We start from the raw sequence: 51,793 nt of genomic DNA on the forward strand, positions 1-51,793 counted from the left end.
GGGCCCGCCCCCATTCCGGGCCCTGGGCCCCCCCCATCTTAGTGGGTGCCCGGGCTTTCGCCCTATTGTGGGGTTTTTTTTGGGGGGGGCGGGTTGTGTGTCAAAACAACCGCGGGGCGCCTCGAACTACCTCGCGGCGCTGGGCACTACCTCGGCGTGCGGGCCTGGGGCAGGATCGGGTGCATGACCACCCTCGGCTGCATCCTCGCGCCCTACGGCAACCCGCCCTCGCGGTTCGTCCCGTTCGCCCGCACCGCCGAGGCCGCCGGCCTCGACGAGGTCTGGCTGTGGGAGGACTGCTTCCTCGAGTCCGGCCCGTCCGCGGCCGCGGCGATGCTGAGCGCCACCGAACGCCTGCGCGTGGGGATCGGCGTCATGCCGCTGCCGCTGCGCAACGTGGCGCTCACCGCGATGGAGACGGCGACGATCGACGGCATGTTCCCCGGTCGGTTCCTGCCGGGCGTGGGGCACGGCGTGCAGGACTGGATGGGCCAGGTCGGCGCCCGGGTGGCGTCGCCGCTGACGCTCATGCGCGAGCAGGTCACCGCGCTCCGCGCGCTGCTCGCCGGGGAGCGGGTCACGACGTCCGGCCGCTACGTGACCCTCGACGGCGTCGCCCTCGACTGGCCGCCGGCCGTCGCGCCGCCCGTGGTCGCGGCGGCGAAGGGCCCGAGGACGATGCGGCTGGTCGGCGAGATCGCCGACGGCGTCGTCATCGACGGGGACGCCGGCGTCCAGGGGGCCCGCGAGGCGATCGCGCTGCTCGACGAGGGGCGTGCGGCCGCCGGGCTGCCGCCCGTCGCGGAGTCCGGGCCGGGCAGCGCGCACCCGTTCCGGGCGGTGGCGTTCGCGCAGGTCGCCACCGGCGCCGGGGCGGCCGACCGGCTGCGTGCCTCGCTCGCGAAGTGGGACGTCGACGCGACCTCCGACGAGGTCCTCGCCGACCACGCCACGTGGGGCTCAGCGGAGGAGGTCGCCGACGGGCTGCGCCGCTTCGCCGCGCTCGGCGTCACGACCGTCGTCGCGCAGCCGACGCAGGACGAGCCGGACCTCGACGGGTTCGCGGCGTTCCTCGGGCAGGAGGTCGCGCCGCTGCTGCGGTAGCCGTCAGCCCGCGGTCCGCGGGATCGACCGCGTCCACCGCCGCTCGAAGACGACCTCGTCGCCGTCGCGCGCCACCACCTCGTTCTCGGTGTGGAAGGCGTGGTCGTCGCAGGAGATCTCCGACCGGGTGACGACGCTCGCGTCCCAGCCGCCGGCCATCCCCGCGGGCAGCGGGTCGCCCGCGTCGCGGCGCAGCCGCACCGTCCAGTCCGAGCGGGTGCGCGCGCTGGTGGCGTCCCGTCCGATCCAGTACCGCTCGAGCGCGTCCTCGGTGAACTCCAGGCCGTCGGGGTAGGTGCGGGTGCCGCCGTAGCGCGGGTCCACCTCCAGCAGCCACCGGCCCTCGGCGACGTCGCGCACGACCCGCCGCTCCGGCCGCGCCTCGCCCGCCTCGCCGAAGACGACGCCCAGCGGCGGCGTCTGCTCGGGCTCCTCGAAGACGACGGGCGGGTGCGACGACGCCCGGTCGTGCACGGGCAGCTCCAGCGCACCGTCGCCGACCGCGACGGCGAGCACGGCGTCGCCGGGCTGCGGCCAGACCCACGGCCAGTACGCGGAGGACACCGCGAGGCGCAGCCGGTGCCCGGGCGCCAGCGCGTAGCCGGTGCCGGTGAGCTCGAACGACACCTCCTCCGTCGCGCCCGGCGTCCACGGCACGACGCGGTCGCGACCGTGCCGGGCCGACAGGTTGAGCACGCCGCGCGTGACGAGCGTCGACGAGCCGTCCGGGCCGACGTCGCACAGGCGCGCCACGACCTGCCCCTTCTCCCCCGAGCACGTGAGCCGCAGCCGCACGCGGGCGCGCCCCAGGATCTCCAGCGGCGCGGTGAGCGGGGCGGAGTCGAAGCAGAGCGACCGCCCGTCCTCCTCCCGCTGGTCGGGCGGCAGGTCCGCGTCGTTGCCGAACGGGAAGAACCGGCCGGCGTCCACGCCGGTGTGCGACGGCGAGTCCACCAGCCACGACGTCGGCACGGGGTGGCCGCCCGCGAGCGCCCCGACCGTCGGCGCCGTCGTCCGCAGGCCGCCCTCTGGCGGGTCGTCGGCGTCGACGGCGACGAGCGGCAGCTCGCGGGGGAAGACGTGCGGCGACGGCCACGACGGCTCGCCCACCCACCGGCCGGGCAGCTCGTCGTAGACGGTGGCGGGCGGCACGGACTCGCTGATCCACGCGCGCAGCGGCGGGTCGTCGAGGACGCCGCGGTCGGCGCCCTTGAGCCAGTGGTCCCACCAGCGCAGCGTCTCCTGCAGGAAGCCGATGGCCGGGCCCGGCGGCAGACCGCGGTCGGGGTACTGGTGCGACCACGGGCCGAGGATGCCGCGCATGGGGGCGCGCAGGGCGCCGTCGTCGCCCGCCGCGGCGAGCCGCAGCACGGTGTCGCGGTACGGGTCGTTCCAGCCGCCGACGGCGAGCACCGCCGCCGAGATCGTCGAGTAGTCCTCGATGACGCTGCCGTGCCGCCAGTAGTCGTCGCGGCTCTGGTGGTCCAGCCAGGTGTGCACGAACGGCTCGGTGCGCTCCAGCCGGTCGAGCCACTGCTCGCGCCAGCCCTCCCCCACGTACACCGGGTCCGGCGGGCGCGAGCAGAACGCGAGCATCGTGGCCGCCCACGCGTGCATGTCGACGGCCAGCACGGAGCCGCCCGTGTAGTGCACGTCGTTGTCGTAGCGGTCGTCGGTGGAGCAGACCGTGACGATCGCCTTCAACGGCTCGGGCGCGAGCGCCGCGATCTGGAGCGAGTTGAAGCCGCCCCACGAGATGCCGAACATGCCGACCGACCCGTCGCACCAGCCCTGCGCCGCCAGCCACTCCACGACGGCCACCCCGTCCGCGAGCTCGGTGGGCGAGTACTCGTCGTCCTGGAACCCGTCGGAGTTGCCGCTGCCCCGGATGTCCACCCGCACCGACGCGTACCCGTGCCCCGCGTAGTAGGGGTGGCGCTGGGCGTCGCGCGGGGCCGTCCAGTCGGACAGCCGGTAGGGCAGGTACTCGAGGATCGCCGGGACAGGCGTCGGGTCGACGGGCCTCCAGACGCGGGCCGCGAGGCGCGTGCCGTCGGCCAGGGGGATCCACAGGTCCTCGACGAGGGTCTCGTAGGGCAGGTCGGTCACGTGGCGCATGGGTCCTCCGGCGCTCGGACGATCAGTGGACGGGTGCCTCAGTGGACGGGGTGCATGGTGCGCTTCATCCACGGCGACAGGGCGAGCACGACGACGGCGACGATCACGGGCACGGCGCCGTTGACGGCGAAGTAGACGCCGTCTGGCACCTCGCCGTAGAAGCGGACGGTCTGCGCCTGGATGCCGTTGGCCAGCGCGATCGACAGGAACCACACCGCCATCGACTGGCTGGAGAACGCGAGCGGGGCGAGCTTCGTGGTGGCCGACAGGCCGGTGGTCTGCAGCAGGACGTCACCCAGGCCGAGCAGCGTCAGGGAGACCAGCAGCCACCAGACGGCGATCCGCCAGTCGCCGGACTGCCCGCTCACGGCCGGCACGAGGACGAGGTAGGACAGGCCGCCGAGCAGGGCACCGAAGGCGACCTTCTTGGACGCGTGCGGCTGGCGCGGCCCCAGCCACGTCCACAGGGCCGCGACGAGCGGGGCGACGAGCACCTCGGCGGCGCCCAGGTAGGAGCTGAACCAGGCCGACGGCACGTCCCAGCCGAAGAGGGTCCGCTGCACGTGGTCCTCGGCCAGCAGGATCAGCACCGAGTACGCCTGGAACAGCACGAAGTTGAACGCCACCGACGCGATCCACAGCACGAGGAACGGGCGCAGGCGGCCGCGCTCCTCGGTCGTCACGCGCGGGCTGCGGAACATCACCGTGAAGTAGACGATCGGCGCCACCATCGCGATCACGGTGAGGGCGTCCACGACCCCGGCGATGCTGAGCCGCCCGACCAGGGCGAGCACCACGAGGACGACGACCACGGCCGCCGCCGCGCCGAGCAGGAGCAGGCGGGTCCGGCGCGCGGCGTCGGGCGGCAGGGGCGCCTCGGCCGGCCGGCCGTAGCCCGGGATCCGCCGGCGCCCCACGACGTACTGGATCAGCCCCGCCGTCATGCCGATCGCGGCGGCGGAGAAGCCCCAGTGCCAGCCGACCTCGGCGCCCAGCCAGCCGGTGACCAGCGGACCGACGAACGCACCCACGTTGATGCCCATGTAGTACAGGGCGAACCCGGCGTCGCGGCGGTCGTCGTCGGTGGAGTAGAGCTTGCCCACGAGCGTCGACACGTTGGGCTTGAGCAGCCCGGTGCCGAGGCTGATGAGCACGAGCCCGATCCACGTGGAGATCTCTGCCGGTACCGCCATCGTGTAGTGGCCGGCGGCGATGAGGATGCCGCCCCACAGCACCGCGCGGTAGGAGCCGAGGACGCGGTCGGCGATCCAGCCGCCGCCCACGGACACGAGGTAGACCATCGTGCCGTAGCCGGCGGCGATGGACGCCGCGTTGCCGGGCTCCATCGCGAGGCCGTCGTCGGCGACCGAGGCGGTGAAGTAGAGGACGAGGATCGCCTGCATCCCCAGGAACGAGAACCGCTCCCAGACCTCCAGGCTGAAGAGCGTCGCGAGGCCGCGGGGGTGGCCGAAGAACGCCCGGTCGTCGTGGGCGTCGGAGCCGGGGGCCGGGTCGACGGCGGGAGCGTCCTCGGTGGTCACCCGTCCAGACTCCCACCGCCCGCGCCCGCCGACCTGCCGAGCGGCGGGGTGGTCAGCGAGCGGCGAGCCGGGCCTCGAGGCCGGCGCGGACGCCCGGCCACTCGTCGTCGACGATCGAGAAGTACGCGGTGTCGCCCACCGTGCCGTCGGCGGCGACGCGGTGCTTGCGCAGCACGCCCTCGGGCTTCGCACCGAGCCGCTGGATGGCGGCGCACGACCGGGTGTTGCGGGAGTCGGCGCGCAGCGCGACGCGGCGCAGGCCCCACTCCTCGAACGCGTGCCGCAGCAGCAGCAGCTTGCACGCGGGGTTCGTGGTGCCGCCCCACCACTCGCGGCCGTAGAAGGTGGTGCCGATCTCGACACGCCCGGGCCCGGGCGCCAGCTCGTAGAAGCGGGTCGACCCGCGCACGGTTCCACGGCCACCGGCGCCGTCGTCGCCCACGACGGCGAACGCCATCGTGCCCGGCGTCGCGACGCCCGCCTCTATCCACGCCTCGAGGTCGGCGACCGCGGCCGGGACGGGCGACGTCATGCCGAACCACAGGTCGGCGTCGAGCAGCGGGAACAGCGCGGCGGCGTGCTGCGGGCCCAGGGGCTCCAGGCGCACGCCGTGGCCGGCGAGGACGAGGTCGTGATGCACGGGCCCATCCTCGCCGAACAGGCGGTTGATGCCGGAATGCGTCCAACTTCCTCGCGATACCGGTGTCAACCGCCTGTTCGGCGACCCGGGCAGCGGGATGGGTAGCGTGCGGATCATGGACGACGCCCTGCACGAGATGACCGCCACCCGGTTGCGCGACCTGCTGCGCGCGGGAGAGCTCACGCCGACCGAGGTGGCCGACCACTTCCTCGCCCGGATCGAGCGCGCCAACCCCGACCTGGGGGCGTTCGCCACCGTCGCCCCCGAGGCGGCGCGCGCGCGGACGGCGGCCCTCGAGCGCGACGGCGCGCACGGCCGGGCGACCCTGTGGGGGCTGCCCGGCGGGGACAAGGACCTGTGGATGCGGGCCGGCGTGCCCGCCCGGTTCGGCTCCCGCGCCTTCGCCGGCGACGACGCCGTCGTGCCGCCCGTGAGCGACGAGATCGTCGACGTCCTCGACGCCGCCGGCATGGTGAGCCTCGGCCGCACGACCGCCCCCGAGCTCGGCTTCCCCGCGTACACCGAGCCGCTGGCGGGGCCGGTGGCACGCAACCCGTGGGACCCGGGCCTCGGGGCGGGCGGGTCGAGCGGCGGCGCCGCCGTCGCCGTCGCGGCGGGCCTGCTCCCGTGCGCGCCGGGGTCGGACGGCGGCGGGTCGGTCCGCATCCCCGCCGCCGCGTGCGGCGTGGTCGGGCTCAAGCCGAGCCGCGGCCTCGTGCCGGCGGGGTCGGGCCAGGAGTCGCTGGGCGGGCTGGTCGTCAACGGGCCGCTCGCCCGCACCGCCGAGGACACCGCGCTGCTGCTGGAGGGCATGCTCACCTGGACCCCGGACGGCCGCGTGGCGCACCCGCTCACGCTGCGCGCGCCGTCGGCCCGCGCCGGGGAGTACCTGGCCGCGGCGCGCCGCGGAGAGGTGGCGGGTGACGGGGGCGAGGACGTGCGGGGCCGGTTCCGGATCGGTGTCACGACCGACTCCGCCTGGGACGACTTCTACGCGATCACGACGTCGGACGAGGCACGCGCCGCGCTCGACACCGGCGTGGCGACGCTCGCCGGCCTGGGGCACGAGGTCGACGACCTGTCCCTCGAGCCCGACCCGACGTACGGCCCCGCCTTCCGCACCCTGTGGATGGCGGGCGCCTCCGCGGTCCCGCTGGACGACCCCGCACGGCTCGACCGGCTCGAGCCGCTCACCCGGTGGCTCATCGGCCGCGGCCGCCAGGTGCCCGCCCGCGAGCTCGCCGAGGCGCTGCGTGCGCTCACGGCGTTCGAGCGCAGGCTGGTCGCGCAGATGTCACGGTTCGACGCCGTCGTCACCCCCGCGCTCGCGACGACGCCCCGCCCGCTCGGCTGGTTCGACCCCGAGGACCCCGAGCGCAACTTCGAGCAGCAGTGCCAGTACACGCCCTGGACGTCGATGCTCAACGTGGCGGGGCTGCCGGCGATCACGCTGCCGACCCGCTGGACCGACGACGGGCTGCCGATGGGCGTCCAGCTGATCGGGCGGCCGGGCGGCGAGACGACGCTCCTCGCGCTCGCCGCCCAGCTCGAGGACCGGCTGCGCTGGGCGGACCGGCACCCTCCGGCCTGGTGATCAGGCGGGAACCCTCTCCGCCGTCGCGCCGTCGAGCGGCGGGTAGGTCTCGCCACCCACCCGCTCCGCCGCCGCGATGTACCCGGCCAGGGCCGAGCGCGAGCGGGCGAGCCTCGCCATCTGGTCCTCCAGACGCCGCAGGCGGGAGCGCATCGCGGTCAGGAGCTCGGCACAGCCGGGCAGCTGCGGCTCCTCGCCGACCGCGCACGGCAGGACGTAGGCGATGTCCTCGGACGACAGGCCCGCGTCGAGCAGGTGCCGGATCTGCCGCACCCGCAGCACGGCCCCCTCGTCGAACTCGCGGTAGCCGTTCGAGCGTCGGGCGACGTCCAGCAGGCCCTGGGCCTCGTAGTAGCGCAGTTGGTGCGTCCGCACGCCCGTGCGGCGGCTCAGCTCACCGATCCGCATCCCGCTCCCCCTTGACCTTCACACCGGTATGAACGTCGACGATGCTGCCATGGTCACCAGAACCCACAAGCCGTCGTCCCCCGCCCCCGTCTCCGTCGTCGGTCTCGGCCTCATGGGTCGCGCGCTCGCCGGCGCGTTCCTGCGGGCCGGGCACCCCACCACCGTGTGGAACCGCACCCCCGCCAGGGCCGACGCGTTGGTGGCGGACGGCGCCCACCTGGCGCCCACGGCGGCCGCGGCGGTCCGTCCCGGCGGCCTGACGATCGTCTGCCTCACCGACGACGCCGCCGTGCGCGAGCTGCTCGGCCACGACGACGTCGACCTCGCCGGCGCCACGCTGGTCAACCTCACGTCCAGCAGCTCCTCGCAGGCCAGGGAGACCGCCCGGTGGGCCGCCCGGCGCGGCGCGCGATACCTCGACGGCGCGATCATGGCCGTGCCGCCCGCGATCGGGACGGCGGACGCGGTCGTCCTGCACAGCGGGCCCCGGACGGACTTCGACGCGCACGCCGCCACCCTCGCCGCGCTCGGCACCGTCACCCACCTCGGCGAGGACCCCGGGCTGGCGTCCCTCTACGACGCGGCCGGCCTCACGATGATGTGGAGCGTCCTCGACGCGTGGCTGCACGGCACCGCCATGCTCCGCACGGCCGGGGTAGACGCCGCCGCCTTCGCCCCGTTCGCCCGGCAGATCGCGGAGGGCGTGGCCGCCTGGCTGCCCGGCTACGCGGAGCAGGTCGACAGCGGCAGGTTCCCGGCGGAGGCCTCGGCCCTCGAGACGGACGCGCGCGCGATGGCGCACCTCGTCGAGGAGAGCGCGGCGCTGGGCGTGAGCACCGAGCTGCCGAGACTGCTCAAGGCCGTGGCCGACCGTGGCGTCGCCGCGGGCCACGGTCACGAGCAGTACCCGGTGCTGATCGAGGAGTTCGGCCGCCCGACGCCCTGACCTGCCGGTCGCCACCCGGAGGACCACGACCTGAGACGTCGGCGTGCGAGCCGGCGGGCACGCGCCTACGGTCGGTGCTCGAGGTCGTTCGTCCGACGGAAGGAGCCCCGATGGGACTGGGAGACAAGGCCAAGCACCTGGCGGAAGAGGCCGAAGGCAAGGCCAAGGAAGCCACGGGCAAGCTCACCGACGACGAGAGCAAAGAGGCCGAGGGCAAGGCCCAGCAGGCCAGCGCGAACCTCAAGCAGGCGGGCGACGACGTCAAGGACGCGTTCAAGGGCTGACCCGCTGACACGACGGGGCGCCACCGCACGGTGGCGCCCCGTCGTCATGTCCGCCCGGGGCGGGGCCGACGGCTCAGAGGTCGTCGGGCAGGCAGCCGAACGCCTCGTCGGCGCCCAGCGCGGCGGTGGCGAGCAGCCCCTCGAGGCCGGAGCCCTCGGGCACGGGGCGCGGGTCGTCGACGACGACCCACAGCCCGTCCACGACGTCGTACTGCGCCTGCGGCCCCTCGGTCACGAGCGAGCGGACGGCGGCGACGAGCCGCTCGACCTCCTCGCCCGCGGTGCCGAGGCCCACCGACGCGCGGACGGCGCCGGCGTCGAAGCCGAGGCGGCCGAGCAGCGGGTGGGCGCAGAACCGGCCGTCGCGCACGCCGATGCCGTGCTCGGCGGACAGGTACGCGGCGACGAGGCCGGGGTCGTACCCGGTGACCGTGAACGTCACGACGCCCACCGGGTCGACGGCGTCGTCCCAGACGTGGACGACCTCGACGCGCTCGATCTCGCCGAGCCCGTCCACGAGCCGGCGTCGCAGGGCGTCCTCGTGCCCGGCCGCGACCCACGGGTCGAGGGCGGCGAGCTCGTCGCACGCGGCAGCGAGCGCCACCGCGCCCACGACGTTGGGCGAGCCGGCCTCGTGCCGGGCGGGGCCCTCGTGCCAGTCGGTCGTGGTGGTGCGCACCCGGCGCACGGCGCCGCCGCCGGCCAGGTACGGGGTGCCGGCGTCGAGCCAGTCGCGCCGGCCGACCAGGGCACCGGCCCCGAACGGCGCGTACGTCTTGTGTCCCGAGAACGCGACGTAGTCGACGCCCGTCTCCGCGAGCGAGAAGCGGCGGTGCGGCACCAGCTGGGCGCCGTCGAGCACGACGCGCGCGCCGGCGCCGTGCGCGGCGGCGACGACGTCGGCCACGGGCAGCGCCTCGCCGGTCACGTTGGACGCGCCGGTGAGCGCCAGGAGGGCGTAGGGGCGGCCCGCGGCAGCGGCCGACCCCAGCTCTTCCTCGATCTCCGCGAGGGTGGCGGCCACGGACGGGCCGCCCGCGACGACGGTCGCGTCGGTGACGCGCTGCCAGGGCAGCAGGTTGGCGTGGTGCTCGATGTCGAGCACGAGGACGCGGCCGGGATCGCCCGTGGCCGGGTCTGCGGGCACGCAGCCCGCGAGCAGGTTGAGCGAGTCCGTCGTGTTGCGGGTGACGATCGTGAGGTCGTCCTCCCGGGCTCCGACGAACGCGCCGATCGTGCGGCGGGCCGTCTCGTACAGGGCCGTCGAGACCTGCGACAGGTAGCCGGCGCCGCGATGGACGCTGGCGTACAGCGGCAGCACGCGCGCGACCCGGTCGGCCACGGCCTGCAGGGCGGGCGCCGACGCCGCGACGTCGAGGTTGGCGTACGGCAGCTGACGGCCGTCGACGAGCGGCACGAGCGTGTCGCCGCCGACGACGGGCAGCACGGGTGCGACGTCCTGCACGGCGCCGACGCGCACGGCGGGCACCGCAGGCGCGGGGGTGAGCGTGGTCATGCGTGGTCCTCCTCGGTCGTGCCGGGGAGGTGGCTCCCCGCGCTTGCCCGCGCGCCGGACGGCGCAGGGCCAGGTCGTCACCCGGGGCACCCCGCCGCGAGAGGAGGGTTGCCGGCCAGCGAGCCGGGGCTTCGCGCTGGCGCTCTTGACCTGCCGCCCATCGTGCGTGCGCAGCACCACACGGTCAAGCGGAGCCCGCCCCCTTCTCACGATGCGGTCGCGTGAGACGCTGGATGCATGCCCGATCGCACCGTTCCGGCCTCCGGCGCGCCTCCGGGAGGCCCCGTCGGAAGCCCCGTCGGAACCCCGGCCGAGCTGGTCGCCCGCGCCCTCGCCGGCGGCGACCTCCACGCCGCAGGGCTCGCCGCCCGCGCGGCGACCGGGGACGACGCCGCCGACGTCCTCGACCTCGTCGGCGGGCGGGCCGCCGCGGGCTCCGCGCCCGCGACCGAGCTGCTGGTGGAGCTGCTGGACGCGTCCGGCGTCGTCCGGCGCTTCGTGCGCGGCGCCCTGCTCGACGAGGCCGCCGTGGACGACGTCTCCCAGGACGTGCTGGTCTCCGTGGCGACGTCGGTCCGGTCGTTCGCGGGCGGGTCGCGGGTCACCACGTGGGTGCACGGGATCGTGCGCCACCGGGTGGTCGACCACCTGCGACGGCAGCGCGCCACCGCTCCCCTGCCCGACGACGACGTCGGGCCGTCGGAACGGATGAGCTCCCTCATCGCCACGCGCGCCACCGTGCGCGACGCGCTCGCCGCCCTGCCCGAGCTCTACCGCGAGCCCGTGACGCTGCGCGACATCGAGGGCCTGCCCTACGCGGAGGTGGCCGACCGTCTGGGTCGCAGCGTCGGCACCGTGAAGTCACAGGTCTCGCGCGGCCGCGCGCTCGTGGCCGCGGCCCTCGGGAGCCTGTCCTGATGGCCGCGCCCGCCGCGCCCGAGCCGCTGCTCGGGCGGTACCGGGTGGGCGACGTGATCGGCGTCGGGTCGTTCGCCACCGTGCACCGCGCCGTGGACGAGCGGCTGGACGACGTCGTCGTGGTGAAGGTGCTGGCCGAGAACCACAGCCTCAACCCGGAGGTCCGCGAGCGGTTCATCGCGGAGGGCCGGGCGCTGCGGCGGGTGGCGAGCCCGCACGTCGTCGCCGTGCACGACATCGGCGAGAGCGACCGCCAGCAGCCCTACCTCGTCCTCGAGCTCGCCGACCGCGGCACCCTCGCGGCCCGCGTCGCGGCCCTGCGGGCGGACGGGTGGACGGCGACGCCCGCCGACGTGCTCGCCGTCGCCCGGGGGCTCGCCGCCGCGGTCGAGGCCGTGCACGCCGCGCGCCTCGTGCACCGGGACCTCAGCCCCGGCAACGTGCTGCTGCGCACCGGCCCGGAGGGCGCGGTCGAGGGCGTTCCCGCCGCCGTCGTCCGGCCGGACGAGCGCCTCGTCCTGGCCGACCTCGGCATGAGCAAAGACCTGGCCCGCAGCTCCGGGCTGACCGTCGCGGGCGGCACCGAAGGGTTCCGGCCGCCGGAGCAGGCCGGCCCCGGCACGGTCGACACCCGCGCCGACCTGTGGGCGATGTCCGCGCTGCTGTCCTGGCTCGTCGAGGGCGCCGACCTGCCGCACTCCCTCGACGCCGCGCTACGCCGCAGCCTCGCCGACGCCCCCGCCCGGCGGCACCCCGACGCCGCAGCCTGGCTGGCCGACGTCGAGGGGGCGCTCGCCCCGGGCACGACCGGCGGCCCGGACCGCGCGCGACGCCGCCCGGCCGCCGTCGTCGTCGCCGCGGTCACCGCCGCCGTCCTCGGCCTGGGCGCGGGCGCCGGCGTCACGGCCTGGCTCGACCGGCCTCGCTCGGCCGCGGGCGGCGCGACCGTCGCGATCTCCGGGCCCGGGGCGGCGACCGTCGGCGAGCCGGTCACCCTCACGGCCGACGTCGCGGGCGCGGAGCACTGGGTGTGGACGCTGCCCACGGGCACCTACGTGGCCGACGACGAGCGCGTGCGGCTCACCGCCAGCAGCGCCGGCGCCGCCGAGGTGGTGCTCGAGGCCCGCGCCCCGGACGGGACCGCCCTCACGGCCGTGCACCGGCTGCGGGTCGGCGCCGGGTCCTGACCCGGACGAAGAAATCTCGGTCCGCGTGCAACCTTTCCGCCGCCGCGGACGACTCACGGGGGTCAGCACCGCACAGGGCTGGCCCCATCGACCAGGAGAGACCATGCGACACCTTCCCCGCCGACTGACGCCGATCGCCCTCGCGAGCCTCCTCGCCCTGAGCGCGTGCGCGTCCCCGACCCCCGACGCCGAGTTCGACGACCCGGGCACCTCGGCGTCGGACACGACGGCGACGCAGCCCGCCGACGACGCCGCAGGCGCCGACGAGCAGGCCGACGGGACCGAGGAGACCGCCGACGCGCCGGCGGCGAAGGATCCCTCGGCGTACACCGTCCGCTACGCCGACAGCGACAAGACCGTCATCACCCTCGACCGGGCCCAGGTGGAGCAGCTCACCGGCACCGACCTGGCCGCCGGCACCGCCGACGCCCAGGCCGTGCTCGCGGAACCCGGCACCTGGTCGGGTGCGGACACGAAGGAGCACGCCGACGTCATCGTCGACGCCGCGACCCGCGAGTCCGACCGGATCGACCGCGTGCTCAGGCAGCAGGCGGACGGCCGCGACGTCGAGCTGCGACTGTTCGTCAAGCACCACCAGCACGCCCACGTGGCGCACTTCGGCGAGGACGACGACGACTGATCCCTGGGTGTCCGCGGGTCAGACGCCAGGGCCGTCCCGCCAGCCGAGCACGTTGTCCGCGCCCTGGGGGTAGGGGGCCTCGTGCGGGCGCCCGCCCTCGGGACGCGGCGGCGGCAGGTCGCGCGGACGCTCCAACGGCTCCTTGCGCTCGCGCCGGAACCACCCCTTGATCGTGGCGAGGATTGCCATCGTCCGTCTCCTTCGAGGTGCGGCCGAGCCCGGGTCCTGCCGGAGACTTTACCTTCGGCCGCGCCTGGGCACACCGGGGACGCACGGCGTTCGCGTCCCGAGACGGGGTGACCAGCACGCGGACGCCTGTCGTACGATCGCCAGGACCATCCCGAGCGGCCGAGTGACGTGGCACGTCGACGCCGCAGCAACCCGCGGGCCGGTCGCCGGCGACGGCGGCCCGTCCGGACGAGGGTGCTACCGCCACGACCGATGGGAGGACTGCGATGAGCACCCAGATCGATCCCCACCCCGCCGAGGGCTACGCCGGCGACCTCACCCCGCAGCAGGCGTGGGACCTGCTCGCCGGCGATCCGGACGCCGTCCTCGTCGACGTGCGCACCGAGGGCGAGTGGCGCGCCATCGGCGTGCCGGACACCGCGACCGCCGGGAAGACCCCGGTCTTCGTCGAGTGGGTGCAGGCGGGCGGGCGCCCGAACGCCGGCTTCCTCGCCGAGCTCGCCGCCGCGGGCGTGACCGCGGACCGCCCCGTCGTCTTCCTGTGCCGCTCCGGCCAGCGCTCGATCGGCGCGGCGCGCCTCGCGACGTCGTCGGGCCTCGGCCCGGCGTACAACGTGCTCGAGGGCTTCGAGGGCGGCCCCGGCTTCGACGGCGTCCGCGACCGCGAGGGCTGGAAGGTGCGCGGCCTGCCGTGGGGCGCGTACGACGCCGCCCGGCAGCAGGACCCGGAGCAGGCCCGATGAGCGGCGTGCAGGTCCCGACCGGCCCTGGCGCCGACCCCACGACCATCGGCGGCTCGCGCCCGCTGCCCGCCACGGCCCGGCCCGCGACCCTGGCCGTGCGCGGCGGGCACCGTCGGTCGGACTTCCAGGAGATGTCCGAGGGCCTGTTCCTCACCCAGGGGTACACCTACGCCTCGGCGGCGGACGCCGAGGCGGCGTTCGCCGGCGAGCGCTCGCAGTTCCTGTACTCGCGGTACGGCAACCCGACGGTGCACACGTTCGAGGAGCGGCTGCGCCTCATCGAGGGTGCCGAGGCCTGCTACGCCACGGCGTCGGGCATGTCGGCGGTGTTCAACGCCCTCGCCGCGCTGGTCTCCAGCGGTTCGCGCATCGTCTCGGCGCGGGCCCTGTTCGGGTCCACCAACGTCATCTACGACGAGATCTTCGCCAAGTGGGGGGTGCGCGTCGACCTGGTCGACGGGCACGTGACCTCGCAGTGGGAGGAGGCCCTCGCCACGCCGGCAGACGTCGTGTTCTTCGAGTCGCCGTCCAACCCCATGCAGGACCTCGTGGACGTGCGGCGGGTGGCCGAGCTCGCGCACGCCGCCGGCGCCGTCGTCGTGGTGGACAACGTGTTCGCGACGCCGGTGCTGCAGAAGCCGCTCGAGCTCGGTGCCGACGTCGTCGTGTACTCGGCCACCAAGCACATCGACGGGCAGGGGCGCGTGCTCGGCGGCGCGATCCTCGGCACGGAGGAGTTCCTCACCGGGCCGGTGCAGACGTTCGTGCGCAACACCGGCCCGTCGCTGAGCCCGTTCAACGCGTGGGTGCTGCTCAAGGGCCTGGAGACGCTCGACGTGCGCGTGCGAGCCCAGAACGCGGCGGCGCTGCAGGTCGCGACCGCGCTCGAGGAGCTCGACGGAGTGACCGGGGTGCGCTACCCGTTCCTCCCGTCGCACCCGCAGCACGAGCTCGCCAAGGCGCAGCAGTCGGGCGGCGGCACGGTCGTGACGCTCGACCTGGCCGTGCCCGAGGGCACGGAGGCGGCCGAGGCGAAGAAGCGCACGTTCGCGTTCCTCGACGCCCTCCAGGTCGTCGACATCTCCAACAACCTCGGCGACGCGAAGTCGATCATCACGCACCCCGCCACGACGACGCACCGCAAGCTCGGCCCCGAGGGCCGCGCCAAGGTCGGCATCGCCGAGACCACCGTGCGGCTGTCGATCGGCCTCGAGGACCCGCGGGACATCGTCGAGGACGTCGAGCAGGCGCTGCACGCCTGACCTCCTGCGACGTGTCGGAGGCCCCTGCCATGCTCGGGGCCCGGCAGGGGCGACGAGGAGGACCCGTGGGGACGCAGCACGACTTCGACTTCCTGTTCGGCGCGTGGCACGTCCGTCATCGCCGTTGGACCGAGCCCCTGGCCCCGGGGTCGACGACGGGCACCTGGGCCGAGTTCGACACCGAGGCCGTCGCCGGGCCGATCCTCGACGGCCTCGGCAACGCCGACGACACGTCCGGCACGCTGCCCGACGGGTCCCGGTTCAGCGGTCACAGCCTCCGCCTGTACGACCCGCCACGTGACGTGTGGCGGATCTGGTGGGCATCCACGAGCCAGCCCGGTCGGCTGGACCCCCCGGTCGAGGGGACGTTCACGGACGGCGTCGGCACCTTCGTCGGCCCCTTCGAGCACGAGGGCAGGACGATCCTCGCCCGGTTCCGGTGGCTCGACACGGACTCCCCGCGTCCCCGGTGGGAGCAGGACTTCTCCTTCGACGAAGGCCGTACCTGGGAGCCGGTGAACTGGGTCATGACCCACACCCGGATCCGCTGAGACGTCCCGGACCCCGCGGAATTTCCCTGTGACCGCGCGGCAGGGCCCGGCCTACGGTCGATGCGTGCCCGACGCCGTCTTCGCCGACCCCACGCTCGCCCGGCTGGCCGACCCGCTCGACCCGGACCGCCGCGACCTCGTCCCGTACCTGACGCTCGCCCACGAGCTGGGCGCGCGCCGCGTGCTCGACGTCGGCTGCGGGACGGGCACGTTCGCGTGCCTGCTCGCGGCGGAGGGGTTCGAGGTCGTCGGGGTGGACCCGGCGGGCGCCTCGCTCGAGGTAGCGCGCGGCAAGCCCGGCGCCGAGCGCGTGCGGTGGCTGCACGGCGACGCCACCACGCTGCCGCCGCTGCAGACGGATCTCGCGACGATGACCGGCAACGTCGCGCAGGTCTTCGGCACCGACGACGCGTGGTCGGCGACACTGCGGGGCGCCCACGCCGCCCTCGTCCCCGGCGGGCACCTGGTGTTCGAGACCCGCGACCCGGCCCAGCGGTTCTGGGAGCGCTGGACGCGCGAGCGCACGCACCGCCGCAACGACGTGCCGGGGTTCGGCGTCGTCGAGACGTGGTCCGACCTGGTCGACGTCTCGTTGCCGTTCGTGACGTTCCGCGGCACGTTCGTCCTGGCCGACGGGCGCGTGCTGCGCTCGGACTCGACGCTGCGGTTCCGGGAGCACGACGAGCTGGTGGCGTCGCTCGAGGACGTCGGCTACGTCGTCGAGCAGGTGCGCGACGCCCCCGACCGCCCGGGTCTGGAGTGGGTCTTCGTCGCCCGGGCGGCCGAGCCCGGCTGACGCGGCCGACGCGGCCGACGCGGCCGACGCGAGCTCAGCGCGCGGTGCGGACGACCATCTTCCCGGTGTTGGCGCCGCGCATCATGTCGAGGAACGCCTGCGGGGCGTTCTCGATGCCGTCGACGACGGTCTCGTCGTAGGCGATCTTCCCGTCGGCGAACCAGCCCGCCATGTGCTCGCGGAACGCGGGCGCGTGGTGCAGGTACCCGCCGAGCGTGAAGCCCTCGAGCCGGAGCCCGCGGGTGACGAGGTTCGCCATGTTGTCCGGGCCGGGCAGGCGGTCGGTGGAGTTGTAGCCGGCGATGGCGCCGCAGAGCGCGACCCGTCCGCCGTCGTTCATGACGTCGAGGGCCGCGGTGAGGTGGTCGCCGCCGACGTTGTCGAAGAAGACGTCGACGCCGTCCGGCACGAGCGCGGGGAGCTGCTCTCGCACGGGCGCGTCCTTGTAGTCGAGGGCCGCGTCGTAGCCGTACTTCGAGGTGAGCAGCTCGACCTTCTCGGCCGACCCTGCCGACCCGACCACCCGCTCGGCGCCGAGCAGCCGCGCGATCTGGCCGGCGGCGGTGCCGACGGCCCCCGCGGCACCCGAGACGAACACCGTGTCGCCCGGCTTCATGCCCGCGATCGCGGTGAGGCCGACGTAGGCCGTGAGACCCGTCATGCCGAGGATGCCGAGGTGCAGCGACAGGGGCGCGCCCGGGATCTCGGGCACGACCCGGAAGCCGCGCGCGTCCTCCTGCGCGACGTCGCGCCAGCCGTGCTGGTGCAGCACGACCGCACCCACGGGGACGTCGTCGGACGTGGACTCGACGACGCGGCCGACCGCGCCACCCGTCATGGTCTCCCCCAGCGCGTAGGGCGGGGTGTAGCTCTTCACGTCGTTCATGCGACCGCGCATGTAGGGGTCGACGGAGACGAACTCGTTGACGACGCGGACCTGACCGGGCTCGAGGTCGCCGTACGTGACCTGGACGGTGCGGAAGTCGTCCGGCGCCGGCCACCCGGTGGGGCGGGCGGCGAGCTGGACCTGGGTGCTGACGATCGAGGACATGCGGGGTGGTGCCTTCTTCCGGTGACGGGGGGTCAGGACGCGAGGCCGACGACCAGCGCGAGGACGGCGAGCAGAGGCACGGTGCCCTGCTTGACGGCGGCAGCGCGCTTGCCGGGGGACGACAGGAACAGGACGAGGGCGGCCGCGAGCATGCTGGCCGTGCCGGCCAGGACGAGGGCCGCGCCGGCGCCCGTGCTGCCGGCGGCGACGAGCACGACGCCGACCGTCGTCACGACGGCGAGGAACAGGTTGTAGAACCCCTGGTTGAAGGCCAGCTCGCGCGTGGCGGCGGCCTCCTGCTCCGTCGTGTCGAACGTGGCGCGCGCCCGCGGCGTGGTCCACGCGAGGGACTCGAGCCAGAAGATGTACACGTGGAGCGCGGCGGCGATCCCTGCCAGGACGAGCCCTGCGACGACCATCGGTCCCCCTGCTGCCTGCCCGGCACGGTCGGCCGGTTCGATTCTGTAACGGTCGGTCCACTGTATATACTGCAACGAGCGTTGCACAACTTGGAGGCACGATGGGCAGGGCGCAGGGGTTCGAGACCGAGCAGGCGGTCCGGGCGGCCCGCGAGGTGTTCTGGCGCGACGGTTACGCGGAGGCGTCCGTCCCCGCGCTGGAGCGCGCCACGGGACTGAACCGGTCGAGCATCTACCACGCCTTCGGCTCCAAGCGCGGGCTCTTCGACGCCGCCGTGCAGAGCTACCTGGACGAGGTCGTGCGGCCGCGCCTGCGCCCGCTCGTGGCGGACGACGTCGCCCCCGGCGCGCTCGTCGAGTACCTCACCGGGCTGCGCGCGGCGCTCGCCCGCGCGGACGAGGTCCAGGGGACCTCGGGCTGCCTGCTCGTCAACACGTCCAGCTCGCCCATCGCGGCCGACGACGCCGTGCGGCGGACCGTCGCCGACTACCGCGCCGAGCTGCGCGCCGCCCTCCGGCGCGGGGTGGTCGCGAGGCGCCCGGACGCCGCGGACGCCGACGTCGACCGGCTCGCCGACGTCTGCACGGCCCTCGTCATCAGCGCGTTCACCCTGGTGCGCGTGGATCCGCCGAGCGCGCTGCACTGCCTGGACACCGCCGTCGAGGTCCTCGAGCACTGACCGCACCCGGCAGGTCCTCGCAGGCGCGACGGGCGGGCGGCCGCGACCGCCCGCCCGCCGTGCCGGGGAGCTCAGCCGTCGGCGCCTGCCGGCAGCAGCGCGACCGCGCTGTTGGCGGGGACGGTCGCGGTGAAGGTCCCGTCCGCGGCGACGGTGTACGTCGCGGCCGCACCCTCCCCGGCCGCGACGTTCGTGTACTCGCCCGCGGGCAACGAGGTCGTGTAGGTGTGCTCCGCCTCGCCGTCACCGTTGTTGAGGGCGACGAACCCGGCGTCGCCGCGGCCGAAGGCGATCCGGTCGCCGCCGTCGTCCCACCAGTCGGTGAGGTCGGTGCCCTGGACGGCGTGGTGGAACCTCACCATCCCCGCGACGGCAGGGTCGCGCTGGATGCAGCTCCAGGCTCCGCCGTCGCAGTCGGCGTCGGGCACGCTCGTCGCGGTGGCACCGGGCGCGCCGGCGTCCTTGTCGTCGAACGTGTAGCCCGTGTACAGCGACGGCGAGCCGTACGGGAACGCGAGCATGAACACGGTGGCGAGCCGGTAGGCGTCGCCGTCCTTGTACGTCAACGTCTCGCCGTTGCGCTCGGTGTCGTGGTTGGTCACGAAGACGCCGGCCTGGTCCGACGGCAGCTTGCCGTCGGCGACGCCCCGCAGGCCGGCCAGCTGGCCGCCGAACGCGTTCTTGAGCTGGCGGGCGTAGTCGAACTCGTGCACGTCGCCGCTGCCCACGTACTCGGACGGCTGGATCGGCTCGCCGCCCGCGCCGATGGCCTCCTGCACCCAGTAGACGTCCGGGTCGCTCAGCTTCGCCTTGATGGCGGCGAGGTCCTCCGCAGGCATGTGCTTCGCGGCGTCGATGCGGAAGCCCTGCACGCCCAGGTCGAGCAGGTCGTTCAGGTAGCCCGCGATCTTGTCCTGCACGTCGGGCGAGCCCGTGCGCAGGTCCTGGAGCGAGACGAGGCGGCAGTTCTGCACCTCGTCCCGGTCGCCGTAGTTCGCGATGTTCTCGCGGCAGTCGTTGAAGTCCGCGGCGGTGTACGGGACGCCGGGGAAGTCGTCGACGGCGAACGACGTGCCCGCCACCCCGGTCCCGGCTCCCTGGTCCGCGCCGGTGGTGTGGTTGATGACGGCGTCCGCGACGACGCCGACACCGGCCTCGCCGCAGGCGTCGACCATCGCCTCGAACTCCTCGCGCGTGCCGAGCTTGGACTCGATCTGGTAGCTCACCGGCTGGTACGACGTCCACCATGCGGCGCCCTGGATGTGCTCCTGCGGCGGCGACACCTGGACGGCGTCGATCCCGGCCGGGCCGATCGTGCTGGCGCACTCCTCGGCGACGGCCGTCCATGTCCACTGGAACATGGTGAGGATGACGTCCCCGTGCGCGACGTCGGCCGCGGCGGCGGGCTCCTCGGCGGCCGACGACGGCTCGGAGCTGGCAGGGGTCGCGGTCGCGACCAGGCCTGCGGCGGTGAGTCCTGCTGCCGCCATGGCGGCGACCGCTCGCCCGGCCTGTCGACGTCGGGAGCGCGTGGTGCGTGCGTGCGTCATTGCTGTCTCCTTCGGGTCGGACGGACCCTCGTGAGGGCCCGCCGGCTCTCCCCCGGCGGCGATGCCGGGGTGTCGTGCACGGCGGGTGGCCGCGTCGGCGACAAGCGGGAGTGCGCATTGTCGCCTTGCAGCAACATTGCAGAGAATTGCGGGACTGTCTACCCGGGCGACGGCAGAGCGCACGGTGAGGTGCGCGGCTAGCCTCCGAGCATGTCGGCCGAGACCGTCCCCGCCACCGTGGGACGACGACGTCGCGTCGGACGATGGCTACCCCTGGCGTTCGTCGTCGTGGTCGTCGCGTTCGGGGTGGCGCAGATCCTCCCTCTCTCCCGGACCGCCGACGTCGCGGCGCCGCCCGCGGACGCCACGGCCGAAGACGTCGTGCGCGCCTACCTGGACGCGATCGACGCGCACGACTGCGGCACCGCGCAGGACCTCACCGCGCCGTCGTTCGCCACGACCACGGAGTCCATGTGCCACGACGCCGCGAGCCTGACGGTCACCGGCCTGGAGACCGTCGGCACCGGCCAGGTCAACGCCGGGTTCGACGCCGACTGGCGACTCTTCGCCGAGGACGGCTCGATCCCCGAGGGCGGGTTCGGTTGGACGTACTACCTCACGCAGGGTGACGACGGGTGGCTCATCGAGGACGCCGGGAACGGTTGACCGGGCAGATCAGGCGCCCGGGACGACCAGCCCGGAGTCGTAGGCCCACACGACGAGCTGCACGCGGTCGCGCGCGCCCGTCTTGGTCATGATCCGGCTGAGGTGCGACTTCACCGTGCTGGGCTCGAGGAACAGGGCCGCGGCGATCTCCGCGTTGGACGACCCGCGGCACAGCAGCGCGACGATCTCCTGCTCGCGCGCCGTGAGCAGACCGGTCGCGCGCGGGTCGGCCACGACCGGGCCCCGGCGGCGCGCGAACTCGTCGATGACGCGGCGCGTGAGGGTCTGGTCCACCAGGCCGTCGCCCGCCGCGACGCGGCGCACGGCGTCGACGAGCACCTCGGGCTCGGCGTCCTTGAGCAGGAAGCCGGAGGCGCCGGCCTCGAGGGCACCGAACACGTAGTCGTCGAGGTCGAAGGTGCTCACCACCAGCACGGGCACCGGGTCGGTGACGCCCGGACCGGCGAGCTCGCGCGTCGCGGTGATGCCGTCGCCTCCGGGCATCCGCACGTCCATGCACACGACGTCGGGCCGCTCCCGGCGGGCCACGCGCACGGCGTCCGCACCGTTCGACGCCTCCCCGACCACCTCGAGGCCCTCGCTCTGCAGGATCACGGTGAACCCGGCGCGCACCACCGCCTGGTCGTCCACGAGCACGACGCGCGTCATCGGGCGCCCTGCCCGACGGGCACCCGCGGGTCCTCGGCGTCCGCGGGGCGCGGCACGACCAGCCGCACCAGCCAGCCGCCGCCGGACGTGCGCCGAGCGGTGAGCCGTCCGCCGACGAGCTCCGCGCGCTCGGTCATGCCGATGACGCCGTGCCCCGGGCCCGCCTCCTGCGGCGGGGCGGTCGCCGCCGACCGGTCGGCGGGCCCGTTGCGCACGGTGATCGCCAGCTCGTCCTCGTCGTACACGGTCTCGACGTCGACGGCGCTGCCCGGTGCGTGCCGGCGGGCGTTGGCGAGCGACTCCTGGAGCACCCGGTACACGGTGAGCTGCACCGTGGGCGGCAGGTCGTAGGGCTCGCCGCGTCGCGTCTCCTGGACGCGCGTACCCGTGCTGCGGGCGAGGTCGAGCAGCGGGGGCACGTCCGCGAGCGTCGGCTGCGGGGCGGAGGGCGCGTCGTCGCCCTCGCCGGTGTCGCGGAGGATCCCCACGACGAGCCGCAGGTTGTCGAGCGTCTCCCGTCCCTGCCCGCGGATCCAGCGCAGCGACTCCTTCGCCCGCTCGGGGTCGCCCGTGACGAGCCGCTCGGCGGCGGCCGCCTGCACGACGATCCCGGACAGGTGGTGGGCCGCGACGTCGTGCAGCTCACGGGCCATGCGGCCGCGCTCCGCGAGGACGGCCTGGGCCGCGAGCGCCTCCCGCTCCCGCTCCGCCTGCGCGACGCGCGCCCGCAGCTGCGCCAGCAGCTCGCGCCGGGTGCCGATGTACGCGCCGACGAGGACGGCGCCGAGGTAGACCACCAGCGCGGACACCAGGCCGCCCCACAGCTGGGTGCCGACGGGCACGCCGAGCTCCGCCGACGACGCCGGCCCGCCCAGGACGTACCCGAGCAGCACCTGCACGACGGCGGCGCCCGCCGCGGCGCCGAGGGCGGGTCGACGCGGGGCGTGCACCCCCACCGAGTAGGCGGCGATCAGCGTGGCCGGCGCCTGGAAGTTCATGTACGGGGGCAGCAGCGGCGCCAGGGCGAGCTGCCCGAGCAGCACCAGCGCGAGGCACAGCATCGGGAACCGGCGGCGCAGCGTGAGCGCCATCGCCTGCCCGACGAGGACGACGCACGCCGCCACCAGCGCACCGGTGCTCATCCCGTCGACCGAGGCCTGGGCGCCGAACGACTCGCCGAGGCTCGACGACACGACCTCCAGCAGCACCAGGAGCAGCGCGACGGACAGCGTCGCGACCACGCCGCCGAGCAGCGCGTCGCGGCCCGTGGGGGTCCGGACGCCGAGGGCGTCGAGCCGCCGGCGCAGCACGTCGAGCACGGGTCCTCCGTCGGTGTCGGATGGCTGTCTGGATGGCTGTCTGGATGGATCTCGGATGGCTGTCGAGCCCGGCCCACGGTACGCCGTCCCGGGGCCGGGCGAGACACGTCTCCGCTGGTCAGGCGGGTATCGATCTGATATCAGGCGAGGTCACGGCGACGGAACACCGCTCCCGCCGTGACGAGCAGCACGGCCGCCCAGGCGAGCAGCCCCGTCAGCGCCGCGGCGACCCCGACCGCCGGGCCGGCGTCCGTCGTCGCGCCGAAGAGCTGCGCGGCGCCCTGCCCTGCGGACGCGAGGGAGCCGAGGGTGATCGGCAGCCACGACGTCGCCGCCGTCGCGCCGCCCGTGAGGACGAGCGCGGCGGCCTGGATCATCGGTTCCACGAGGGCGAGCGCCACGACCACGACGATCGCCGCGACCTGCCCCCGCACGAGGGTACCGACGGCCAGCCCCAGCCACGAGAGCAGGACCATCACCGCGAGGCCCCGCGCCCAGACGCCGAGCGCCTCGCCGGGCCCGATCGCCAGGCTCGCGCCGGGCGTCGTCGCGACCGCGAGGACCAGCCCGACCGCGGTGACCAGCGCGAGCGCCACCCCGATCGCGAGCGCCGCCGTCGCCGTCGCGCCCGCCTTGCCGGCGAGGATCCGCAGCCGGTCCGGCACGGCGAGCGCCGTGGGCACGATGCCGCCGGTGCGGAAGTCGGTGGTGGCCGCCAGCGCGCCGAGCAGCAGCAGGCAGAGGGCGGTGACGCCGCTGGAGGCCGACCCGCCGGGGCCGGTGCCCATGAGGTCGAGCAGCGAGCGCTGGGCCGCGGCGGACCCGAGGTCGGTGGCGGCGGCCAGCCCGGACAGGAGCTCGCTCGTGTCCGCCGGGGACATCTGCGGCCCGACGTGGAACCCGGCGTCCGCCCCGCCCAGCGACTCCAGGGTGCGCAGGGTGCGCGGCAGCACGAGGGTGAGGACCTGCACCAGGGCCATGCCCGCGAGGGCGACGACCCCGATGACCCAGGGCGTCCGGGTGCTGCGCAGCTTGAGCAGCTCGGCCCTGAACACGGCAGACATCAGCGGACTCCTTCGGTGGCGGCGGTGAGATCGAGGTACACGTCCTCGAGGCTCCGGTCGGTGGTGACGAGCTCGCCCAGCGTGCCCGCGGCGACGACGCGGCCCTGGCCGATGACGACCAGGTCGTCCGCGACCTGCGCCACCTCGCCGAGCACGTGGCTGGCCAGCAGCACCGTGCCGCCGTCGTCGGCGAAGGTGCGCAGCAGCTCGCGCAGCCACCGCATGCCGGCGGGGTCGAGGCCGTTGGCGGGCTCGTCGAGCACCAGGACCTCGGGGCGGCCGAGCAGCGCGGTGGCGATGCCGAGGCGCTGCTTCATCCCCAGCGAGTAGGTGCGCACACGGCGGTCCGCGGCGGGGATCATGCCGACGGCCGCCAGCACCTCGTCGACCCTGCGGGCGGGGAGCCGCGACGCCGCGGCGAGCACCCGCAGGTGGTCGCGGCCGGTACGCCCGGGGTGCAGCCCGCCCGCGTCCAGCAGGGCCCCGACCACCTGCGCCGGGTGCTCCAGGTCGGCGTACCGTCGGCCGTCGAACGTCGCCGTGCCGGCGTCCGCGCGGGCCAGTCCGAGCAGCACGTGCAGCGTCGTGCTCTTGCCGGCGCCGTTCGGGCCCAGCAGGCCCACGACCCGGCCCGGCTCGGCCGTGAAGCCGACGTCGTGCACGGCCTCGAAGCCGCCGTAGGACTTGTGCAGCCCTTCGATCCGGATGGTGGTCATCCGTCCCCTCCCTCGTCGTCCGGCGCTCCCGTCGTCTCACCGGCGCCGGTACCCCGAGCCTCCCCGGCGGCAGGGGGCCGGGTCTTGAGGCGGAGGGGGGAACCCGGGTTGCGCCTTTCGGGGGAGGTCGCGCGGTCAGGACCCGGTCGGACGTCGCGCCGTCCGGGTCACGACGACGCGGCGAAGAGGCGGTCGAGGTGCTGGTCGACGGCCGCCAGCGCGGCCTCGGGCTCGATGACGCCGAGCTCGAGCAGGGGCGTGAACCCGGTCAGCGCCAGGAGGAGGTCCGTCTCGACGTCGGGGTCCCGGTCCGGGGAGATCTGGCCGTGCGCCGCCGCCTCGCGGACGAGCCGCCCGACCAGTGCGCGCCCCTCGCGGAGCCCCAGGGCCGCCTGCCTGCGCAGCGCCGGGTCGTGCAGCGCCTCCAGGACGTACGCGGCGCTCATGCGGCTCGACGCACGCGCGTCGGGGTGCAGGGGCAGCATCTCCGTGAGCACCACGCGCAGCACGTCCCGGGGGTGCGGCGGCCGGTCGAGGTCGGCCAGTCCCCGGGCGACCCGGTCCGAGGTCTGCTCGGCGGCGAACTCCATCGCGAAGGTCAGCATCGCCGCGCGGGACGCGAAGTAGTGCTGCAGCTGCCCCAGCGAGACCCCGGCCTCGCGGGCGACGTCGCGCAGGGTCGCCCGGGTCCAGCCGTCCCGGTCCACGACCCGCCACAGCGCGTGCGCGATCGCCTCGCGTCGTTCCTGATGGTCCACCAGCTTCGGCAACGGGCTCCCCTTCCCCATGTGTGTCGTACCGTGGAAATAATACAGTTGACCGAAAACAATGGCCGACGGGAGGGACGATGACCGAGCCGAGCGTGCCCCCCGCGTTCTTCAACCCGTATGCGGTGGCCATCGACGACGAGGTGGCGATCGCGCTGCTCGCCGAGATGCACATCCGCAGGGCGATCGAACGCGGGGAGTTCGACGACCTGCCCGGCAGCGGCAAGCCGCTCGACCTGCAGGACCTCCACGACCCGGACTGGTGGCTGAAGGCCTTCATGCGGCGCGAGAAGCTCGTGGTGCTGCCGCCCTCGATCCAGCTGCGCAAGGACGACGCCGCGCTGGACGGGCGCCTCGACGAGCTGTGGAGCGAGGAGGACGTGCGCGAGGAGGTCGAGGAGTTCAACAAGAGCGTCCTGCGCGCCCGCTACCAGCCCGCGGCCGGGCCGCCCCTGGTCACCATGCCGCGCGACGTCGAGGCGACGGTGGCCGCCTGGGCGGAGCGACGCGCCGCCCGGGCCGCGGAGACGCGCGCGCAGGCACGGGCCGAGGCGGCGGCCGAGGAGGACCGTCCTCGCCGGAGGGCTGGCCGGGCTCGTCGCCGGGCACGCTGACGGGGACGCTGACGGAAGCCCTCCGCCGGTGGTCCCTGTGGAGGACCGACTGCCCCTGTCGGCGCGGACCCGTAACCTGGCCGACGTGCTGCACGTCCACCGGTCCGAGCGCTCCGACGCGCTGGTCGCTCCCCTCGCCGACGTGCTCGCCGAGCCTCCGGACGACCCGTTCACCCCCGACGTCGTCGCGGTGCCCACGCGTGGCATCGAGCGGTGGCTGGCGCAGCGGCTGTCGCACCGGCTCGGGGTGGACGGCGCGTCGGGCGCCGGCGTGTGCGCCAACGTGGACTTCTCCTCGCCGTCGCGGCTGGTCGCGTCGGCGGTGACGGCGGTGACCGGCGTCGAGCCCGACGACGACCCGTGGCGCCGTGCGCGCCTCGTGTGGCCGGTCCTGGAGACCGTCGACGCGTCCCTCGACGAGGGCTGGGCCGCGCCGCTCGCGCGGTACGTCGGCGAGGCGGGCGACGGCGTGCGCCGGTCGCGCCGCGTCGCGCTCGCGCAGCGTGTGGCGGAGCTGTTCGCCGCGTACGCGCAGCAGCGGCCCGGCCTGCTCTCCGGCTGGCTCGAGGGGCGCGACGACGGCGTCCCCGACGACCTCGCGTGGCAGCCCCGGCTGTGGCGGCGGGTCCGCGAGCGCGTGGACGCGCCCGGCCCCGCGGAGGTGCTGGCGGAGGCGGTCGGCGTGCTGCGCACCGACCCGGGCGCCGTGGACCTGCCCGCCCGGCTCTCCGTCTTCGGCCCCACCCGGCTGCCGGAGGACCAGCGGCAGGTGCTCGCCGCCCTCGCGCGCCACCGCGACGTCCACCTGTGGCTGCCGCACCCGTCGCCCGCGCTGTGGGCCTCGGTCGAGGGCCTTGGCGCCCGGGGCGCCGCCGCCGGGGCGCGTCGTGACGCCCTGCCCCCGGCCGCCCGCCACCCCCTGCTGGCCTCCACGGCGCGCGACTCCGTCGAGCTGCAGCTGCGCCTCTCGGGGGTCCTCGACCCACCCGCCGACGACGCCCCCGACGTGCGGGTCGCGCACCATCCGGCGCCGCCGCCCCCGGGCACGCTGCTGGGCGCGCTCCAGTCAGCCCTGCGCGCGGACGACCCGGACGTCGCGCCCGCGCCGGTGGGTCCCGACGACCGCAGCGTGCAGGTGCACGCCTGCCACGGCCGGGCGCGCCAGGTCGAGGTGCTGCGCGAGGTGCTCACCGGTCTGTTCGCCGCCGACCCGACCCTGGAGCCGCGCGACGTCATCGTCCTGTGCCCCGACGTCGAGGCGTTCGCCCCGCTCGTGACGGCCACGTTCGGCGCCGCTCCCGACGGCGTCACGCAGATCCACCCCGGGCAGCGGCTGCGCGTCAGCCTGGCCGACCGCGGTCCCGGCGTCGTCAACCCCGTGCTCGGTGTGCTGGCGACCCTGCTGCGCCTGGCCGACGGCCGCGTCACGGCGTCCGAGGTCCTCGACCTCGCCACCAGCGAGCCCGTGCGCCGCCGCTTCCGCCTCTCCGACGACGACCTGGACCGCTGGCGCGACTGGGCCGTCGAGGTCGGGGTGCGCTGGGGCGAGGACGGGTCGCGGCGCGAGCGCTTCGGCATCGACCCGCGGGTGCGGCAGGGCACGTGGGACGCGGCGCTCGACCGGGTGCTGCTGGGCGTCGCGATGGCCGAGGAGGACTCGCGCTTCGTGGGCCCGGCGCTGCCGCTGGACGACGTCGGGTCCACCGACGTGGACGTCGCGGGCCGGTTCGCGGAGCTGGTGTCCCGGCTCACGGGGCTGCTCGCCGACCTCGAGGGCACGCACCCGCTGGAGCACTGGCTCGACGCCCTGGACCGGGCCGTCACGCTGCTCGCCGACCCGGCGCCGGACGACGCGTGGCAGTCGGTGCAGGCGCGCCGCGTGCTGGGCGACGTCCGGGCCGCGGGCGCGGGGCGCGCCACCGCGGGCGACGGGCTGCGGCTGGAGGACGTGCGCGCCCTGCTCGCCGACCGCCTGGCGGGCCGTCCCACGCGCGCGGGCTTCCGCACGGGCGCGCTCACCGTGTGCTCGCTGGAGCCGATGCGCGCCGTCCCGCACCGCGTGGTGTGCCTGCTCGGCATGGAGGACGGCGCGTTCCCCCGGTCCGCGACGCCGGACGGCGACGACCTCCTCGCGCGCGACGCCCTGCTGGGTGAGCGGGACCGGCGCAGCGAGGACCGGCAGATCTTCCTGGACGCGCTCACGGCGGCGCGGGAGCACCTGGTGGTGCTGCACTCGGGCGCCGACGAGCGCACCGGCGCCGCCCGGCCGCCGGCCGTCCCCGTCGCGGAGCTGCTGGACGCGCTCGACCGCGTCGGCGCGGCGGAGGACGGCGGGCCCGTCCGACGGCAGGTCGTCGTGCGGCACCCGCTGCAGGTCGTGGGAGAGCGCAACTTCGAGTCCGGCGCGCTCGGCACCCCTGGCCCGTTCAGCTTCGACACGGCGGCGTTCCGCGGCGCGGAGGCAGGTCGAGGGGGCCGCGTCGATCCCGGGCTGCTCGTGCCCGCGCCGCTGGTCCTCGACGCCGCCGCCCCGACGGAGGTCGACCTCGACGACCTCGTCGCGATGCTCGAGCACCCGGTCCGCTGGTTCCTGCGGACCACCCTCGACGTGCGCGTCGCGCAGGACGAGGACGAGGTGGACGACCGCCTGCCGCTGACGATGGCGCCGCTGGCCGCGTGGGGGGCGGGCGACCGGATCCTCACCGCCGTGCTCGGGGGCACCGACCCGGGGCGCGCGTTCCAGGCGGAGTGGCGCCGCGGCCAGGCGCCGCCGCGCGAGCTGGGCCGCACCGCGCTGCGGGACGTCGTCGAGCGCGTGCAGCCGGTCGAGACGATGGCGCGACAGGTCCGCGCCGAGCACGCGGCCCGCGCCGTCGACGTGTCCGCCGCGCTGCCCTCCGGCGTCCTCGTCACCGGCACCGTCCCCGGCGTGCACGGCGGCCGCGTCGTGCGCGCGGAGTACTCGAAGCTCGGCCCGAAGCACCGCCTGCGCGCCTGGGTGCAGACCCTCGCCCTCGCGGCGTCGGGCGGCGACGGCGGGCTGCCCGACGGGCAGCAGTGGCACGCCGGCACCGTGGGCCGGGCCCCCGGCCGGGGCGCCAAGGCGGCGTGGAGCCTGATCCAGGCGCCCGACCCGGCCGACGCGGCGCGCCTCCTCGACGACCTCGTCGCCCTGCGCGCCCAGGCCGCCCGCGCTCCTCTCCCCCTGCCCCCGGACGCGTCGCACGCGTACGCCGTCTCCCGCGGAGGCGGCACGGGCGACCCCGGCCAGGCGACGAGCGAGGCCCGCTTCACCTGGAACGGCGGCTTCGAGAAGTCCGACGCGTACCACCTGATGGTCTGGGGTGACCCGAGCGGACCTGGGTCGTTCGACGCGATGGCTGGTGTGCCGGACGACGACGACCGGCGCAGGTTCCCCGACGAGCCCTCGCGGCTGGGGGCGCTCGCCCGCCGCGTCTGGGACCCGTTGCTGGCGCACGAGCAGAAGGGCACCACATGACGGCCGGGGCGGGCTTCGACACCGACGCGACCGGCGGTCTGGCGGGCGTCCCGGACCGTCCGGTCTTCGACGTCTGCGGCCCGCTGCCGGAGGGCACCACGGTGCTCGAGGCCAGCGCCGGTACGGGCAAGACGTTCACCATCGCTGCGCTCGCCACACGGTTCGTCGCCGAGGGCCGCGCCGAGCTGCGCGAGCTCATGCTCGTGACGTTCGGCCGGGCGGCCACGTCCGAGCTGCGCGACCGCGTGCGCGAGCGGCTGGTGAGCGCCGAGCGCGCGCTGCGCGGCCCGGACCCTGCCTCCAGCGACGACCCGGTCGTGGCGCTGCTCGCCGACGTCGACGGCGAGGAGCTGGACCGCCGGCGCGCCCGGCTCGCCGCCGCCCTGTCGCAGCTCGACGCCGCGACCATCACGACGACGCACGGCTTCTGCCAGCAGATGCTCACGTCGCTCGGCATCGCGGCCGACGTCGACCCCGCGGCGACGTTCGTCGCCGACGTCGCCGACCTCGTGCGGGAGGTGTCCGACGACCTGTACGTGCGCCGCTTCTCCGGCGAGGCGCACCCCGCACTCACCCCGACGATGGCCGCCGACCTGGGCCGGGCCGCCGTCAGCGACCACCAGGCCTGTGTCGAACCCGCCGAGCCGGGCGGGGGCGCGCCGTCCACGCCACCCCCGTCCACACCGGGCGCGCTGCGGCGGGCCGTGGCCCAGGAGACGCGCGACGAGACGCTGCGCCGCAAGCGCGCGCAGCACCTCCTGGACTACGACGACCTGCTCGTCATGCTGCGCGACGCGCTCGCCGACCCGGTGCACGGCCCCGTCGCCGCCGAGCGGGTGCGCTCCCGGTTCCGTGTGGTCATGGTCGACGAGTTCCAGGACACCGACCCCGTGCAGTGGGAGATCCTGCGCACCGCGTTCCACGGGCACCGCACCCTGGTGCTCATCGGCGACCCCAAGCAGGCGATCTACGCCTTCCGCGGCGCCGACGTCGTCGCGTACCTCGACGCACAGCAGGACGCGACCGCCGTCGCCACGCTCGGCACCAGCTGGCGCAGCGACGAGCCGCTGCTGCGGGCCCTCGACACCCTGCTGGGCGGGGCGGCGCTGGGCGACGAGCGCATCGTCGTGCGGCCGGTGGACGCCGCGCACCGCGGGTCGCGCTTCGACGGCGGCGCGCCGCTGCGGCTGCGGCAGGTGACGCGTGCCGCCCTCGGGATGTCGCCCGGCGAGACGCCGCCGGTCGGTCCGCCGCGCCAGCTCGTCGCCGCGGACGTCGCGGCCGACATCGCCGCGCGCCTGGGCCGCGACCGGCTGGTGGACCCGGACGACACGAGCGGCGACGGCAGCGACACCGGCGCGTGGCGACCGCTCGAGCCGCGCGACGTCGCCGTGCTCACCCGCACCAACGCGCAGGCCGAGGCGGTCCGGTCGGAGCTGACGAAGCGCGGGGTGCCCGCCGTCGTCTCGGGGTTGTCGAGCGTGTTCGCGACGCCGTCGGCCCGCGACTGGCTCACCCTGCTCGCCGCGCTGGAGCAGCCGGGCGCTCACGGACGGGCCGCGGCCCTGGCGCTGACGCCGTTCGTCGGCTGGGACGCCGAGCGGCTCGCCACGGCGGACGACGCCGCGCACGACGCGCTCGCCGACACGGTGCGGCGCTGGTCGCGGCTGCTGTGGTCGCGGGGGGTCGCCGCGCTGCAGGAGGCGGTGACCCGCGACGGCCTGGCGGAGCGGCTGATGCGCACCAGCACCGGCGAGCGCCACCTCACCGACCTGCGGCACGTGGGCGAGGTGCTGCACGCCGCAGCGGTCACGGAGGGGTTGGGCGCCTCCGCGCTCACGGCATGGCTGCGGCGGCGCATCCGCGAGGCCGCCCAGGACTACGACGAGGAGCGCAGCCGCCGCCTGGAGACGGACGCCGCGGCGGTGCAGGTCGTCACGGTGCACGCCAGCAAGGGCCTGGAGTTCGGCGTCGTGTACGTGCCGTTCGCGTGGGACCGGTTCGAGCCGCGCCAGCCCGAGGTGCTGCGGTTCCACGCCGGCGACGGACGCCGCATCCTCCACGTGGGCGGCCCGGGCTCGTTCGGGTACGACGCCGCCCTGGAGCGCCACCGCCGCGAGGAGGGCGGCGAGGACCTGCGGCTGCTGTACGTGGCGCTGACCCGCGCCCGGCACCAGGTGGTGGCGCACTGGGCGCCGTCGAAGGCGAACTCCGCGAAGGCGGGCCTGACGCGCGTCGTCCTGGGCGATCGCACGCTCGGCGGCGAGCCCGCGCCGCACGCGCCCCAGCAGGCCATGCGCGACGACGCGGTACGGACGGCGCTCGGTGCCCTCGCCCAGGGCTCGGGCGGCACGATCGCCGTCGAGGAGGCGCCCGCCACGCCGTCCACCGAGCGTTGGCGCCCGCCCGTGGACGACGTGCCCACGCTCGGCGTCGCGCACCTCGACCGGGTACCCGACCCGACGTGGCGGCGCGCGTCGTACTCCGCGCTCACCGCCGCGGCGCACGTCGGTCGCCCGGCCGGCCTCTCGCCCGCGCCAGGCCCGGCCGAGCCCGCGGCGGGGGGAGTCGAGTCGGAGCCGGAGGGCGGCGGCCTGCAGGACGAGCCGGCCGAGGCCGCGCCGACGGCGGTCCGTCCCGTCGGCGCCGTCGGCGAGCCCGGGGAGGCGCCCGGCGCCGATCTGCCGTCCCCGATGTCGGGCCTTCCGGCCGGCACGGGCTTCGGCACCCTCGTGCACGAGGTGCTGGAGTACGCCGATACGGCGGCCCCCGACCTCGACGCGGAGCTGCTCGCGCGGTGCGCCGCGGCGGCGACCACGCGGGTGCCGGGCACGGACCCTGCCGAGCTCGCCGCCGCGCTGGGCGTCGTCGCACGCACGCCGCTCGGGCCGCTCGCGGGCGGACGCACGCTCGCCGACGTCACGCCGCGCGACCGCCTCGCGGAGCTGGAGTTCGAGCTCCCGCTCGCCGGGGGCGACGGCGACGTGGGCGGTCCCCCGGCCGAGGGCGCCACCCTGGCCGGGATCGCGGCGCTGCTGGGCCGCTACCTGGGTGCGGACGACGCGTTCGCCGCGTACCCCGCCGTGCTCGCCGAGCTGGCGGCGGCCGACCCCACGGCCCGCCCCCTGCGCGGCTACCTGACCGGGTCGATCGACGCGGTGCTGCGGGTGCCCGGGGACGACGGTGCGCCGCGCTTCCTCGTCGTCGACTACAAGACGAACCGCCTCGGCGCGTTCGACGCCCCGCTCACGGCGCACGACTACCGGCCCGAGGCCACCGTCGACGCGATGCTGCACGCCCACTACCCGCTGCAGCTCGTGCTCTACCTCGTGGCGCTGCACCGCTACCTGGCGTGGCGGCTGCCGGGCTACGACCCGGACGTGCACCTCGGCGGCGGGCTCTACCTGTTCGTGCGCGGCATGTGCGGCCCGGCCACGCCCACGGGGCCCGACGGCGCGCCGCACGGCGTGGTGTCGTGGGTGCCGCCGCGGGGCCTGGTGCCCGCGCTGTCCGCGCTGCTGGACGGAGACGACGCATGACCGACACCTCCACGCTCCCGGGCGGCCCGGTCGAGGCCTCCGGCGACGTCCGCCTCGCCGCCGCGGCGCCCGGGCTGCTGCGGGAGTTCAACGCGGCCGGACTCGTCGCCGCGACGGACGTGCACGTCGCGGCGCGGCTCGGGCGGCTGACGGGCGAGGACGACGCGACGGTGCTGCTCGCCGTCGCGCTCGCCGTCCGGGCGCTGCGGGGCGGGTCGGTGTGCGTGCGGCTCGACGACCCGGACGAGCTCGCGGCGCTCGCGCTGCCCGAGGACGCCGACCGGGGCGACGCCGCCGACGGTCCCGACGCCGCCGCTCCCCCGCCCTGGCCGGAGCACGAGGCCTGGGTGCGGGCGATCGAGGCCAGCCCGCTCGTGACGGTCGGCGCGGACGGCCCCGAGGACCGGCCGGCCCGCTGGGTCGGCGGGCGGCTGTACCTCGACCGGTACTGGAGGGACGAGCTCACGGTGCGACGGCTGGTCGACGCCCGCCTCCAGGCCCCGCCGCTCGTGCCCACCGGCGCCGACCGGCTGGACGCGGCGCTCGCCCGGCTGTTCCCCGAGGCCGGCGACGTACGGCAACGGCTCGCGGCCGCGCACGCCGCCGGCCGCAGGCTCACGGTGCTCACGGGCGGGCCGGGCACCGGCAAGACGACGACGGTCGCGCGGCTGCTCGCCGTGCTGCAGGACGTCGCCGGGGAGCCCGCCCTGCGGGTCGCGCTCGCCGCGCCGACGGGCAAGGCGGCCGCCCGGCTGCAGGAGGCGGTCCGCGACGTCGTCGGCGCCCTGCCGCCCGAGGACCGCGAGCGCACCGGCCGACCGGAGGCCACGACCGTCCACCGGCTGCTCGGCTACCGCAGCGCGACCCGCTTCCGGCACCACGCCGGCCACCACCTGCCGCACGACGTCGTCGTGGTGGACGAGACCTCGATGGTGCCGCTGTCGCTCATGGCGCGGCTGCTCGAGGCGCTGCGCCCGGACGCGCGGCTGGTGCTGGTCGGCGACCCGGACCAGCTCGCGTCGGTCGAGGCCGGGGCTGTGCTGGGCGACCTCGTCGCCAGGCCGCCGGTGGTCGGGAGCCTCGCCGCGCACGTCACCACCACGCCGCCCGACGAGCCCGCGGGGGACGACACGGCCCTGGCCAACGGCGTCGTGCGGCTCGTCACGGTGCACCGACAGGGCGAGGACTCCGCGATCCTGCCGCTCGCCGCCGCAATCCGCGACGGGGACGCGGACGCCGTGCTCGACGTCCTGCGTGCCGGGGTCGGTGGCGTCGAGCTCGTCGAGGCGGACACCGAGCGCCTCGACGAGCACGCCGTGCAGGGACTGCACGACGACGCGGTCGACGCCGGCCGACGGCTCGTGGCCGCGGCGCGGGAGGGCGACGCGGCCGGCGCCCTCGAGGCGCTCAACGCGCACCGCGTCATGGTGGCGCACCGGCGGGGCCCGGTCGGCGTGGCCCGTTGGGCCGCGCAGGTCGAGGCCTGGGTGGAGGAGGCGACCGCCGACGGCACCCTGGCCCCGGCCGTCCCCGGGTCGCCGTGGGTTGTGGGCCGCCCGCTGCTGGTCACGAGCAACGACGCCGACGTCGGCCTGTACAACGGCGACACCGGAGTGCTCGTCGCGGAGGGCGACCCGGCACACGCTCAGGACGACGCGGTCGCGGTCGTCGCGGTGTTCGGCGACCCGCGCGCCCCGCTGCGGGTGCGCACCCACCGGCTGCCCCCGGTCGAGACCGTGCACGCGATGACCGTGCACCGCGCGCAGGGCAGCCAGTTCCGCCGCGTCTCGCTCGTGCTGCCCCCGCCGACGTCGCCCCTGCTCACCCGCGAGCTGCTGTACACGGCCGTCACCCGCGCGCAGGAGTTCGTGCGCGTGGTGGGCACCGCCGACGCCGTGCGCGCCGCCGTCGCACATCCCGTCCGCCGGGCGAGCGGCCTCCGCGAGCCGCTCCCCTGACGCCCGCCCACCACGGAATAGGAGTCGCGCTCCTGCGGGTTGTCCCAGGCGATGAATGCCGACGCCCCCACCCCCGCGCCCACGTCCCCCCGCCTGTCCGTGCTGGACCTCGTCCCGGTCCGCACGGGCCAGTCCAGCCCCCAGGCGCTGGCCGCCTCGCTCGCGCTGGTGCGCCGGGCGGACGAGCTGGGCTTCGAGCGGTACTGGTTCGCCGAGCACCACAACATGCCCGCGGTCGCGGCGTCGACGCCTCCGGTGATGATCGCGGCGGCCGCCGCCGTCACGGAACGCATCCGCGTCGGCTCGGGCGGGGTCATGCTGCCCAACCACGCGCCGCTCGTGGTGGCGGAGCAGTTCGCCGCGCTGGAGGCGCTCGCGCCCGGGCGGGTGGACCTCGGCCTCGGTCGCGCGCCCGGCTCGGACCCGGTCGTCACGGCGCTGCTGCGGCAGTCCGGCCCGACGTCGGACGTCGAGCGGTTCCCCCAGCACGTGCGCGACATCCTGTCGCTCATGAGCCCCGACGGCGCCGCCCTGCGCCTCGGCGACGGCAACCTCTACGACGTGCACGCCACCCCCGCCGCCGACGGCACCCCGACCGTGTGGCTGCTCGGCTCCAGCGACTACTCGGCCCGCCTCGCCGCGGAGCTGGGCCTGCCGTACGTCTTCGCGAACCACTTCTCCGGTGCGGGGATCGACCAGGTGCTCGCGCTGTACCGCGACGGCTACCGCCCGAGCCCCGACCACCCGGAGCCGCGGACGTTCCTCACCGCGAACGTCGTCGTCGCGCCGACCGCGGTCGAGGCGCACGAGCGTGCGCTGCCGCAGCTGCGGTCGATGGCGCGGCTGCGTACCGGCAAGCCGATGGGCCGCGCGGAGACGGTCGAGCAGGCCGCCGCCGAGCCGCTGGACCCGATGGCCGAGCAGATCGTCGCGGACATGCGGTCGCGCTGGGTGGTCGGCGAGCCGCACCAGGCCGCCGCCCAGCTGCGCGACCTCGCCACCCGACACGGCGTGGACGAGGTCATGGTGGTGCCGGTGGCCGGGTCCTACGAGTCCGAGCCGCTGGACGCCACGCCCGGCCGGGTCCGCACCCTCGAGCTCCTCGCCGAGGCGCTCGCCGCCTGACACCGGGAGACCGTCACGGAACCTCCGAGCCGCCGTTGCCCCCGAGGGCACGTCGGACTAGCCTCGACTTAGTCCAGCCTGGTCCAGGAGGCCCCCCCGTGAAGACCGTCAACGTGCACGAGGCCAAGACCCATCTCTCCCGCCTCCTCGCGGAGGCCGAGGCGGGAGAGGACGTCGTGATCGCGCGTGCGGGCCGCCCGGTCGCTCGCCTGGTCGGGATCGACCCCGCCGCCCGGCCGCGGCGAGAGCTCGGCCCGCTGCGCGGCCGGTTCACGATGCCCGACGACTTCGACCACTGGGCGCAGGACGAGGTGGCCTCCCTGTTCGAGAACGACGAGCCGGCGGACGCCCGGTGAGGTATCTCCTCGACACGAACGTCCTCGTGTGGACGCTCGGGTTCCCCGAGCGACTGCCCGACGACGTCGCAGAGATCCTTGCCGACCCCGAACCCGAGATCTGGTTCAGCGCCGTCAACATCTGGGAGATCGGCATCAAGTCCGCTCTGGGCCGCGCCGACTTCGACCTCGACCCCCACGTCGCCCGCGCGACCACCCTGGCCCTCGGCTTCGTGGAGCTGGCCGTCGACGGCGCCCACGCCGTGACGGCGACACGCCTGCCCCCCGTCCACCGAGACCTGTTCGACAGGATGCTGGTGGCGCAGGCGATCATGACGGGCTCGACCCTGCTCACCAGCGACGCCACCGTCGCCGCGTATCAGGGCCCCATCCGCCACGTCGGTCGCCGCGGCTGATGCACGACCGAGAGAGGACCTGCACGATGCCCCACGTCACCGTCGTCCGTGCGGACAACCCCGGCCCGATGACGCTGGACGGCACGCGCTCGTACGTGCTGCGCGCGCCGGGCTCGTCGTCGTGCGTGGTCGTGGACCCGGGCCCCGACGACGAACGGCACCTGGCGACCCTGGCCGAGGCGGGTCCCGTGGAGCTCGTGCTGGTCACGCACCGGCACGCGGACCACACCGCCGGCTCGGCGCGCCTGCACGCGCTCACGGGCGCCCCGGTCCGCGCCGCCGACCCGGAGCACTGCCACGGCGGCGAGCCGTTGCGCGGCGACGAGACGATCGACGCCGGCGGCCTCCGGGTCGACGTCCTCGCGACGCCGGGGCACACCGCCGACTCGGTGTCGTTCGTCGTGACCGCGCCCGACGGCGCCGGGTCCGGCGAGCCGGTCGTGCTCACGGGCGACACGGTGCTCGGGCAGGGCACCACCGTCATCGCCGAGCCGGACGGTTCGCTGCGCGACTACCTCGCCAGCCTCGACCTGCTGGAACGCGTGGGCGCCGGGCGGGTCGGGCTGCCGGGTCACGGCCCCGCGCTGGACGACCTCGGCACGGCGGTCCGCGCCTACCGGGCCCACCGCCTGGAGCGTCTCGACCAGGTGCGGTCGGTGCTCGCGACGCTCGGCCCGGCGGCGGACGCCGACGCCGTCGTCGCGCACGTCTACGCCGACGTGGACCCGTCGGTGCGGCGCGCGGCGCGGCAGTCCGTCGTCGCGCAGCTCGCCTACCTGCGCGACGAGACCGCCTGACCGGCCGCCGCGGCCCACGACCGCTCCCGGGCAGGTGTCGGTGTCCCGCGGCACGATGGCGTGATGACGGTCACCCCCGCTCCGGAAGTCCGCCCTGCCGTGCACCTCGGCGTCGCCTTCGTCCCGACGATGCCGCCGGAGTCCCTGCGGTCGCTCGCCACCGCCGTCGAGGCCGCCGGCCTCGACGACCTGTGGGTGTGGGAGGACTGCTTCAAGCAGAGCGGTGTCGCGTCGGCCGCCGCCGCGCTGGCCTGGACCGAGCGAGTGCGCGTCGGGATCGGCCTCATGCCCGCGCCGCTGCGCAGCACGGCGGTGACGGCGATGGAGGTCGCCACGCTCGGCCGCATGTTCCCGGGCCGGTTCGTGCCGGCGGTCGGCCACGGCGTGCAGGCCTGGATGGACCAGGCCGGGGTGCGCGCGAAGTCGCCCCTCACCCTGCTGCGCGAGCACACCGAGGCGCTGCGCGCCCTGCTCGCCGGCGACGAGGTGACCGTCTCGGGCCGCTACGTCACCCTCGACCACGTCCGCCTCGACTGGCCCGCGCCGCAGGTGCCGCTGCTGCTCGGCGGCGTCGGCCCCCGCTCTCTCGCGCTGGCGGGCGAGCTGGGCGACGGCGTCATCCTCGCCAACGCGCTCACCCCCGACGACGTGCGTGCCGCCGCGGAGACGGCCGGGACGGCCGCGCAGGCCGCGGGCCGGCCCGCACCGGGCGTGTACGCCACCCTCATCGCAGCGACCGGCGACGGCGCGCAGCAGCGGCTCGACGCCGAGCTCCCGCTGTGGGGTGCGGAGGCCGGGAGCGGCATCGGTGCGGCCGGCGACGCCCGCGCCATCGCCGACGCCGTGCTCCGCCTGGCGGCCGCCGGTGCTTCCGCCGTCGCGGTGCAGCCCACCGCCGACGAGCCCGACCTCGCCGGGTTCGTCGAGCTGCTCGGCCGCGAGGTACGGCCCCTTCTCGACCAGGCGTGACCACCCGGGTCCCGCCGCACAGCACCGAGGAGCACACGATGGACTGGAAGATCGAGCTGATCCACGTGCCCGTGAGCGACGTGGACCGGGCGAAGGAGTTCTACGAACGCGTCGGCTTCCACCCCGACCACGACCAGCAGGTGAACGACGACCTGCGGTTCGTCCAGATGACACCGCCGGGCTCGGCCTGCTCGATCGCGTTCGGGACGGGCCTGGGCGGCACGCTGCAGCCGGGGCAGCTGGACGCGATCCAGGTGGTGGTGCCCGACGCGGACGAGGCGCTGGCGCACCTGCGCGGCGTGGGCGTCGAGGCCGACGGGGTGGACGACCAGGCGTGGGGCCGCTTCGTCACGTTCGCCGATCCCGACGGCAACGCCTGGACCCTGCAGCAGCTGCCCGCGTGGTCCGCGGGCGCCGGGGGCTGAGCCCGCGAGGACGACGCCCTCGACGTCAGAGCCGCTTGCCGTAGCAGCGCTGCTGCTCCAACCCGGCGTGGTCGCCGAACGACTCGATCGGCTCGTAGCCGATGGCCTCGTACAGCGCGATCGCCTCGGGCTGCGCGGTGCCGGTCTCGAGCACGAACCGGCGGAAGCCGACCTGGCGGGCGGCACGCTCGAGCTCGGCCATCAGCCGCCGTGCGACGCCGCGCCCGCGCACGTCGCCGTCCACGTACAGACGCTTGACCTCGCCGGTCGCGGCCGGGTGGGTGGTGCCGCGGCCGCGCCGGTCGTCGGTGCCGGAGACGTCGCGCACGGCGGCGGTGCCGACGGGGCGGCCGTCCAGGCGCGCGACGAGCGTGACGACGATCGTCCGCGGGTCGATCGTGGGCGCCTCGTCGTCCCCGCCGTACCGCACGGCCATCTCGGCCTCCTGGGCGGCACGCAGGGTCGCCGCGACGGGGTCGTCCCACGCCACGACGTCGACCGTCAGGCCCTCGGGCCCGACGGTCGACGGGAGGACGGTGGTGGCGGTCATGCCGAGACGAGCGACGCCAGCACCGACGTGAAGAATCCGAGGCCGTCCGTGCCGGTGCGCGGGCCGTCCTCGCCGTCCGGGCCGAAGCCCGCCTCGACGGCGTGCTCCGGGTGCGGCATGAGGCCGACCACGTTGCCGCGCGCGTTGCTGATGCCCGCGATGTCGCGACGGGAGCCGTTCGGGTTCCAGCCCTGGTAGCGGAACACGACGCGGCCCTCGCCCTCGAGCTCGTCGAGGGTGCGGTCGTCGGCCACGAACTGGCCGTCCTGGTTCTTCAGCGGGATGGTGATGTGCTGGCCGGGCCGGTACCGGTTGGTCCACGCCGTCGACGCGTTCTCGACCGACAGCACCTGCTCGCGGCACACGAAGTGCAGGTGGTCGTTCTTCACCATCGAGCCGGGCAGCAGGTGCGCCTCGGTCAGCACCTGGAAGCCGTTGCAGATGCCGAGCACGGGCATGCCGCCCTTCGCCGCGTCCACCAGGGCGTCCATGGCGGGCGCGAAGCGCGAGATGGCGCCGGCGCGCAGGTAGTCGCCGTACGAGAACCCGCCCGGCAGGACGACGGCGTCGACGCCCTGGAGGTCGCCGTCGGCGTGCCACAGCGACACGGGCTCCCCGCCCGCGAGCCGGACCGCGCGAGCCGCGTCCCGGTCGTCGAGGGTGCCGGGGAACGTGACGACGCCGATCCGCGCCGACGCGAGGGTGCCGGCGGTCATCAGGCCACGCCCTCGGAGGTGATCGTCCCTGCGGCGTCGGTCGCGGCGTCCGCGACGCGCACGACGTCCTCGATGACGGGGTTGGACAGCAGCGTCTCCGCGGCCTGCTGCGCGGCGGCGAGCACCTCGGGCGTGACGTCGCCGTCCACCTCGAGCTCGAACCGCTTGCCCTGGCGCACCCCGCTGAACTGGGTGAAGCCGAGGCGGGGCAGCGCCCCGACGACGGCCTTGCCCTGGGGGTCCAGGATCTCGGGCTTGGGCATGACCTCGACGACGACGCGTCCCACGGGTGCTCCTTGGATCGTGACCGGTAGCTGGCCGGGTGGTCCAGCGGCCGCGGCTCCGAGGTCCCGGCACGGGCGGCGCAACGGAGGCGCGCGCGTGGGGGCGGGAGCACGACGGCGGGATTCCGCGACGAGTCTACCGCCCGCGCGCTAGCCTTCTGACGCCGCGGAGCGCAGCCGGTCGACGGCGCCGCCGACGCCGCGTCGTCCACCATCGCACCGACCCCGAGGAAGCATGTCCGCACCCACCTCTCCGCCCTCCGGCGGCACGCCCGACCCGTACGCCACGCCCGAGGCGGGCGCGACGCCCCCGACCGGGACCGCACCGACCGGGACCGCACCGAACGGGACCGCACCGAACGGACCGCCCGCGCCGTACACCGCGCCCGGCACCCCGTCCCCCGCGACGCCGTACGACCAGCAGGCCCCGTACGGGGGCCGGCCGACGCCGTACGACCAGCCCGCGCCGTACGGCGCGCCGTCCCCGTACGGGCAGCCGGCGCCCGGGACGGACGGGTTCTCGATCGCCGCGCTGATCACGGGCATCCTCGGCATCAGCCCCGTGGCGCTCGGGCTCGGCATCGCGGGGATGCGGCGCACCCGGCGCACGGGACAGAGCGGCCGCGGCATGGCGATCGCCGGCGTCGTGCTCGGTGCCCTGGGGATCCTCGGCTGGCTCGTGGTGGTCGGGCTGCTCGCCCTGCTCGCGACGAACGAGGAGGTCCAGGAGGGGTTCAGCCAGGGCTTCGAGGAGTCCTACGCCGACCGCACGGGCGCGAACCTCGACCTGGGCGACTGCTTCGAGCTGCCGGACGACGCCACCGACCTCACCGGCATCGTCGCGACCGACTGCGCGTCGGCGCACGGGGCGGAGATGGTGGGCGTCGACGAGCTCACGGACGCCGAGTACCCGGGCGAGTCCTCCGTGGTCGCCACCACGGAGGACTTCTGCTTCGAGGAGTTCGCCGCGTACGTCGGCACGGACTACGACGCGTCCAGCCTCGACATGATGTACCTCTACCCCACCCAGGCGTCGTGGGCGTTCGGCGACCGGCGCCTCATGTGCTGGGCGCAGAACCCGGACGGCTCGCCGCTCGAGGCCAGCGTCCAGGGCTCCGGCCTCTGACCTGCCGGCCCGCCGGCACGCGGGGGCGCCCTCAGCGCAGGGGCGCCCCCGTCAGCCGCTCGTACGCCTCGAGGTACCGGTCGCGGGTGCGCTCGACCACCTCGGGCGGCAGCACGGGCGGCGGCACGTCGGACGCCCGGTCCCAGCCGGAGGCCGGCGACGTCAGCCAGTCGCGCACGATCTGCTTGTCGAAGCTCGGCTGGGCGCGGCCCGGCTCCCACTCGTCCGCGGGCCAGAACCGCGACGAGTCGGGCGTGAGCACCTCGTCGCCGAGCACCGTGGCCCCGGTCGCCGGGTCGACGCCGAACTCCAGCTTGGTGTCCGCGAGGATCACGCCGCGCTCGCGCGCGATCTCCTCGGCGCGGGCGTAGACGGCGAGGGTGAGGTCCCGCAGGCGCGTGGCGGCGTCGTCGCCGATCCGGCGCGCCACCTCCTCGAACGGCACGTTCTCGTCGTGCTCCCCCACCTCGGCCTTCGTCGCGGGGGTGAAGATCGGCTCCGGCAGGCGCGACCCGTCGACCAGGCCGGCCGGCAGCGGGATGCCCGTGACCTCGCCGGACGCACGGTACTCGGCCAGGCCGGAGCCGGTGAGGTAGCCGCGGGCCACGCACTCGACGGGGAACATCTCCAGCCGGCGGCAGATCATCGCGCGGCCCGCGACGACGTCGGGCACCAGGCCGTCGCCCGGCTCGGCGCTCGCCTCGGTGGACACGACGTGGTTGTCCACCACGTCGGCGAGCTGCTCGAACCACCACAGGCTCAGCTGGGTGAGCACCACGCCCTTGTCGGGGATGCCGGGCGTGAGCACGTGGTCGTGCGCCGAGAGGCGGTCCGAGGCGACCACGAGGACGACGTCGCCCAGCGGGTGCACGCCGCCCAGGGCGGGCAGGTCCGGCGCGTACAGGTCGCGCACCTTGCCGGAGTAGACGTGGCGCCACCCCGGCAGGTCGAGCGGTCCCCCGGCGAAGGCGTCGTTCTGGTCGGCACCGGGCTGGTCGACATCGTGCGTCTCGGTCACGATGCTCAGTCTCGCATCCGGCGTCGGGCCGGGCCGCACGCGTCCGCGGTCCCGCCGCGCGGAGTTCATCGGGTCCCCTACCGGACAGCCCCGTCCGTTCACCGCCCGTTCGCCGGCGGCGTCCACCGTGCAGCCCATGAGACTCCGCACCCGGCACACCGCCGCCCTGCTCGTCGCGGCCCTCGTCGCCGCTCCCGCCGCCGCGTCCGTCGCGGCCCCGCGCCCGCCCCACGCGGCGGCCGGACACCCGTCCGCCCCCCAGCACGGCGCCGCCACGGGGCACATCCCCTTCACCGCGGCGACGGTGACGACCCACGACGACGGTTCGTTCACCGTCACCTGGTCGGCGCCGCGCGGAGCCGGCGACGTGCGCCTCTACGCGGGCACCGACCGGGACCGCATCGACACGCGCCACGTCGTGGCGCGCGGCGGGTCCTCCGGGACGGTGACGGTCACCGACCTGTCCGACGCCGACCGCCGCTGGTTCCGGCTCGTCCCCGACCGCGGCGCGGGCCTGACGATCGCCGACCGCCTGGTGCGGCTCGACGGCACGGTGAACCTCCGCGACCTGGGCGGCTACCGCACCACCGACGGCGACTGGGTCGCCATGGGCGAGGCCTACCGGTCCGACGCCCTCGACCGGCTGAGCGAGGCGGACCTCGACACCCTCGAGGGGCTCGACGTGCGCACCGTCGTCGACCTGCGCACGAGGTCGGAGCGCGCCACCGCACCCGACCGCGTGCCCGACGGCGCCCGGTACGAGGTGGCTGACGTGCTCGGCGGCGGCACCGCGACGATCCCGGACCTGTCGTCACCGGCCGCGGCCGCGCAGCTGATGGTCGACGGGGAGCGCTCCATGGTCTCGAGCGACACGGGCCGGGCCGCGTACGCGACGTTGTTCGACGCGGTCGCGGACGACGGCGCGGTGCTGTTCCACTGCACCGCGGGCAAGGACCGCACGGGCTGGGCAGCGGCCGCCCTGCTCACCACGGCGGGCGTGCCGCGCGACGTCGTCGAGGACGACTACCTGCTGAGCAACGACTACCGCGCCGAGGCGAACGCCGCCGCGCTCGCATCGATGCCAGCCGAGCAGGCCGCGATCTACCGGCCGCTGCTCGACGTGCGGCCGGAGTACCTGGCCGCCGGGTTCGACGAGGTGCACGACGAGTACCGCTCGTTCGACCGGTACCTCCGCCAGGGCCTCGGCCTCAGCGCTCGCGAGGTGCGCGACGTGCGGGACGAGCTGCTCGTCGGCTGACCGGCTGACCCACCACACCCGTCCGATCTGTTCGGCATGAGGTCGATCTCTTCGGCACGGGTCGGTGCCGAAGAGATCGACCTCCTGCCGAACAGACCAGCGTCAGGGGACGGCGACCTCGCCCCGCTCGGCCTTGAGCGCGATGTCGCTGCGGTGGTGGGAGCCGTCCAGCGCGATCTTCTCGACCCCGGCGTAGGACGCCGCCCGTGCGGCGGCGAGGTCCGCGCCACGGCCGACGACGGACAGCACGCGCCCGCCGGCGGACACCAGCGCGCCGTCGACGACGGCGGTGCCGGCGTGCAGCACGTGCACGTCGTCCAGCGCCTCGGCGTCGGCGATGCCGGTGATCGGGTCGCCCTTGCGCGGCGACTCGGGGTAGCCCTGGGAGGCGACGACGACGTTGACCACGGCGTCGTCCGACCAGCGCAGCGGCTCGATGCCGTCGAGGCGGCCGGTGGCGGCGGCGAGCAGCACGCCGGACAGCGGGGTGCGCAGGCGCGCGAGGACGGCCTGGATCTCCGGGTCGCCGAAGCGGGCGTTGAACTCCACGACGCGCGTGCCGCGGCTGGTCAGCGCCAGCCCCACGTAGAGGACGCCGGAGAACGGGGTGCCGCGGCGGGCCATCTCGTCCACGGTGGGCTGCGCGATGCGGTCCACCACCTCGGCGACCAGGCCGGACGGCGCCCAGTCGAGCGGCGTGTACGCGCCCATGCCACCGGTGTTCGGACCGGCGTCGTCGTCGCCGACGCGCTTGAAGTCCTGCGCGGGCACCATCGGCACCACGCTGGCGCCGTCGCACAGGCAGAACAGCGACACCTCGGGCCCGTCGAGGTACTCCTCGATCACCACGCGGCCCTCGTCGCCGCGCGCGTCGAGCGCCTCGCGGGCGTGCGCGAGGGCGGCGTCGCGGTCGGAGGTCACGACGACGCCCTTGCCGGCGGCGAGACCGTCGTCCTTGACGACGTAGGGGGCGCCGAAGGCGTCGAGCGCGTCGGCGACCTGCTCCACCGTGGTGCACACGTGGGCCATCGCCGTCGGGACGGCCGCGGCGGCCATGACGTCCTTCGCGAACGCCTTCGACCCCTCGAGCCGGGCGGCCTCGGCCGACGGCCCGAAGACGGGGATCCCGGCCTCCCGGACGGCGTCGGCGACCCCTGCCACCAGGGGTGCCTCGGGCCCGACGACGACCAGGTCGACGCCGAGCGTGCGGGCGAGGGCGGCGACGGCACGGCCGTCGTTCGCGTCCACCGGGTGGAGGTCGGCCTGCGCGGCCATGCCCGGGTTGCCGGGGGCGGCGTGCAGCTCGTGCGCCGGCTGCGCGCCCTCGGCGGCCTCGGACGCGAGGGCGTGGACGATGGCGTGCTCGCGGGCACCGGTCCCGACGACGAGGATCTTCACGGGCGACCATGCTAACGACCCCCGCGGCGTGCGGGCCCCGGCGTCCGCGGGCACCGTGCTCCCGCGTGCCGCACCCGGGGGGCGCGGCGGGCCGGTCACGGCTGCGGCAGGCGGGCCATCCCGTAGACGCGGTCGACGCGCAGGCGCAGCACCTGGCGCCGGTCGGCCACCATCGCCCGCCGGAACTCCTCCCAGTCGGGGTGCTCCTGCCGGGCCGCGACGCGGAAGGTCTCGACGAGCTCGTCGGCGGCGGCGTCGTGGGCGTCGGTCGCCACGTCGCTCAGCTCCGCCGTGCCGTCGAGGACGGCGTAGCTCCAGAAGTCCGGGGCGCTCACGTGCAGCGACACGCGGGGGTCGCGCGCCGCGTTGCGGGTCTTGGCGCGGTCCGCGGTCACGGACACGCGCGCCGTCCGCGTCTCCTCGTCCCACGCGTAGAGCACGTTGGACAGCTGGGGCCGGCCGGCCCTCCGCAGGGTCGTGAGGACCCCCTTGTTGCCCTCCGCCACCAGGGCGAGCAGGGCCCGCTGGTCGTCCGTCTCGGTCGTCCCCGTCGTCGTCATGCCGGGACAACCCGCCAGGTCAGGCCGTTGTTCCCCCGGGCACGGTGGCGTCCTGCCCCGACCGGGCGAGCGCCTCCGCCACGAAGCCGTCGGCCGTGAGCTCGGCGACGGCGTCGCGCAGCCAGGCCACGGCGACGGGGTCGCGGTCGCGACCGGTGGCGACCGCCTGCCGGATCTCGGTGAACCGCGGCTCGACGACGCGCAGCCCGGGGTGCTCGGCGACGTACCGGGTCAGCGGCTGCCGGATGCCGGCCGCCACCTCCAGGCCGTGCTCCTCGAACGCGACCGTGCCGTCGGCGCCGCGCACCACCTCGGCCCGGGTCAGGGTGCGGCTGAGGAACAGGTCGTACGCGGAGCCCTCCTTCACCCCGACGCGCACGCCCGGCCGGTCGACGTCGTCGGCCGTGCGGACGGGCGAGCCCTCGGGAACGGCGAAGACGCCCTCGATCAGCACGTACGGCGCGGTGAACGCGACCTGCGCGGCCCGCTCCGGCTCCACGGCGAGGAAGCCGACGTCGGCCCGGCCGTCGGCCACCGCCGCGAACGAGTGCCGCGCGGCGTCGACGCACTCCAGCACGCCCTCGACACCGAGGCGCCGGGCCAGCTCGCGGGCGAGGTCGACGGTCACCCCGGACGGGTCGTGCCGGGTGCCCTGCGCGAGCACCGGGTTGCCGAGGTTGACCACCGCACGCAGCACCCCCGTGGGGGCGAGCGCGTCGACGACCTGGCCCGTCGCCGTCATGCCCGCGCGTGGATCAGGTCGTGCACCGGGATGATCTCGTCGCGCCGCGGGCCGACGCCCACCGCGGAGATGCGGCAGCCGGACAGCTCCTCCAGGCGCGCGAGGTACGCCTGCGCGTTGGCGGGCAGGTCCTCGATGGTGCGGGCACCGGAGATGTCCTCCCACCAGCCCGGCATCTCCTCGTAGATCGGCTTCGCGTGGTGGAACGCCGACTGGTCGTCGGGCATCTCGTCGTACCGGGTGCCGTCCACGTCGTAGGCCACGCAGACCGGCACCTTCTCCAGGCCCGTGAGCACGTCCAGCTTGGTCACCACGAGGTCCGTGAGGCCGTTGATGCGCGACGCGTAGCGCGCGATGACGGAGTCGTACCAGCCGCAGCGGCGCGCACGGCCGGTCGTGACGCCGTACTCGCCGCCCGTCTTGAGCAGGTACTCGCCCATGTCGTCGAACAGCTCGGTGGGGAACGGGCCCTCGCCGACCCGCGTCGTGTACGCCTTGATGACGCCGATGACGGAGTCGACCCGGGTGGGCCCGATGCCGGAGCCGGTCACCGCGCCGCCGGCCGTGGCGCTCGACGACGTGACGAACGGGTACGTGCCGTGGTCGATGTCGAGCATGGTGGCCTGGCCGGCCTCGAACAGCACGTTCTTGCCCTGGTCGAGCGCCTCGTTGAGCACGAGCGGCGTGTTCGCGACCATCGGGCGCAGGCGCTCGGCGTGCGCGAGCAGCTCGTCGACCGTCTCGTCGATGTCGACGGCACGGCGGTTGTAGACCTTCACCAGCAGGTGGTTCTTCTGGTCGAGGGAGCCCTCGACCTTCTCCCGCAGGATCTTGGGGTCGAACAGGTCGGCGATGCGGATGCCGACGCGGTTGATCTTGTCGGCGTACGCCGGCCCGATGCCGCGGCCCGTGGTCCCGATGCGGCGCTTGCCGAGGAAGCGCTCGGTGACCTTGTCGAGCGTGCGGTGGTAGCCGGCGATGACGTGCGCCTGGCTCGAGACCAGCAGGCGGGAGACGTCCACGCCCCGCGCGATCAGGTCGTCGAGCTCCTCGAACAGCACGTCGATGTCGACGACCACGCCGTTGCCGATGACGGGGACGACGCCGGGCGACAGGATGCCGGAGGGCAGCAGGTGCAGCGCGTACTTCTCGTCGCCGATGACGACGGTGTGACCCGCGTTGTTGCCGCCGTTGAACTTCACGACGTAGTCGACCCGGGACCCGAGCAGGTCCGTGGCCTTCCCCTTGCCCTCATCGCCCCACTGGGCACCGACGAGCACCACGGCTGGCATGAAATCTCCTCGCGTCGACGAGGCCCGGCGTGTTCACCCACGTCACCTGAGGAGGCGGGCCTCCTGGTCCGGGCCGCGCCCGAGTTTACCCGCCCGTGACCTGCCCGTCGGTCCGGCGCGCTCAGCCCGCGGGGTGATGCGTCGCGGGGGTCGACGGCGCGGGAGCCGACTCGCAGCGGTGGTCGCGGTCGATGCGGAACAGGTCGAGGGCCCCGCACACCTCCAGCACGAACAGGTCGCGCTCGTCCGCGCCGCGCAGCACCGTGGCGCCGCCACGCTTGCGCCCGGCGTCGGCGAGGGAGATGAGGAACGCGGCCCCGGTCGAGTCCATGAACGTGACGCGGCACATGTCGATCACCAGCAGCTGCCGCCGCAGCCCGACCACGCGGGTGGCGATCTCCGGGAACTGGTCGCGCTCCGCGAGGTCGAGGTCACCGGCGATCACGAGCGTCGTCGTCGTCGAAGACGTCGCGATCTCGATCATGGAGCGAGCGTACCCGCGACCGGCCGCGCGCGACGCCCGAGGCGCCGATCTGTGAACCGGGCCGCGGCCGGGCCAGAATGGGGCTCATGACCTCCTCCGCGCGTGACCTGCTCGCCGGCCCGCCCCCGACCCTCCTGCCCGACGAGCACCCCCAGGTGCGCGACGGCCTCGACGCCGGGGAGGACCCGGCCCGGCTCGCCGCCGACCACCCCGCGTCGTCGCTCGCCTGGGCGGTGCTGGCCGAGGCCACGCTCGACGCCGCGGGCGACGCGCCCACCGCCGCCCGGTCCGTGACGGCGTACGCGTACGCGCGCACCGGCTACCACCGCGGCCTCGACGCCCTGCGTCGCGCCGGCTGGCGCGGCCAGGGCCCGATCCCCGCCGACCACGAGCCCAACCAGGGGTTCCTGCGCGCGCTCGCCGCGCTGTCCGAGGCGGCCGCGCAGATCGGCGAGTCCGACGAGGCGGAGCGCTGCGCGCAGTTCCTGCGCGACTCCGGCACCTCGCCCGAGGAGGTCCGCGCCCTCGTCGGGTGAGCTTGTCGGGTGAGCTCGCCGGGGCTTCCGGACGTGGTCAGCCGACGGCGGTCGCGTGCAGCTTGGCCCACACGAGCTTGCCGGATCCGGCGGGCCGCCAGCCCCAGTCGGCGAGCCGCTCGACGATCTGCATCCCGAAGCCGCCGACGCGGTTGGGGTGGCCGTCGGTCGTGACGGGCGGCGCGGGGTTGGAGTCCTCGACCTCGATGCGCAGCCCGTCGCCGGTGTCGAAGAGGCGCAGCGCGATGTTGCCCCAGCCGTGCAGCACGCCGTTGGCGACCAGCTCGGAGACGACGAGCTCGGCCGACGCCGACTCCGGCAGCCCCCACGCCTGGCAGGTGCGCAGCACGGCGTGCCGGGCCCGGCCGATGGACGCGGGCTCGCTGGGCAGCAGCCACCGCCGCGAGCGCGGGCTGAGCGGCTGGACCTGCGCGTCGGCCACCGGGTCGGGCACGCGCACGACGACGAGCGCGACGTCGTCCTCGGGAGCGTCGGCGAGGCGCGAGAGCAGCTCCTCCCCCACCCCCGCGGCGTCGCGGGCGGTGATGCGCCCCGACGTCTCGACGAGCGCGTCGAGACCGACCTTGAGCGACCGGTCCCGGCGCTCGATGAGGCCGTCCGTGTAGAAGAGGAGCACGTCGCCGCGCCGCAGCTCGGCCTGCCCGGTGGTGCGGGGCTTCGACCCGAAGCCCACCAGGGAGCCGGCCCCGCCCGCGAGCTGGGTGACCGTGCCGTCGCGCAGCAGCAGAGGCGGCAGGTGGCCGGCGCGCGTGTACTGCACGGTCCAGACGTCGCCGTCCTGCTGGTGCTTGAGGGTGGCGTAGACCATCGACGCCGACCGCGGGATGCGCATCCCCGTGACGAGCTGGTCCACCCGGTCGACGACGATCCCCGGCGTGGCGAGCTCGAACGCGTACGAGCGCACCACGGACCGCAGCTGCCCCATCGCCGCCGCGGCCTCGACGTCGTGCCCGACGACGTCGCCGACCACGAGCCCGACGGTGCCCTCGTTGATCTGCAGCACGTCGTACCAGTCGCCACCCACCTGGGCGTGCTCGGCGTTGGGCGCGTAGTAGGTCCACACGTCGAGCCCGGACACGTCGGCCTGCTCGGGCAGCATCGCGCGCTGCAGCGCCTCGGCGAGCCGGTGCTCGCGCGCGTACAGGCGCGCGTTGTCGATGGCGGTGCCGGCCCGGCGCGCCACCACCTCGATCACGGTGTGCACGTGCTGCGGCTCGCCCGGACCGGGCCGGACCTCCTCGGTGACGGTGCCGTCGGGCGCCACCCCCACGCCGTGCCACGTCGCCAGCAGCCCCAGCACGCGGCGGCGCCCCGCCACCGCGTGCACGACGACCGCGCGCGGCAGCGCCCCGGTCTCCTCCACGACACGCCGCAGCAGGTCGCGGCGCAGCCACCCCGACGCGGAGTGCGCCGGGAAGCCCGCGCCCAGGCGGAGCATCACGGGCCCCTCGACGACGCCCTCGAGCAGGTCCTGCACCTCGTCCCGGACCGGCTCGCGGGCGGCACCGCCATCGGTGGGCGGGTCCGGCCGCTCCCCGGAGACGTCGTCGGGCAGCTCGGGCACGTACCGCGCGTGCCGTCGGCCGCGGCCGCTCGGCGGCGACGCGACGTCGACGCCGTCAGCGAAGACGAGCCCGTCGTCGTTCACGTAGAAGCCGGCCCAGGGCACGAGCGCGCGCAGCAGGTCGGCGATGTCGCGCAGCGCGTAGGGGTACTCCAGGTCGCCCAGCAGCTCCGTGGTCTGCGCGATGAGGTCGAGGTCGGCCCGCTCGCGGCGCTCCACCTCGAGCGAGGCGAGCTGGGCGGCCTGACGCTCCACGTGCGTCGACACGTCGGTGGCGGTGCCGAGCCAGCGCCGCACCACCCCGTCGGCGTCCGGCACGGGGGACATCGTCACCTGCCACCACGTGGCGCGGCTGTCGAGCAGCCGGCCGCTGACCATCCGCGTCGTGGGACGCCCGGCGCGCAGGTCGCCCTGGCTGCGCTCGCGCTCGGCGTCGTCGTCCACGAGCTCCAGCAGGGGGTGCTTGCCGAGCACGGCGAGGTCGTTGACGCCGATCCCGGACTCCCGCGCGAAGGCGTCGTTGATCCACAGGACCGGCATCCCGGCCTCCCAGGCACCGGTGACGAACGCCGGGATGACGGCAGCCGCGATGGCAGCGTCGAGGAATCCCTCCGGGAGGGGCGGCACAGGACCGGATGATTCGGTCATAATGCCTCCACTGCCGAGATTCCCCGCCCTGGTTGGTGTTCTTGCTGGTCATTCAACCGTAGATTGGTGTCCGCCGAGACTCGAGGTGAACGCCCCGGCGCGTGGAAGGAGCACCGTGCACGACGGATCGAACACGACCCCACGTGACCTGCGGCGTGCAGACGTGAAGGAGGCAGACGCGGTGCCTGAGCTGGGAGACCCCGCGAGCGTGCACGTCATCGTGGGTGCGTCCCGCGCCCGTGTCGTGCTGTCCGGCGAGATCGACGCCGACATCGGAGCCGAGCTGGGCGAGGCCATCTCCGACGCCGAGGGCTCCGGCCTCCCCGTCGAGATCGACGCCCACCACGTCACCTTCATGGATTCCTCGGGTGTGGCGTTCCTCGCACGCCTCGCGTCGCGCAGCCCGCACCGCGTCCGGGTGCTGCGCGCGCCGCCCACCGTCCGGTTCCTCCTCGAGGTCACCCGCATCGGCGAGCTGCTGGAGATCGTCGACGTCGACCCCGGCTTCGACCTCGAGACCCCGACGCCGAGGTAGCTCGAGACTCGCCGAGGTAGTTCGAAGGGCGGCCCGCACCAGGTGC

General features: G+C 75.4%; 51 protein-coding genes and 1 riboswitch. Of the genes, 27 read left to right on the plus strand and 24 right to left on the minus strand.

The window, feature by feature from the left end; all coding sequences use genetic code 11:
- Positions 1 to 183 precede the first annotated feature (183 nt).
- Positions 184 to 1,104 (plus strand): LLM class flavin-dependent oxidoreductase, encoded by a 921-nt coding sequence (locus tag ACFQ80_RS12015; protein ID WP_430563804.1) that lies wholly within the window; start codon positions 184 to 186, stop codon positions 1,102 to 1,104.
- 3 nt (positions 1,105 to 1,107) lie between these two features.
- On the opposite strand, the gene ACFQ80_RS12020 is transcribed toward ACFQ80_RS12015, so the two are convergent.
- From ACFQ80_RS12020 to ACFQ80_RS12030, 3 genes are read right to left on the minus strand one after another with little or no spacing between them, the layout of a single operon-like run.
- On the minus strand, positions 1,108 to 3,222 hold the full coding sequence (locus tag ACFQ80_RS12020; protein WP_430563805.1) for a CocE/NonD family hydrolase: 2,115 nt from the start codon (positions 3,220 to 3,222) through the stop codon (positions 1,108 to 1,110).
- Positions 3,223 to 3,260: 38 nt separating this feature from the next.
- Entirely contained in the window at positions 3,261 to 4,763 is a 1,503-nt protein-coding gene (locus ACFQ80_RS12025) for a peptide MFS transporter (protein ID WP_430563806.1), read from the minus strand.
- 52 nt (positions 4,764 to 4,815) lie between these two features.
- Positions 4,816 to 5,403: a GNAT family N-acetyltransferase gene (locus ACFQ80_RS12030; protein WP_430563807.1), complete on the minus strand. Its 588-nt coding sequence runs from the start codon at positions 5,401 to 5,403 to the stop codon at positions 4,816 to 4,818.
- 115 nt (positions 5,404 to 5,518) lie between these two features.
- On the opposite strand from ACFQ80_RS12030, the gene ACFQ80_RS12035 reads away from it, so the two are divergent.
- Positions 5,519 to 6,997 (plus strand): amidase, encoded by a 1,479-nt coding sequence (locus ACFQ80_RS12035; RefSeq protein WP_430563808.1) that lies wholly within the window; start codon positions 5,519 to 5,521, stop codon positions 6,995 to 6,997.
- Here the strand turns inward: ACFQ80_RS12035 and ACFQ80_RS12040 are convergent, their stop codons facing one another.
- Positions 6,998 to 7,405, minus strand: coding sequence for a MerR family transcriptional regulator (locus tag ACFQ80_RS12040; RefSeq protein WP_430563809.1), 408 nt, complete (start codon positions 7,403 to 7,405; stop codon positions 6,998 to 7,000).
- Positions 7,406 to 7,454: 49 nt separating this feature from the next.
- Between ACFQ80_RS12040 and ACFQ80_RS12045 the strand changes: the two genes are divergently transcribed.
- The gene (locus tag ACFQ80_RS12045) at positions 7,455 to 8,351 is read left to right on the plus strand and encodes an NAD(P)-dependent oxidoreductase (protein WP_430552167.1); all 897 of its coding nucleotides are present in this window, start codon (positions 7,455 to 7,457) and stop codon (positions 8,349 to 8,351) included.
- Positions 8,352 to 8,461: 110 nt separating this feature from the next.
- Positions 8,462 to 8,635, plus strand: a complete 174-nt coding sequence (locus ACFQ80_RS12050; RefSeq protein ID WP_429766061.1) for a CsbD family protein — start codon at positions 8,462 to 8,464, stop codon at positions 8,633 to 8,635.
- A 73-nt stretch (positions 8,636 to 8,708) separates the two neighbouring features.
- Here ACFQ80_RS12050 and ACFQ80_RS12055 read toward each other — a convergent pair whose 3' ends face one another.
- Complete coding sequence (locus ACFQ80_RS12055; protein ID WP_430563810.1) at positions 8,709 to 10,151, minus strand: aminotransferase class V-fold PLP-dependent enzyme; 1,443 nt, start codon at positions 10,149 to 10,151, stop codon at positions 8,709 to 8,711.
- A 34-nt stretch (positions 10,152 to 10,185) separates the two neighbouring features.
- A riboswitch (SAM riboswitch) is annotated at positions 10,186 to 10,302 on the minus strand.
- 86 nt (positions 10,303 to 10,388) lie between these two features.
- Here ACFQ80_RS12055 and ACFQ80_RS12060 point away from each other — a divergent pair.
- The 3 genes from ACFQ80_RS12060 (at position 10,389) to ACFQ80_RS12070 (ending at position 12,896) form a co-directional block, all read left to right on the plus strand.
- Positions 10,389 to 11,069, plus strand: coding sequence for an RNA polymerase sigma factor (locus tag ACFQ80_RS12060; protein ID WP_430552169.1), 681 nt, complete (start codon positions 10,389 to 10,391; stop codon positions 11,067 to 11,069).
- Positions 11,069 to 12,256, plus strand: a complete 1,188-nt coding sequence (locus ACFQ80_RS12065) for a protein kinase (RefSeq protein ID WP_430563811.1) — start codon at positions 11,069 to 11,071, stop codon at positions 12,254 to 12,256. Before ACFQ80_RS12060 ends, ACFQ80_RS12065 begins: the two co-directional genes overlap by 1 nt.
- A 103-nt stretch (positions 12,257 to 12,359) precedes the next feature.
- On the plus strand, positions 12,360 to 12,896 hold the full coding sequence (locus tag ACFQ80_RS12070; RefSeq protein ID WP_430563812.1) for a hypothetical protein: 537 nt from the start codon (positions 12,360 to 12,362) through the stop codon (positions 12,894 to 12,896).
- Between the two features lie 18 nt (positions 12,897 to 12,914).
- Here the strand turns inward: ACFQ80_RS12070 and ACFQ80_RS12075 are convergent, their stop codons facing one another.
- Entirely contained in the window at positions 12,915 to 13,085 is a 171-nt protein-coding gene (locus ACFQ80_RS12075; RefSeq protein ID WP_430563813.1) for a hypothetical protein, read from the minus strand.
- A 266-nt stretch (positions 13,086 to 13,351) separates the two neighbouring features.
- On the opposite strand from ACFQ80_RS12075, the gene ACFQ80_RS12080 reads away from it, so the two are divergent.
- The 4 genes from ACFQ80_RS12080 to ACFQ80_RS12095 all read left to right on the plus strand — a co-directional run bounded on the left by ACFQ80_RS12080 (position 13,352) and on the right by ACFQ80_RS12095 (position 16,437).
- Positions 13,352 to 13,828 carry a rhodanese-like domain-containing protein gene (locus tag ACFQ80_RS12080; RefSeq protein WP_430563814.1) on the plus strand — a complete coding sequence of 159 codons (477 nt, stop codon included), beginning with the start codon at positions 13,352 to 13,354 and terminating at the stop codon, positions 13,826 to 13,828.
- Positions 13,825 to 15,090, plus strand: coding sequence for an O-succinylhomoserine sulfhydrylase (locus ACFQ80_RS12085; RefSeq protein WP_430563815.1), 1,266 nt, complete (start codon positions 13,825 to 13,827; stop codon positions 15,088 to 15,090). Before ACFQ80_RS12080 ends, ACFQ80_RS12085 begins: the two co-directional genes overlap by 4 nt.
- A gap of 65 nt (positions 15,091 to 15,155) precedes the next feature.
- Positions 15,156 to 15,641: a hypothetical protein gene (locus tag ACFQ80_RS12090; RefSeq protein ID WP_430563816.1), complete on the plus strand. Its 486-nt coding sequence runs from the start codon at positions 15,156 to 15,158 to the stop codon at positions 15,639 to 15,641.
- A gap of 64 nt (positions 15,642 to 15,705) precedes the next feature.
- Entirely contained in the window at positions 15,706 to 16,437 is a 732-nt protein-coding gene (locus tag ACFQ80_RS12095) for a class I SAM-dependent methyltransferase (protein ID WP_430563817.1), read from the plus strand.
- A 34-nt stretch (positions 16,438 to 16,471) separates the two neighbouring features.
- Here the strand turns inward: ACFQ80_RS12095 and ACFQ80_RS12100 are convergent, their stop codons facing one another.
- Entirely contained in the window at positions 16,472 to 17,488 is a 1,017-nt protein-coding gene (locus tag ACFQ80_RS12100; RefSeq protein ID WP_430563818.1) for an NADP-dependent oxidoreductase, read from the minus strand.
- Between the two features lie 32 nt (positions 17,489 to 17,520).
- Complete coding sequence (locus ACFQ80_RS12105) at positions 17,521 to 17,907, minus strand: DUF1304 domain-containing protein (RefSeq protein WP_430563819.1); 387 nt, start codon at positions 17,905 to 17,907, stop codon at positions 17,521 to 17,523.
- Between the two features lie 101 nt (positions 17,908 to 18,008).
- Between ACFQ80_RS12105 and ACFQ80_RS12110 the strand changes: the two genes are divergently transcribed.
- Complete coding sequence (locus ACFQ80_RS12110) at positions 18,009 to 18,587, plus strand: TetR/AcrR family transcriptional regulator (protein ID WP_430552179.1); 579 nt, start codon at positions 18,009 to 18,011, stop codon at positions 18,585 to 18,587.
- 71 nt (positions 18,588 to 18,658) lie between these two features.
- On the opposite strand, the gene ACFQ80_RS12115 is transcribed toward ACFQ80_RS12110, so the two are convergent.
- Entirely contained in the window at positions 18,659 to 20,137 is a 1,479-nt protein-coding gene (locus ACFQ80_RS12115; protein ID WP_430563820.1) for an alpha-amylase family protein, read from the minus strand.
- A gap of 210 nt (positions 20,138 to 20,347) precedes the next feature.
- Here ACFQ80_RS12115 and ACFQ80_RS12120 point away from each other — a divergent pair, with 210 nt between their 5' ends.
- Complete coding sequence (locus ACFQ80_RS12120) at positions 20,348 to 20,803, plus strand: hypothetical protein (RefSeq protein ID WP_430563821.1); 456 nt, start codon at positions 20,348 to 20,350, stop codon at positions 20,801 to 20,803.
- A 9-nt stretch (positions 20,804 to 20,812) separates the two neighbouring features.
- Here the strand turns inward: ACFQ80_RS12120 and ACFQ80_RS12125 are convergent, their stop codons facing one another.
- The 5 genes from ACFQ80_RS12125 to ACFQ80_RS12145 form a co-directional block, all read right to left on the minus strand.
- The gene (locus tag ACFQ80_RS12125; protein ID WP_430552182.1) at positions 20,813 to 21,472 is read right to left on the minus strand and encodes a response regulator; all 660 of its coding nucleotides are present in this window, start codon (positions 21,470 to 21,472) and stop codon (positions 20,813 to 20,815) included.
- On the minus strand, positions 21,469 to 22,791 hold the full coding sequence (locus tag ACFQ80_RS12130; protein WP_430552183.1) for a sensor histidine kinase: 1,323 nt from the start codon (positions 22,789 to 22,791) through the stop codon (positions 21,469 to 21,471). The genes ACFQ80_RS12125 and ACFQ80_RS12130 overlap by 4 nt, the downstream gene beginning before the upstream one ends.
- Positions 22,792 to 22,931: 140 nt before the next feature.
- On the minus strand, positions 22,932 to 23,855 hold the full coding sequence (locus tag ACFQ80_RS12135; protein WP_430563822.1) for a hypothetical protein: 924 nt from the start codon (positions 23,853 to 23,855) through the stop codon (positions 22,932 to 22,934).
- The gene (locus ACFQ80_RS12140) at positions 23,855 to 24,571 is read right to left on the minus strand and encodes an ABC transporter ATP-binding protein (protein ID WP_430563823.1); all 717 of its coding nucleotides are present in this window, start codon (positions 24,569 to 24,571) and stop codon (positions 23,855 to 23,857) included. The genes ACFQ80_RS12135 and ACFQ80_RS12140 overlap by 1 nt, the downstream gene beginning before the upstream one ends.
- Before the next feature lie 167 nt (positions 24,572 to 24,738).
- Entirely contained in the window at positions 24,739 to 25,341 is a 603-nt protein-coding gene (locus ACFQ80_RS12145) for a TetR/AcrR family transcriptional regulator (RefSeq protein WP_430563824.1), read from the minus strand.
- A 77-nt stretch (positions 25,342 to 25,418) separates the two neighbouring features.
- Here ACFQ80_RS12145 and ACFQ80_RS12150 point away from each other — a divergent pair, with 77 nt between their 5' ends.
- The 10 genes from ACFQ80_RS12150 (at position 25,419) to ACFQ80_RS12195 (ending at position 39,015) form a co-directional block, all read left to right on the plus strand.
- The gene (locus tag ACFQ80_RS12150; protein WP_430563825.1) at positions 25,419 to 25,952 is read left to right on the plus strand and encodes a DUF1992 domain-containing protein; all 534 of its coding nucleotides are present in this window, start codon (positions 25,419 to 25,421) and stop codon (positions 25,950 to 25,952) included.
- Positions 25,953 to 26,037: 85 nt separating this feature from the next.
- Entirely contained in the window at positions 26,038 to 29,451 is a 3,414-nt protein-coding gene (gene recC / locus ACFQ80_RS12155) for an exodeoxyribonuclease V subunit gamma (protein ID WP_430563826.1), read from the plus strand.
- On the plus strand, positions 29,448 to 32,990 hold the full coding sequence (locus ACFQ80_RS12160) for a UvrD-helicase domain-containing protein (RefSeq protein ID WP_430563827.1): 3,543 nt from the start codon (positions 29,448 to 29,450) through the stop codon (positions 32,988 to 32,990). The genes recC and ACFQ80_RS12160 overlap by 4 nt, the downstream gene beginning before the upstream one ends.
- A complete protein-coding gene (gene recD / locus ACFQ80_RS12165; protein WP_430563828.1) occupies positions 32,987 to 34,948 on the plus strand; it encodes an exodeoxyribonuclease V subunit alpha in 1,962 nt (653 codons plus the stop codon). Before ACFQ80_RS12160 ends, recD begins: the two co-directional genes overlap by 4 nt.
- A 51-nt stretch (positions 34,949 to 34,999) precedes the next feature.
- Complete coding sequence (locus ACFQ80_RS12170) at positions 35,000 to 36,073, plus strand: LLM class flavin-dependent oxidoreductase (protein ID WP_430563829.1); 1,074 nt, start codon at positions 35,000 to 35,002, stop codon at positions 36,071 to 36,073.
- Positions 36,074 to 36,171: 98 nt separating this feature from the next.
- Positions 36,172 to 36,429, plus strand: coding sequence for a type II toxin-antitoxin system Phd/YefM family antitoxin (locus ACFQ80_RS12175; RefSeq protein ID WP_430552192.1), 258 nt, complete (start codon positions 36,172 to 36,174; stop codon positions 36,427 to 36,429).
- Positions 36,426 to 36,824, plus strand: a complete 399-nt coding sequence (locus tag ACFQ80_RS12180; protein WP_430563830.1) for a type II toxin-antitoxin system VapC family toxin — start codon at positions 36,426 to 36,428, stop codon at positions 36,822 to 36,824. The genes ACFQ80_RS12175 and ACFQ80_RS12180 overlap by 4 nt, the downstream gene beginning before the upstream one ends.
- A 26-nt stretch (positions 36,825 to 36,850) precedes the next feature.
- The gene (locus ACFQ80_RS12185; protein WP_430563831.1) at positions 36,851 to 37,621 is read left to right on the plus strand and encodes an MBL fold metallo-hydrolase; all 771 of its coding nucleotides are present in this window, start codon (positions 36,851 to 36,853) and stop codon (positions 37,619 to 37,621) included.
- 63 nt (positions 37,622 to 37,684) lie between these two features.
- The gene (locus tag ACFQ80_RS12190; RefSeq protein ID WP_430552195.1) at positions 37,685 to 38,590 is read left to right on the plus strand and encodes an LLM class flavin-dependent oxidoreductase; all 906 of its coding nucleotides are present in this window, start codon (positions 37,685 to 37,687) and stop codon (positions 38,588 to 38,590) included.
- Positions 38,591 to 38,628: 38 nt separating this feature from the next.
- Positions 38,629 to 39,015 (plus strand): VOC family protein, encoded by a 387-nt coding sequence (locus ACFQ80_RS12195; protein WP_430552196.1) that lies wholly within the window; start codon positions 38,629 to 38,631, stop codon positions 39,013 to 39,015.
- A gap of 25 nt (positions 39,016 to 39,040) precedes the next feature.
- On the opposite strand, the gene ACFQ80_RS12200 is transcribed toward ACFQ80_RS12195, so the two are convergent.
- From ACFQ80_RS12200 to purS, 3 genes are read right to left on the minus strand one after another with little or no spacing between them, the layout of a single operon-like run.
- Positions 39,041 to 39,565: a GNAT family N-acetyltransferase gene (locus ACFQ80_RS12200; protein WP_430563832.1), complete on the minus strand. Its 525-nt coding sequence runs from the start codon at positions 39,563 to 39,565 to the stop codon at positions 39,041 to 39,043.
- The gene (gene purQ / locus ACFQ80_RS12205) at positions 39,562 to 40,281 is read right to left on the minus strand and encodes a phosphoribosylformylglycinamidine synthase subunit PurQ (RefSeq protein ID WP_430552198.1); all 720 of its coding nucleotides are present in this window, start codon (positions 40,279 to 40,281) and stop codon (positions 39,562 to 39,564) included. Before purQ ends, ACFQ80_RS12200 begins: the two co-directional genes overlap by 4 nt.
- The gene (gene purS / locus ACFQ80_RS12210; RefSeq protein WP_429766102.1) at positions 40,281 to 40,568 is read right to left on the minus strand and encodes a phosphoribosylformylglycinamidine synthase subunit PurS; all 288 of its coding nucleotides are present in this window, start codon (positions 40,566 to 40,568) and stop codon (positions 40,281 to 40,283) included. The genes purQ and purS overlap by 1 nt, the downstream gene beginning before the upstream one ends.
- Before the next feature lie 232 nt (positions 40,569 to 40,800).
- Here purS and ACFQ80_RS12215 point away from each other — a divergent pair, with 232 nt between their 5' ends.
- Complete coding sequence (locus tag ACFQ80_RS12215) at positions 40,801 to 41,691, plus strand: DUF4190 domain-containing protein (protein WP_430563833.1); 891 nt, start codon at positions 40,801 to 40,803, stop codon at positions 41,689 to 41,691.
- Positions 41,692 to 41,722: 31 nt separating this feature from the next.
- Here ACFQ80_RS12215 and ACFQ80_RS12220 read toward each other — a convergent pair whose 3' ends face one another.
- Entirely contained in the window at positions 41,723 to 42,718 is a 996-nt protein-coding gene (locus ACFQ80_RS12220; protein WP_430563840.1) for a phosphoribosylaminoimidazolesuccinocarboxamide synthase, read from the minus strand.
- 127 nt (positions 42,719 to 42,845) lie between these two features.
- On the opposite strand from ACFQ80_RS12220, the gene ACFQ80_RS12225 reads away from it, so the two are divergent.
- A complete protein-coding gene (locus ACFQ80_RS12225) occupies positions 42,846 to 43,967 on the plus strand; it encodes a tyrosine-protein phosphatase (RefSeq protein ID WP_430563834.1) in 1,122 nt (373 codons plus the stop codon).
- 102 nt (positions 43,968 to 44,069) lie between these two features.
- Here the strand turns inward: ACFQ80_RS12225 and purD are convergent, their stop codons facing one another.
- The 5 genes from purD to ACFQ80_RS12250 form a co-directional block, all read right to left on the minus strand.
- The gene (gene purD / locus ACFQ80_RS12230) at positions 44,070 to 45,365 is read right to left on the minus strand and encodes a phosphoribosylamine--glycine ligase (RefSeq protein WP_430563835.1); all 1,296 of its coding nucleotides are present in this window, start codon (positions 45,363 to 45,365) and stop codon (positions 44,070 to 44,072) included.
- Positions 45,366 to 45,460: 95 nt separating this feature from the next.
- Positions 45,461 to 45,925 carry a PPOX class F420-dependent oxidoreductase gene (locus ACFQ80_RS12235; RefSeq protein WP_430563836.1) on the minus strand — a complete coding sequence of 155 codons (465 nt, stop codon included), beginning with the start codon at positions 45,923 to 45,925 and terminating at the stop codon, positions 45,461 to 45,463.
- A 19-nt stretch (positions 45,926 to 45,944) separates the two neighbouring features.
- Positions 45,945 to 46,667 carry a transporter substrate-binding domain-containing protein gene (locus ACFQ80_RS12240; RefSeq protein ID WP_430563837.1) on the minus strand — a complete coding sequence of 241 codons (723 nt, stop codon included), beginning with the start codon at positions 46,665 to 46,667 and terminating at the stop codon, positions 45,945 to 45,947.
- Positions 46,664 to 47,959: an adenylosuccinate synthase gene (locus ACFQ80_RS12245; RefSeq protein ID WP_430552204.1), complete on the minus strand. Its 1,296-nt coding sequence runs from the start codon at positions 47,957 to 47,959 to the stop codon at positions 46,664 to 46,666. Before ACFQ80_RS12245 ends, ACFQ80_RS12240 begins: the two co-directional genes overlap by 4 nt.
- Positions 47,960 to 48,080: 121 nt before the next feature.
- Positions 48,081 to 48,443, minus strand: a complete 363-nt coding sequence (locus tag ACFQ80_RS12250; protein WP_429735554.1) for an STAS domain-containing protein — start codon at positions 48,441 to 48,443, stop codon at positions 48,081 to 48,083.
- Between the two features lie 86 nt (positions 48,444 to 48,529).
- Here ACFQ80_RS12250 and ACFQ80_RS12255 point away from each other — a divergent pair, with 86 nt between their 5' ends.
- Positions 48,530 to 48,979: a DUF3151 domain-containing protein gene (locus tag ACFQ80_RS12255; RefSeq protein ID WP_430563838.1), complete on the plus strand. Its 450-nt coding sequence runs from the start codon at positions 48,530 to 48,532 to the stop codon at positions 48,977 to 48,979.
- A gap of 37 nt (positions 48,980 to 49,016) precedes the next feature.
- Here ACFQ80_RS12255 and ACFQ80_RS12260 read toward each other — a convergent pair whose 3' ends face one another.
- Entirely contained in the window at positions 49,017 to 51,212 is a 2,196-nt protein-coding gene (locus tag ACFQ80_RS12260; protein WP_430563839.1) for a SpoIIE family protein phosphatase, read from the minus strand.
- 181 nt (positions 51,213 to 51,393) lie between these two features.
- On the opposite strand from ACFQ80_RS12260, the gene ACFQ80_RS12265 reads away from it, so the two are divergent.
- Positions 51,394 to 51,747 (plus strand): STAS domain-containing protein, encoded by a 354-nt coding sequence (locus ACFQ80_RS12265; RefSeq protein WP_430552207.1) that lies wholly within the window; start codon positions 51,394 to 51,396, stop codon positions 51,745 to 51,747.
- Positions 51,748 to 51,793 lie beyond the last annotated feature (46 nt).

This window comes from Isoptericola sp. NPDC056578, from assembly GCF_042793275.1.
Taxonomy (GTDB): domain Bacteria; phylum Actinomycetota; class Actinomycetes; order Actinomycetales; family Cellulomonadaceae; genus Isoptericola.

What these genes read in the sequence shown, in the direction of transcription:
- ACFQ80_RS12015 (WP_430563804.1), top strand. Translation starts at nt 184, where the DNA reads ATGACCACCCTCGGCTGCATCCTCGCGCCCTACGGCAACCCGCCCTCG.
- ACFQ80_RS12020 (WP_430563805.1), bottom strand. Translation starts at nt 3,222, where the DNA reads ATGCGCCACGTGACCGACCTGCCCTACGAGACCCTCGTCGAGGACCTG.
- ACFQ80_RS12035 (WP_430563808.1), top strand. Translation starts at nt 5,519, where the DNA reads ATGGACGACGCCCTGCACGAGATGACCGCCACCCGGTTGCGCGACCTG.
- ACFQ80_RS12040 (WP_430563809.1), bottom strand. Translation starts at nt 7,405, where the DNA reads ATGCGGATCGGTGAGCTGAGCCGCCGCACGGGCGTGCGGACGCACCAA.
- ACFQ80_RS12045 (WP_430552167.1), top strand. Translation starts at nt 7,455, where the DNA reads ATGGTCACCAGAACCCACAAGCCGTCGTCCCCCGCCCCCGTCTCCGTC.
- ACFQ80_RS12050 (WP_429766061.1), top strand. Translation starts at nt 8,462, where the DNA reads ATGGGACTGGGAGACAAGGCCAAGCACCTGGCGGAAGAGGCCGAAGGC.
- ACFQ80_RS12055 (WP_430563810.1), bottom strand. Translation starts at nt 10,151, where the DNA reads ATGACCACGCTCACCCCCGCGCCTGCGGTGCCCGCCGTGCGCGTCGGC.
- ACFQ80_RS12060 (WP_430552169.1), top strand. Translation starts at nt 10,389, where the DNA reads ATGCCCGATCGCACCGTTCCGGCCTCCGGCGCGCCTCCGGGAGGCCCC.
- ACFQ80_RS12065 (WP_430563811.1), top strand. Translation starts at nt 11,069, where the DNA reads ATGGCCGCGCCCGCCGCGCCCGAGCCGCTGCTCGGGCGGTACCGGGTG.
- ACFQ80_RS12070 (WP_430563812.1), top strand. Translation starts at nt 12,360, where the DNA reads ATGCGACACCTTCCCCGCCGACTGACGCCGATCGCCCTCGCGAGCCTC.
- ACFQ80_RS12075 (WP_430563813.1), bottom strand. Translation starts at nt 13,085, where the DNA reads ATGGCAATCCTCGCCACGATCAAGGGGTGGTTCCGGCGCGAGCGCAAG.
- ACFQ80_RS12080 (WP_430563814.1), top strand. Translation starts at nt 13,352, where the DNA reads ATGAGCACCCAGATCGATCCCCACCCCGCCGAGGGCTACGCCGGCGAC.
- ACFQ80_RS12085 (WP_430563815.1), top strand. Translation starts at nt 13,825, where the DNA reads ATGAGCGGCGTGCAGGTCCCGACCGGCCCTGGCGCCGACCCCACGACC.
- ACFQ80_RS12100 (WP_430563818.1), bottom strand. Translation starts at nt 17,488, where the DNA reads ATGTCCTCGATCGTCAGCACCCAGGTCCAGCTCGCCGCCCGCCCCACC.
- ACFQ80_RS12105 (WP_430563819.1), bottom strand. Translation starts at nt 17,907, where the DNA reads ATGGTCGTCGCAGGGCTCGTCCTGGCAGGGATCGCCGCCGCGCTCCAC.
- ACFQ80_RS12110 (WP_430552179.1), top strand. Translation starts at nt 18,009, where the DNA reads ATGGGCAGGGCGCAGGGGTTCGAGACCGAGCAGGCGGTCCGGGCGGCC.
- ACFQ80_RS12115 (WP_430563820.1), bottom strand. Translation starts at nt 20,137, where the DNA reads ATGACGCACGCACGCACCACGCGCTCCCGACGTCGACAGGCCGGGCGA.
- ACFQ80_RS12120 (WP_430563821.1), top strand. Translation starts at nt 20,348, where the DNA reads ATGTCGGCCGAGACCGTCCCCGCCACCGTGGGACGACGACGTCGCGTC.
- ACFQ80_RS12125 (WP_430552182.1), bottom strand. Translation starts at nt 21,472, where the DNA reads ATGACGCGCGTCGTGCTCGTGGACGACCAGGCGGTGGTGCGCGCCGGG.
- ACFQ80_RS12135 (WP_430563822.1), bottom strand. Translation starts at nt 23,855, where the DNA reads ATGTCTGCCGTGTTCAGGGCCGAGCTGCTCAAGCTGCGCAGCACCCGG.
- ACFQ80_RS12140 (WP_430563823.1), bottom strand. Translation starts at nt 24,571, where the DNA reads ATGACCACCATCCGGATCGAAGGGCTGCACAAGTCCTACGGCGGCTTC.
- ACFQ80_RS12150 (WP_430563825.1), top strand. Translation starts at nt 25,419, where the DNA reads ATGACCGAGCCGAGCGTGCCCCCCGCGTTCTTCAACCCGTATGCGGTG.
- ACFQ80_RS12160 (WP_430563827.1), top strand. Translation starts at nt 29,448, where the DNA reads ATGACGGCCGGGGCGGGCTTCGACACCGACGCGACCGGCGGTCTGGCG.
- recD (WP_430563828.1), top strand. Translation starts at nt 32,987, where the DNA reads ATGACCGACACCTCCACGCTCCCGGGCGGCCCGGTCGAGGCCTCCGGC.
- ACFQ80_RS12170 (WP_430563829.1), top strand. Translation starts at nt 35,000, where the DNA reads ATGAATGCCGACGCCCCCACCCCCGCGCCCACGTCCCCCCGCCTGTCC.
- ACFQ80_RS12185 (WP_430563831.1), top strand. Translation starts at nt 36,851, where the DNA reads ATGCCCCACGTCACCGTCGTCCGTGCGGACAACCCCGGCCCGATGACG.
- ACFQ80_RS12190 (WP_430552195.1), top strand. Translation starts at nt 37,685, where the DNA reads ATGACGGTCACCCCCGCTCCGGAAGTCCGCCCTGCCGTGCACCTCGGC.
- ACFQ80_RS12195 (WP_430552196.1), top strand. Translation starts at nt 38,629, where the DNA reads ATGGACTGGAAGATCGAGCTGATCCACGTGCCCGTGAGCGACGTGGAC.
- ACFQ80_RS12200 (WP_430563832.1), bottom strand. Translation starts at nt 39,565, where the DNA reads ATGACCGCCACCACCGTCCTCCCGTCGACCGTCGGGCCCGAGGGCCTG.
- purQ (WP_430552198.1), bottom strand. Translation starts at nt 40,281, where the DNA reads ATGACCGCCGGCACCCTCGCGTCGGCGCGGATCGGCGTCGTCACGTTC.
- ACFQ80_RS12215 (WP_430563833.1), top strand. Translation starts at nt 40,801, where the DNA reads ATGTCCGCACCCACCTCTCCGCCCTCCGGCGGCACGCCCGACCCGTAC.
- ACFQ80_RS12225 (WP_430563834.1), top strand. Translation starts at nt 42,846, where the DNA reads ATGAGACTCCGCACCCGGCACACCGCCGCCCTGCTCGTCGCGGCCCTC.
- ACFQ80_RS12235 (WP_430563836.1), bottom strand. Translation starts at nt 45,925, where the DNA reads ATGACGACGACGGGGACGACCGAGACGGACGACCAGCGGGCCCTGCTC.
- ACFQ80_RS12240 (WP_430563837.1), bottom strand. Translation starts at nt 46,667, where the DNA reads ATGACGGCGACGGGCCAGGTCGTCGACGCGCTCGCCCCCACGGGGGTG.
- ACFQ80_RS12245 (WP_430552204.1), bottom strand. Translation starts at nt 47,959, where the DNA reads ATGCCAGCCGTGGTGCTCGTCGGTGCCCAGTGGGGCGATGAGGGCAAG.
- ACFQ80_RS12250 (WP_429735554.1), bottom strand. Translation starts at nt 48,443, where the DNA reads ATGATCGAGATCGCGACGTCTTCGACGACGACGACGCTCGTGATCGCC.
- ACFQ80_RS12255 (WP_430563838.1), top strand. Translation starts at nt 48,530, where the DNA reads ATGACCTCCTCCGCGCGTGACCTGCTCGCCGGCCCGCCCCCGACCCTC.
- ACFQ80_RS12260 (WP_430563839.1), bottom strand. Translation starts at nt 51,212, where the DNA reads ATGACCGAATCATCCGGTCCTGTGCCGCCCCTCCCGGAGGGATTCCTC.